Genomic DNA, 48,332 nt, shown 5'->3' with positions numbered 1-48,332 from the left:
ATTGATTTATATAAAAATAAAGGGCGGACAATTTAGCCACCCTTTATTCAATTCATGTTTTTTATATTACAAATATTTCTTAATATTCTCTAAATAAGGTTGTGCATTTGAAATGCTTTTATCATAGGCATATATATCTGCTCGATATTGAGGTGCATTTTCCTGTGCTACCCATGCGGTTTGATAATATAAATAAACTGGGATACGTTCAGGAATTGGGGCATATTGTGTTGAACCACGTTTTAACGCTGCATCAATTCTATCTTGTTTCCATCCTGCATCACCTAATAAAATTGAAGCTAGCTGAGACGCTTTATTAACACGAATACAGCCTGAACTAATTGCTCGCATATTTTTTGAAAACAGTGAATGATTTGGTGTGTCATGCAGATATATTGCATCTGAATTTGGCATATTAAATTTATAACGCCCTAATGAGTTTGTTGGTCCCGGAGCCTGCCAAATTCGGTAAGGGAAATTATTTGCACTCATATTTTGCCAATCAATATCATAAGGATTAATTGGGTAAGCATCATTTCCCCATCCAGAGTAAATTGTATATCCCTTACGGCTAAAGTAACTAGGATCGGCTTTGCCTCTAGGTACAATATCTTTACGTGTCATGCTTGTTGGCACATTCCAAGGTGGATTAACCACTACATTGTTCAGCGCACTACTCATAATCGGTGTTTTTCTATCTGGTCTGCCTACAATCACTTTTGAATCAAGAATAAGTTCATTATTAGCATAAAAATAGAGTGAAAAATCAGGGATATTTACCCAAATTCCAGTATCACCTATAGCAGGTGTTAAGCGAAGGCGTTGAATATTTAGCGCCATTATACTGGCACGTTGTGCGGGAGTTATATTCAACCATACTCGCGTTTGTCGCCCGATAATGCCATCAGGCTCTAATCCGTGAGCTGTTTGAAACACTTTAACTGCGGCAATTAAAGGGGCATCATAAACCGTTGTCGCAATTTCTTGTTCATTTTCTGCTAATTCAGGGATCAATTTTAAATGGCGTAAAATTTGTCTAAGTGCTAAGACTTCTTCAGAGGTTTGATTTGGTTTTAATGATCCTGTTCCTTTCATTTCAGGCCAAACAACTGCACTATGTAATTGTTTACGCACTTCTTCTTTCATTAAACTGTAATAAGGATGAGAAGGTGCATAAGAAATAACGAAACTACCTAGCGTGTTATTTTGAATATTTTTTTGCAGATCAACCACGAATTTATCTGACGGTGATGGCAGGGTTTGTGTTGCATCACGATACAGCAAAGATGCACCTGATTTATTCACTTGCTCAACAAAACTGATATAACCTAAAAAAGCGTCTGATAAAATAATATCACGCCCTTCTTTTGTTAGCTCTGGTATTTCTAATTGTGCTAACCATTGCCCAAATTGAGGCTGAATACCTGAAATAGCCACTTCTGCAATTTGTTCCTCTAATTGCTGTGCGATTTTTTCATCTTGCCAAATCAATGCGAGATTATTCGCTTGGTAGACTTTTACCAGCTGAGTTAAATATGACGGTTTATATCCTATTGGGAGCCACGACTGTAACTTTGCTTTTGTCTCTAACTCGGTCACTTGTGGGATATTTATTGCCACGTTGGTGGGTGTTAGCATCGCTTCATTGATGACAGGCACTAATGCTGCGGTTTCAGTTTCGGGTGTAGATAACACAGCTGATTCAGTTTCGGTCGCCACAGCATAATGCCCAGAAAGCAGTGTACCTATAACAACTGAATATGCGATTACTCTTTTAATTGGTTGGTGCGCCATAAATCCTCTACCCTCATCCCTTATTATTATTTTGGTATCCTAGAATATTAGATGAGCTTGGAAAAGAATTTTATAGGAATAAACTAATATTTTTAAAGTTTTATAAACCTTTGATGGGAATTTAATTTTATTTAATCATAAAAAGACTATTTTGCTGTTTTTATATTCATAATATTATTTCATATGGAAAAACAACCAAAGAACAAAAAATAAACAAATAAAAATAAGCGCTTTATAGAAATTGAGAATTATAATTTACTAAATAAATAAGATTCTTTAAATGGAAGGTATTTTTAGATGGAAAAAAGGCGTAGTTTCCTACGCCTTACAAATAAAGATAAACAAAGGGTAAAAATTAGTATTCTGAATTAATAACGACTTCTTCACCAAACTGACCTGCTTTAGGCAGTGGTTGGTAAGAAGAGTTAGCCGCACGCAGAATACGAATACCACGGATACCTAGCTCATCTGCCGCTGCGATATCTGCATCAGCATCACCGTAGTAAATTTTCAGTTTGTGATCACGCATCCAGCTTACTTTATTATTTGCGCCAGGTTGGTCACCCGCAAAAATAACAGGTTGCATTTTATCAGCTGGGATATTTAAACCTTCTTGAACATATTTGGTCACAGTCTCAGTTTTAGTTTGAGTACGACCAGTAATGAAATAAACAGTATCACCACGTTTTAAGTGCATTTGAACAAGATCGATACCGACTTGTTTAGGCATACTGAATTTATCCCACTCGTTATTCATTTTTTCCCAGAATTCTGGGTTTTTCAGATAACTGAAATCATTTGGAGAATATTCTAGTTTACCGCGGTAAAAACCTGGGCTTGAAAATAAAACAGTATCATCAATATCAAAACCAACCGCCATCGGTGCTTGACCTGCTAAGCTTTTCTCGATTTCTGCAACAGAAACCCAGTTAATTGGTTGTTGTTGTGCTAATTGAGCAACAGTAACACCCGGACTTACAATTTCTGGCATATGAACTTTTGCCATTGCCGCGCCATTTAAACTTAACGCTAAAGCAATTGCACTAAAAGCTAACGTGACTTTACGCATTTTCTTTCCTTTAATTTTTATATTAATCACATACGGCAACAATCATAGACATCACACTTACATTTAAATGAGATATAGCGCACGTTATATCATTTAAATTTTCATTTTTTTGTTAATTTACTTTCATTTTTTGATCTATCTAACACTTTAAAAAAAGAAGGCGCTATGAGTATATGCCCACAGCACCTTCTATTTACCTATTTGTAGCTGATAACGAAATAAAATTATTCTGTTATTTCAGCAACATTTGATGATGTAATTTTATCTTTTTCTGCGTGTTGACCAAAACCTTTTAAACCTACAACATGAACATGTTCTGTACCATTGAACACTTTACGGACGAGTTTATAAGTCGTACCTTTTTCTGGGCTGATATTCTCTGGTGCTGCAATGATTAACTGCATATCTAAACGATCACAAAGTTCAAATAGCGTTGCAATAGATTTGGCATCCAAACGTGCAGCTTCATCGAGGAAAAGCAAACGACAAGGGGAAATATCTTTTCCTCTTAAGCGTCGAGATTCTTCTTCCCAACTTTGTACAACCATCACCAAAATTGACATACCAGTACCAATTGCTTCACCGGTTGATAACGCACCACTTTCTGCCTTCAACCACCCTTCTGGCCCACGATTGACCTCAACATCCATTTCAAGATAATTACGATAATCTAACAGCTCCTCCCCCACAGTTTGTGGCATGCGTTGCCCAATATCTACTTGTGGGTTTAGACGTTGATAGAGCTTCGCCATTGCTTCAGAGAAGGTAAGGTTTTGGTTTTTAAATAAGTCTTGGTATTGATTATCTTCTTCTGATAACACATCAAGAAGCACCTGATGGCTTTCACGAATATTGACGTTAAGTCGAACACCCCGCACTTGGCCAAATGAAACCGCCTGTAAACCTTGGTTTAGCATACGAATACGGTTTTGCTCCCGTTGGATAGTTTTGCGAATAATATTCGCTACACTTCGTGAGCTAATTGCTAATTTCTGTTCGCGGTTCGTCAGTTCTTCCGTTAAGCGAGCAAGCTCAATTTCCATCTGTTCAATTGCATCAACTGGATCGTCAGTTTTAATAATATCTTGCCGAATACGCTCTCTTAGATGCTGATATACCGCAATAAAGAACTGAACTTTACGATCAGGATATTTAGCATCTTCAGAACGACGTAATGCATCACGTAAGTATTCATTATCAGCAACGGCTTGACGTAATGCACCTAGCGCCTTATCCGACATTGAACGCAATTCATCAGCAGAAAGATAAGCGAAATCTCGGCGATGTAAACGGCGCTCCATGCCATTTTCTTTCACCAATCGCATCACCGCACACCAACCCGCTTTTGCACTCACTACATGCTCACGGATTTGAGTATAATCACGCTCAAGTTTACGAATTTTCTTGGTCAAATTATCGCGTTCAGCTTCACTAAGTGCGATATCACGCTCAAGTTGGCTTATACGAGTACGGTTAGCACTAACAGCAGAATAACGTTGATCACGCAGTTCTTTTGCTCTTACTTCTGCCCCAACATCAATATGTATACCCGTATCACGCATCTCTTGCTCAAGCTCTCTAAGCAATTCAGATTTAGTATCAAAAGAACTCTTTAATGATGCAAGCACTTGATTAAATTGAGCACATTGCGCTTGTTGTTGGCGATAAAGCTCTCTTGCTGTAGCACGTTCTGTTTCTGCCATTTCTAAACGATGGCGTAGTTTTTCGTTAAGATCGCTATTTTCACTCACAATCTCAACAGCATCGCTATAGCTAAAATGCGCACGGCGCTGTACGACTTCCACCAACAAGAAAGCTTGTTGTTGATAACGCTGTTGTTCTTCCTTTGCTTGTTCGTAGTCTTGCGTTAATTGCTCATGTTCTTGTGGATCACTTTGCAAAATTGACGCAATAGGCTCTAGAGTTGCCAGTGCTTTTTCATGACGCTGTAAATGGCGCATAGACTCTTCAGCGGCATATAACTCTTCACGTAGCTCTTCAACACGGTCAATTAATGTTTCATCCATCAAGATATTCACTTGAGGGATCAATTTATTAAGTAGATTCAGTGATCCTTTGGCATGAGCATAATGTTGGCGTTGTTGCTGAGTACTCTCTTCGTACTGTGCTAATGCTCTTTCTAGCTCATTACGTCTCTGATTAAGCTGACGGATATCTTCTTCAGGATCAGCTTCAAAAGCGACTGAAATATGTTGTCCAACAAATTGGCTAAAAGCATGGTGTGCACGTTGAATTTTTTGTACATCAAAAGCTTGCGTTGCATAGAGTTCAGAAAGCTCATCGCGTTGACGAGATAATATTTCTAATTGATTTTCACGCGCAGCACGACCAAAAAGTGGGATCTCAGGATAGCGAGAATAACGCCATTGTCTATCCGAGCTCTTGATAAGAACCGCTTTATCCATCTCTTGTGCATTAAATACACTATCATCGAAAGATTGTGGATCCCCTTCGATAAAATAGAGATCTTCAGGGCAATCTTCTAACGTTTCTAATTGCGCCTGAACAAGAGAGAGATCTTGTACTACGATGGCATGACGTGCAGGGCCATATAACGCTGAGAAATAAGGTGCATCATCTAACGTAATATCATCATAAATTTCTGATAATAAAACCCCATTAAAACGCTCTGCTAACGTAATTAATCGTCCATCTTCAGCACCACTTGGCTGACTTAAACGTTCAATTTGCGCTTCAATTTGTTGTTTGCGTGTTGCTGTTTCATCACGTAATACGGTGGCTTCACGCTCTTTCTCAAGTAACTGTTGCATATATTCTGTTACTTGATGACCCGTTTCAAAAGATTGACGAGTTTGCTCACACAGTTGCGTTAATGCATCTTGTGCTGCTAGCCATGCGGGAGCTTGTTTTTTCAGCTTTTCAATTTGTTGCTTGAGTTGATCTAGCTCTTGGCGCATTTGCATGCGATGTTCGCCAGATTCGTTAACATAATCGCTAAGCTCTTCAATTTTTGCTTCTAGTTCATCTTGTAAAATTAAAAGATCATCTGGCTCCATCGATTTGCCATGATATTTGTTAAATTCTTCAAGTTGACGCTGAGCATTGTTTCGCTGATGTAAGCGTTGCTCTAATTCTGCTAATTGCATACGAATAGGATGAACCCTATCCGCTTGGTGTCGATGCGAAGACCATTCACGTAATGCCGTTTTGGCTGCACTCCATGCATCTTTACGATCAACTTCACCAACAATGGCGCTAACCAATTTATAAGCTTGGTCAAACTGTGTTTTCGCTGCTTCAGAAACATTAAGTTTCTGTTCCATAGAAAGTAGTGAATGGGTAATGGTTTGAATTTTTGCTTGAATACGTTCAACCCACTGATCAGCGTTACTTTCATCTAAATCAGCAATATCACATTGTGCTTTAGCACGCTCTAAAGCCTGCACAGCTTGGCGATATTGAATAGCGCGTGTTTGTTGTACATCTAATGCTTGCTGATAGTCTGCTAACTGATTTTTCAGTTCATCAACTTCTTCTTCTGCTGATTCTACACGTGCTTCAAGTTCTTCTTTTTTAGAAGCCGCTTCTTCAACCACTTCACTTTGTTCTTCTAAGCGGAAAGTTATTTCTTCAACATCTGCAACATAGCGATCAATTTTTTCTTGTTGGCGAACCGCATTTTGCACTAGGTTTAATCGGTCACTTGCAGCTTGATAATCCGCTTCAAGATCAGAAGAAAGTGCTTGTTGCTCTTCTAACTCTTTACCCATTTCAACAAAGCGATATGCCTCGTTATTGATGGATTTTCTCTGGCTCCATAATTCACGACGAACTTCTAAAGCTTCATCAAGATGAACTCGTCGTTCATTTGCATGACGCATATAGTCTGCCGCAACGTAAGATGTAGCTTCTGTTATCAAGTGTTTAAATAAATCACGATCCGATTGTGTGACACGAATAGCTTCAAGCGTCATGCGGTTTTCTCGCAATGCGCCTTCCATGTCTTGGAATGCTTTTCTGACTCCGCTATTTTCAGGTAATAAGTAATCACGTAAAGAACGGGTGATCGCACTTGAAATACCACCATATAACGAGGCTTCGATTAAACGATAAAATTTGGCGCGATCGCTGGCTGACCGCAAGCGTTTAGGGATCACCCCTAAATCAAACATCACGGCATGGAAGTCAGTAATTGAATTAAACTGTCTAAAAACAACCCCATCAATCGCTTCAACTTTTTCTTTTAATTCATTAAGTGGTAAAACTCGTGCTTGGCGATCTGCAACAGCTTGAGTCAGAATTTCTGTCGGGTTTTCTGCCATCGGCAACCCTTGGATCATAAAGGGTTTGATATCAACTTTTTTATCACGACCAGCTATCTGCTGTAAACGCACCCCCACTACAGCACGTAAATGACGTGAGTTGATCACATCTAATACGGCATAACAAACACCAGGGCGTAACTTTCCATATAATCCTTTATCACGAGAGCCACTGGTCGATCCAGCTTCAGTGGTATTACGAAAGTGCAATAAAGTAAGATCAGGGATCATTGCTGTGATAAATGCGGCCATAGTAGTTGATTTACCCGCACCATTCCCGCCTGATAATGTCGTCACCAATTCATCTAAGTCAAAAGTGCGAGCAAAGAACCCATTCCAGTTGATCAGTGTTAATGAGCGAAATTTTCCACGTTCAATCATTTATTTTCTTCCTCCGCATCATCTTCACCTGATTGTAATTGCTCATCTTCATTTTCTTCATCATTTGGTGTATATGATACCGTATCGAGCGCCATAGCTTCACCATCACGGATCATTCGCATTTGAGCTTCAAGTGGAGAATCACCACTGCGCACATCAGCCCCAAAGCGGAAAACAGATTCTGTTATTGAAAAACGTTGCAAGTCATTTAATAAGAATGAGATCATACCTAAACGACGTAAACGATTTAGAGAAGTTCTCATTTTTTCTTGTAGTTTTTGCAAATCAAGATCAGAACCGGTAGAACGCTGATTCACTAAACGTAGTAATTTATTTTCATCTGCTAACGTTCTTAGTTCATCAAATAGCTCTTGGACAGTAAATATACCCTGATTCGCTAATCGTTCTGGGCTAAGATAGAGATAGCAAAGAATTTTCCCCACCAGCATATCCATTTCAGACAGTACAGAGCGAGGAATAAGCGTAGTTGAGCGAGGTCGTAAATAGAAGAAACCTTCTGGAGCTCGGATTAATTCAACATTATAACGCGCATAAAAATCTGACAATTCGTCTTGAAAATCCATCAAGAAAGCATGATTATCCAGAGAATCTATACCAATATGTCGACCTGCACGTAACTGGCTATCCAGTTCAGGAAAAAGTGAGTTCGCTAATGCCTGCGCCAGTTTTGCTGGCATAAATTGTTCAGTATGTATCGATGACATGCGCTTGTACCTTAGCTCCATATTCGTTAATTTCTGACCATTTTGCAGGTAATCCTGCGAGCTCAGCTTTTGCCACCCCTAATCGTACTGCCTGATCAATAACAATACGGGCAACATCAAAATGTTTCTGTTGCGGGTAACGATCAAGGTATTCAACTAATACTGAACTGAGATCTAATGCTCGTTGCTCTAATTTGTAAGAAGCAAGCTCTTGCTCTACCCATTGCGCTATTTGTTCATTCACTTCGCTAAACATTTGATATTCGAGTTCTTCAGGTAATTCACCTGTAACTTCTTCATCTCGTAAAGTCAGTTCTTCATCACGCATATCATACAACCTATCAGCATTAGCGTAAGTTAATGCCCATGGGCTGTCGAAATAGTTTTGTACTGATTGACGTAAACGACGAGAGAATATACGGTTTTTATCCATATCAATCGCAGTACGAATAAATTTATGGACGTGCCTATCATAGCCAATCCATAAATCAATGGATTGCTGTCCCCAGCTAATAATACGGTCTAGTTTACTTTGCAGCTCAAATACTAACGTATCAATTTGATCAACATGACCCGTATTCATGTTTGCTTCTTGAATACGCAATAGATTAGCTTGAAGTTTATCACCGGCAGCTTCAAGCGTATCTTGTAGCTCTCTTAATGTGCCAGAGGTTTCCGATAACAGTTGTTCACAACTTGAAATAGCAGCTTGCCAGTCTTGATTTAATAACGCCGCGATATCTTCTTTTACTGTATTTTGCTGTTCATCCATAATTCGCTGTGATAAATCAATGCTATCGAAAATTTCTGCGACTGAATATTTCAGTGGCGCAAAAACATTACGATGCCAATGATATTCATCGCCACCATCTTCAGCAGAACTTGCAGCAGAGTCGAGTTCTCCTGCTACGATAGATAACTGCATAGATAAACGTAACGATGAAAACTCACGTTGGCGAATATAATAATCACTAATTCCAATGCCTAATGGTGTTAAACGATATATTGCATTACCTTCTACCAATTCACTGGTAAAACGGTTAAAAAGTCGCTGTTTAACCATATCATTAATGGCATTGTTGGCACGAACTTGTATTGATTCTGCGGGTTGTTCAAAGCCTTTACAGACCTCTCTAAAGGCGTCAATTAACTCCCCTTCACTAATTTCGCCATCAAGGCGTTCACTGTTTAGTACAGCGACTGCCATCAAAAAAGCTAATCTTTCAGGTGGCAGTGAGATTGAGAAATCATTTTTTCTCGCCCAAGACACTAACTCAGGAACGGTCTGGGTAAAATCACTCATAGTACATCCTTAATTTACACGCTTTTGTGCCATGACATGAATGTAACGCCCCAGACTGATATAGGGCTCTTGCCGACAATAACGTTGCTCTAATGCAAGCAACGATGGAAAATCTTTATTTTGCAACTGGCGACTTTGTAAATAATCATGAAAAACACGAACGCCGGTTTTTCCTAATATTGTCATTGAAAATTCTGTCAGCCATTGATAAACATCTTCAGGTTGCAATGGATTTTGAGGCGATAATGATTTTTTTCTTCTTCTCGGAATTTCAGGATTTGCCAGATGAAAATTCCCCAAAATCGCATTTCTCATAACAATGCCATTCGCATTGTAAAACATTAGCGATAAGATACCATTAGGTAACAACATATCGGTAAGAACATTTACGGCGTCTTTCTGATCCGTGATCCACTCCAATACGGCATGAAACAGAATTAAGTCAACCCTTTCATCTATATGCTCTTTAATCTCTTGAGCCGCACAACAAATAAACGTCATGTTATCAGCAACACCTTCATCAATCGCCGCTTCTTGTGCGCGATTAAGCATCTCTTGTGATAAATCACATAAGATAATTTGATGTCCTAATTTAGCCAACTGACGAGAAAAATACCCTTCTCCGCCTCCAGCATCTAAAATACGCAAAGTACGATTAGGCAGAAGGGATAATAATTGTTGTAAATCTTCCCAAATCACTGCTTGGCGAATTTTACCCTTTGTTGTGCCATAGATATTGCGAGAGAATTTATCTGCAATATCGTCAAAATTACGATCTGACATTAAAACGCCTCATGATAACAACTTACTACTCGCGCTCTTTGCATTCTGATAAATTCAAAAAATATGAGACACTGTACATAAAATTAAGACAGCAATTTTACCAGTGTTCTATGATACTGACTGTTTTCTCTAAAGAAATAAGCCATGAATCAGATTATTCGCAAAGCGCAGTATAAATATAACGCTTATTAATGAAAAAATTAATGTTCGAACGTTTATCGTTTTATAAATAATTTAACGGTTCTTTATTTCTATTGATTAAAACTTAGTGAAACGTTGTTGTACCGACTATTTTGACACAATGCCTCTGTGATCCCCTAGTTTTCACTAAGCTTTCTCTATCAATTGCATGTATTTCACTCAATTTAGGATGATTTATGCTGTTTTTGTTCAAAAAGTATGTTGCAGGGTTTCTAATGCCCTTACCTTTACTCTTATTAATCGCCTTTTTTGCCTTAGCTCTACTTTGGTTTACTCGTTGGCAAAAAACGGGAAAAAGCCTACTTACTGTTGTTCTTATTTTATTGACGATTTTAGGCATACAACCTGTTGCTGACACACTATTAATGCCAAGTGAAAAAGAGTATCAAGCTCGTTATGAATTACGAGAAAATTCACAACAAGATGTGAACTACATTGTTGTTTTGGGTGGTGGATTTACTTATAACCCAGATTGGGCACCCAGTTCTAATCTTCTTAACAATAGTTTGTTTCGTGTTGCTGAAGGTGTAAGGCTTTATTATCGCAATCCTAATGCGATACTAATTTTTACAGGTGGGGCTGGTGTTAATCAGATAAGTAGCGCAGAGGTAGCGGCTCAGGTAGCACAATCTTTAGGTGTACCTCCTGAAAGAACTATCGCATTATCAACACCGAAAGATACTGAAGAAGAAGCCTATGAAGTTGATAAATTAATTGGTAATAAACCATTTTTACTTGTAACATCAGCTAACCATTTAGCTCGCGCTGAACGTTTCTTTTTAGCAAGAGGTATGAAGCCTATTGTGGCACCCGCGAACCAATTAGCGATTACTTCGCCATTGCATCCTTGGGAGAAGTATTTCCCTTCAGCGACATATTTTCAACACAGTGAACGTGCATGGTATGAATTTTTAGGATCGATGTGGCAATCAATAAAACCCGCGGGGCAACCTACAGAAACCCCAGAAAATGATCATTCTCCATCAAATAAAATGAATTCAGATAATTGATATTGTCTCCATACTGAACCTCAACATAGAGGTTCAGTTTTCCCTCAATAACCAATTCATTGAATACTCAACAGACATCTATATTATTGATATACATTATACTCTATAACAAGGTTATAACTATGTTATAGAATAGGTATATAGATTTCTCATTAGAAATGATATTTTGCGTCATTAAATTTACTCTTCTATGTAATACTTGCTAAATAAAGCGGTATTTTTAGCTCTGTGAAATAACATTTCTATTTACCTATTAAATAATTTCAAATATCTTCGATAATTAAAAAGATTTGATTTTCATTACTAGATAATAATATGGATACTATGACTAAGGTGTATCTAATTTTAATATTTTAGCGGTTGATTCACGAATGTTGCGACAAGCATCCGCATCTATTTTGAGATCAATACCATAAGTTGGGATAATCATTTTAAGACGTTCTTCCCAACCATCACTTTCAAGCTGCTTTTTAAAACAAGACTTAATAATATTGATAGCAATAAATGCCGCCGTAGAAGCACCCGGTGACGCCCCTAATAATACCGAAAATGATTTATCTGCACTGCTAATTAACTCAGTACCAAACTCTAATACACCATGATGCTTAGCTTCAGGCTTAATAATCTGAACACGCTGCCCAGCTACAGCCTCTTGCCAATCTTCATGTTGTGCCTGAGGATAAAACTGTTTGAGCATTTCAAATTGATGTGCAGAAGTTTGTAATACTTGACCAATTAAATATTCAGTCAATGACCAGTTATCTTTTGCGACATCAAGCATCGGTTCTATATTACTTGGTCGGATTGACTCAAATAAATCTAAATAAGAACCCTGTTTTAAAAACTTACTCGAAAAACCAGCATAAGGGCCAAAGAGTAGAGAGCGTTTACCCATAATAATACGAGTATCAAGATGTGGCACAGACATCGGTGGTGAGCCTACATCGGCTTTCCCATAAACTTTAGCATGATGACGATGACAGATCTTATCTTCATCACAGCGCAACCAAATACCACTAACCGGGAAACCACCATAGCCTTTACCTTCTGGAATGCCTGATTTTTGCAATAAATCGATAGCACGTCCACCTGCACCGACGAATACATATTTAGCGGAAATAATATATTTATCATGAGTAGTAAGATCTCTGACTTCAATATTCCAACCACCAAAATTATTTCTTTTTATATCGATAACATCATGCTTATAGTGCAACTCAAAATTGTCTTGTTGGGAAAGCTGTTTAACTAATAGATGTGTTAATGCGCCATAATCTACATCAGTACCAGTGGCAACGCGAGTCACTGCAAGTCGTTGATTGGGATCACGCCCTTCCATTATTAATGGTGCCCAATCTTCAATTTGTTTTTTATCTTCACTGTATTCCATATTTTCATAACAGTGATTAGCAGACATTTGGCGATAACGCTGATGAAGAAATTTAACGTTGTCTGCCCCCCAAACAAAGCTCATATGTGGGCAAGCATGAATAAAATCTTTAGGATCAGTAATTTTGCCTTTTGTAACCAAATAAGACCATAATTGACGAGATAAATCGAATTCTGTATTGACTTCTAATGCTTTGCTAATATTAACAGTTCCATCAGAATTTAATGGCGTATAATTTAGTTCACAGTTAGCAGCATGCCCTGTTCCTGCATTGTTCCATGAATTAGAGCTCTCTTGACCACAGTCATTTAGTCTTTCGAACATAGCAATTTTTAAACTTGGTTCAAGCTCTTTAAGTAGTGTACCGAGCGTCGCACTCATGATACCAGCACCAATTAATGCGACATCAACCTGTTCACTGATAGGCTTATTCATAACAGACCTCAATTAGTTGGTTGCTTTGTTAGGTTTAAAACATAATCCTGCTTCTTCTTTATAGACAACATAAGCACGACGCCAAGGTTCATTATCTAAAAGACGCCATTTATGACCAGTGCCACTGTTATCTTGTGCTAATAACACATCACCCGGTTTAATAATGAAGGTTGAACCATCTTTTGTTTCAAATTCTAATGTGCCAGATAATGTAATAACATAACGAGGAACAGGATCCTGATGCCAATCATAAGAACCACCGGAGGTTGTTTCCCTAAACGATAATTCTGAAACATTAATAGGCAAACTTTCCCTATCGCCTTGTGAGCTATCTTTAAATTCGATGACACCCTCTTCAAATAACGAATTGCCATCTTCTCCAGTCCATAAACGAACACATCGGATCATACCTTCAAACTCCTTTAATAATTTGACACTTAATTTTGATAATTATCTAGTATAGATAATATTCTTACTATTTCCCAAAATTGGTATCATAGTTAAGTATTTTTATTATTAAAAAGTATAGCAGTAATTAAATACTATAATTAATTATTAGATTGAACATTTAATAGGTTGATCGGGATCAAATATAATATTTTTTTCAATAAATATTTCGATAATTTGTTATATTTCTCCATTGTTCTTAAGTACTTTAGTTTTTCTATTCAACCTTTTTAACCCGTTACAAAAATTAAGAGTTTGCTACTCTGATGAGTAATTAGCTTTACTGAGCGCTCAATATCTTGAAATTTCAATACTATTAAATGGTTAAATTAATTTAAAGAAAAAATATAAAAACGGCACTTAATAAAATAAGTGCCGATAGGTATTTAAGATTTTAATATAATAATTAAAACTCTTGGTTAAGAGCACGATATGCAGCTCTAGCTGCGACAAGATCATCTTGAGTATCAACACCCACGCCAGGAACTTCTAATGCTTTTGCAACATGGATTTTTTCGCCATACCACAACACCCGCAGTTGCTCTAACATTTCAATAGATTCCAATGGACTTGGTTCCCAAGTAATATATCGACGTATAAAACCTGCACGATAAGCGTAAATCCCAATATGGCGGAGATAATGCTCACCAATTTCATCGTGTGATAAGTTAAAACGGTCTCTTTCCCAAGGAATGGTGGCACGAGAAAAATAAAGTGCGAAACCTTTTGCATCCATTACCACTTTCACAGCATTAGGATTAAAAGCTTCTTTTGAATCAACAATAGGCACTGCTAATGTCGCCATTCCGGCACCACAATTTGCTAAATTTTCAGCAACCTGAGTAATAATTGTAGGCGGAATAAGAGGCTCATCACCTTGTACGTTAACGATTATCTCGTCGTCTGCAAATTGGTATTTTTCAATGACTTCAGCCAAACGTTCTGTACCCGAGTGGTGATCTTCTCGCGTCATACATGCTTCCCCACCCGCTTTTTCCACCGCGGCAACAACATCTAAGTTGTCAGTTGCCACAATGACACGGTTTGCACCAGAACGCATAGCTTGTTCCATAACACGAACAATCATAGGTTTACCGTGAATATCCGCGAGGGGTTTACCCGGCAAACGGGTCGATGCATATCGACCAGGGATTATGACCGTGAACATGAAGTTACTTTTCCTCTTCTAGTGATAATTCTCTTGCTTCATTCTCCAGAAGAACGGGGATATTGTCACGAACAGGATAAGCTAAATGATCAATTTTGCAGATAAGCTCTGAATTTTCTTTATCAAAGATAAGTTTACCGTGGCAAACTGGACAAGCAATAATTTCAAGTAAGCGGTGATCCATTTTTTCCCTCTCAAGGGTTAATCATTTTATATAGCAAAAGGATATCATAAGGAAGGATCAGCGTTAATACTCAAAGCCTCTGGTTTAGTGATAATTCGGAAATTATTTTAGTTATTAATAAATTTATTATTTTCTTTTTTACTATAAGCAACAAAAAAGCCACATTAATGTGGCTTTTTATCGTTGAGTCTGTAACATCATTAATAAAGAATTACATTCCACTTTTATTGATAATAATTTGACCTTTTTATTATCTTTATTGCATTCTAATTAACGTTACAACTCTTTTATATTACGTATTCGGTTTGGTAGTAAGCTATTTGACCTTACCTGCCCCAAAATAGGTATAAACGATAATTTAATCTCAGTGTTAAACTATCGTTTCAGCTACATCGTCAACAAGGTAAACCTTATTTAAAATCCGATAACATCAGCGGCTTCTAGGCCAGCGGCTGTTCTGATAACAGAAAATTCAACGTCTTGACCTTCTGTTAATGCTTTATTTTTTGTATTGGCAATCGCTTTTTTATTGACATAAACTTCTTGTTCAATATCTCTTGCAACAATAAGACCATAACCTTTGTTATTGTCGAACCATTTTACGCGACCCATTCTTAATTGTAATGTCATGATAGATAAACTCCTTTTGTTCTTCGTATAGTTTTTATTTTTCTATACTAATGCATCCTACTTTTTATTATGTCTTCTTATATCAAACCCCAATTAAATTCTGAACACATTAATTTAAGTAGTGCATTTTATTATTTAATATAAATGTTCAAAACCGTGATAGCTAAGCTTGATGAATATTCTAAGGCTCAATCAATATTTACAGTATCAACATGACAAAAAGATGACATGAGGAAGATATTTTATTGTGCACCTATAAATAAAATAACCTTATATAAGGATTAATAATCACCATTTAAAATAGTTTCTACAATCCATTAGGTGCAAAGCCTATTGCATTCACAGCATAAAAATATTACGTCTACATTAAAGATCCACAAAATCTCCACACAAGGCTTTTGAGTAGATAGGGTATTGGCGAGTTAAATTGAACTACGACAAAAGCGATATGCGACTGTGGGTAGGTAATCTTTTATGTAACGCTATCCTGATTTCCACTATAAATATCATTGTTTCAGATCAGATACAAGTTTTTTTCGAGCCGTAAATTAAATTGCAGACTTGCTTTAGCACGGATTGGCTATTTAACTCAGCACTGACTGGCAAATACCACCAATTTTCCTGAGCAAAATGCTGACATTTAACAGCATCTTTTTCTGTCATAATAAGGGCTTCGTTGAAAGGCGTTAAATCTTGTAATTCTTTGGCGCTATAATCACTATGATCACTAAATGCTTGAGTTGAAATTAATTCAATTCCTTTTTTACGCAAAGAATTAAAAAAACGAGGGGGATGGCCAATGCCTGCTATTGCTACCGCTTTAGTGATCTGCTGAACCGGCTTTTTCTCACCAGTTTTAAGATTCACCGCAATATCACCCGCTAAAACCATACCTATCTCATTATCTTGGCTTAAACCACCATTAACGATAATTGCATCAACTGAATGTAAGCGACTAGCTCGTTCTCGCATAGGACCTGCAGGAAGCCACCAGCCATTACCAAATCGACGTTGTCCATCGATAACAACAATTTCATAATCACGTTGTAGTGCATAATGCTGTAAGCCATCATCAGTGATAATCACATCAAGTTCATGCTGTGCTAATAAGGCTTTTACTGCATCTCGTCGATTAGGTGCAACCGCAACGGGAGCACCTGTTCGATGATAAATTAACACAGGTTCATCACCTGCCATTGCAGGTGTTGTCTCTGATGTTAGCAGTAATGGATAATGATCTGATTTTCCGCCATAACCACGGGAAACAATGCCTGGTTTAAACCCTTGCTGTATTAATTGCTCAACAAGCCATATAACAACTGGTGTTTTGCCATTGCCACCTGCCGTTAAGTTACCAACAACTACGACAGGAACAGAGGCTTTCCATGATGACAACCATCCTTTCTGATATGCAAAGCGCCTTAATAAAGTAATTGCACCGTACAACCATGAAAATGGAAGTAAGAGAAGATAAAACCAAGATTTACCAGACCAAATCCGTTCAATCATTTACCAAATTGCATCCTGTGAAGTTGAGCATAAACACCTTGTTGATCAATTAAATCAATGTGTGAGCCACGTTCAACAATTTCACCATCTTCAATAACCAAAATTTCATCCGCTTTTTCAATGGTTGATAATCGGTGAGCAATCACTAAAGAGGTTCTATTTTTTTGCAGTTCATCAAGAGCTGATTGAATAGCACGTTCTGATTCTGTATCAAGTGCCGAAGTGGCTTCATCAAGGATAAGAATTGGTGAATCACGTAGTAAAGCCCTTGCTATCGCGATACGTTGACGTTGTCCTCCCGAAAGCAGGACACCATTTTCGCCAATTTCGGTATCTAGGCCTTTATCCATTTTATTAATAAAGTCCATTGCATGCGCCATTTTGGCTGCTTTTTCGATATCTTCACGACTGTATTGGTCTTCACAAGCATAAACAATATTATTTGCTACTGTTTCATTAAATAAGTGAACATTTTGAGATACAAGAGCAACTTGATTACGTAAAGATTTCAACGTGTATTCACGAATATCATGACCATTAATCAATATTTGTCCTTCATTGATGTCATAGAAACGCGTGATCAGATTAGCTATTGTTGACTTACCTGAACCAGAACGCCCCACTAATGCAACAGTTTTTCCTGCTGGAATAGTAAATGACATATTTTTCAAGGCAGGTGTATCTTTTGTCACATATTGGAAAGTCACATTACGGAATTCAATATCGCCCGTTGGTTTTTTCAGTTCTAGCTTACCTGTATCTTTTTCTTGTTCCATATCGAGAATAGCAAATAAGGTCTGACAAGCCGCCATACCTCTTTGGAACTGAGCGTTTACATTCGTCAATGACTTCAATGGGCGCATTAATGCAACCATAGATGAGAAAACAACAGTGATTGTACCTGCGGTTAATGTATCCATAATGTCAGGGAAACTTGCAGCGTACAGAACAAATGCTAACGCGAAGGAAGCAATTAATTGAATAATAGGATCTGAAATTGACGATGCAACAACCATACGCATACCTTGACGACGAATATGGTTACTCACATGATTAAAGCGCTTATTCTCAACTTCTTGACCATTAAAAATGAGCACTTCTTTATGCCCTTTCAGCATCTGTTCAGCACTAGTTGTTACTTGTCCCATGCTATTTTGGATACGTTTACTGATCGTTCTAAAGCGAGTTGATACCAAACGAATAACAATGGCAACAATAGGGGCAATAACAATGAGGATCATAGATAATTGCCAACTATAGTAAAACATCAAGCCAAAGAGCCCGATAATATAAGCACCTTCACGGACAACAGTAATTAATGCACCTGATGATGAAGAAGCAACTTGCTCTGAATCATATGTAATACGAGAAAGCAAAGTTCCTGTTGATTGCTGGTCAAAAAAGCTCACCGGCATTCCCATAATATGAGAAAACAGTCGGCGACGCATATTCATTACAACTTTCCCAGATACCCAAGAAAGGCAGTAACTTGAAATAAAGTTAGATATACCACGCAGAACTATCAGTCCAATAACAGCAATCGGCATCCATTTTAATACGTCATTACTTGCTTTACCAAAACCTTCATCAAGAAGCGGTTTTAATAAAGAAATCATAAATGCATCCACACCCGCATTGATGATTAATGCAATTGCTGCAGCGATCAAACCTGCTTTAAAAATCCGAATCATCGGCCATAAGCGTCGGAATGTTTGCCACGTTGATAGGTCTATATCATTCATATATATTACCAAACTTTTAATAATTAGCCGGTCATTCTACTCGGGAAATGTCAAAACACCAAACCACTGATGATACCAGCGAGGTAAAATATCTCGTCTGTAGGTAAATACATCAATATTATCTTGATTAAACTCGATCGAAATCTGTCCACTAATAGAGGTTGTTAGCCAATTAATAGCTTCTTTTTTATAACGAAGATGTACTTTATCAGAAGGTAAACGCCAAAGGCTATAACGCGCGGCAGAAACGAGTGCAAATTGGGGCGATACTGTTTGAATAAACGCCAATGTGGACGATGTTTGGCTACCATGATGAGGAACCTGTAAAATATCAGCGCTCAATTGGTGTTTTTTTGATCTTAACAATTGAGTTTCCGCTTCTTTTTCAATGTCACCAGTCAGCAATATATTATGTTTACCATCACTTACATTGATCACACATGATTGATTATTTTTAGGTGAGAGAACTTTATTTGGTGGCCATAATGCATCAAACTTAACCCCTTTCCATTGCCATGATTCACCCTGTAAACAGGGTAAATGCGAAGAATTATCAAAACTACTCCGAAGTGTTAAATTAGGATAAGCCATCATTAAATCATTAATACCGCCTGTATGATCTAGATGATCATGACTGATTATCAATGCCACTGGCTTAAGTCGGTGATATTTCAAATAAGGAATAATGACACTTTTTGCAATTGAACCACCACTTTTCCAGCGTATTCCTGTGTCATAAATAATCGCTTCCCTGTCTTTTTCAAGAATAATAGCCAAACCATGGCCAACATCTAGCATAGACATACGCCATTGATAGCGTGAGAAAGTAGTGAATTCGCAATATAAAAGAACACTAATAACAATAAGCAAAATAAAATGGTGACGCCACCATGACATTTTTATAATTACAATAATACCAATACCTAAAAATCCTAATAAAAAAGGAATAGCACCACTATATTGCCAATAAGGTAAAAATAAGGGAGCACACCAAAAAGCAAGATTAATCGAAAGATCAACCCAATGCCAAATTATTGGTTGTAAAAATGAGAGAAAAAATGTCAATAATCCAAACATTATTAATGGCACAGTAATAAACGAAATAATAGGAACTGCCCATAAATTAACAATAAAACTAAAAAAATTAGCACCACCAAACAAATAGAATTGAAAAGGTAATAAAATAATTAACAATCCAAATTGTAAGTGGAATAGCCTTAAAATAAACCACCGTTTTTGATGATTATATTTAGCTTTTAATGGATACATCCAATACCAAAAAATAATGGCAAATACAGCTGAAAACGAAAGCCAAAAACTAGCTGAAAGTATCGATAGCGGTTCAACAATCAAAATAAAGGCAGCACTCCAAAGGGCCCATTGCCATGGCAGAAATAATCGACTTTGCCAATGCAAGATCACCCAAACACTTAATCCGATAACAGCTCTTATTGCTGGTATTCCCCAACCTGATAACGCAGCATAGAAAACACCACATAGCCAAGCGATAACTAATGGAAATCTTGGATTAATCCATCTGATAGGGAAAAAAAACTGTATACCTCTTGCTATAACCCACCCTACAAGTGCAGCTAAACCGATATGTAATCCCGATATAACAATAAGATGTGCAACTCCCGTTTTCATATATAGATCTTTTCTTTCATGCTCTATATCGCGTTTATCACCGAGAACTAACGCAATAATCTCACCTTTATTTTTTGCTGTTTGCCAATAGGTTAAAAGAGAATGAATAAATTGAGTGCGTAGTGGAATATCAGCATGAACGAATGTGGCTAACATCACTTTTCCCGCTAAAGTTTCTTTCTTAGAAACTGCATACTTTTGGCTATCAAATCCACCTTCATTTAAATAGCTGTGTACAGCTTTAAATTGAATTTTAAATTTCCAAAATTGGCCTACTTCGATATTTTTAGGTGGATTTCTCCAATATACGGTAGCGTAAATAGAAGATGAAAAAAATGTCTCTTTTGGAATAGGTATTTTGATAATAAGATGACCATCTGATAATTGACGATATTCAACAATATTTGTTTCAAATGTCACAATATTATCAACAAGTTGAACTGTTCTTGCCATCAATGAGTATGCGATAAGATTAGAATAAACCCAGAAGAATAAAAGCAATGCTAAGAAACGAATTAATGAAAAAGGAATAAATAATAAAACTATTGTAATAATTATTATTATATAATAAGTCGTTAAACTAAAAAGTGTATGCTGAAATAATAAAGGTAAACAACCTAATAATATTGCCAAAGCAATACTATTTAAACTCAGTGTTGTAAAATAAAATCGCTGAAAATATTTTGAATAAAAAAAGTATTGTTTTATTGATAATATTTTTAACCCCAAAATACTTATTATCCCTCTGAATAAAATCATTTTTTACATCCCTTTATAAGCATCTTTAAATATCATGAGGTTATATTTTTATTAAAGGTAGCTCTTTAGGGCATTTTTTCGCACTTATTTATAAAAAGAAAAATTTTTATTGTCGTATACACTATTTTTTGAGAGGAAACTCGAAAAAAATAAAACAGATCAACAGTTGTGATAATTAAATCAAGAAATAAAAATCAAAGTGCAATAAAGTAATACAAAGAAAAATAAGAGAGAGAATAAAGAAAAATAATATAGAAGGATAATAAGTAGATATGGTAAATAAAATAAAGGACTAACAATTAAAAACTAATGTATGGAAGTCATCAAAAATAGTCAACACAAGTAAGAGACAATAAAAAACGGCACCGAAGCACCGTTTTTGAGAAAGTTAACTAACATCGTGCCATTTCGACAGGAGTTATTATTCCGTATAAATATTTACACGGTCACGTAACTCTTTGCCTGGCTTAAAGTGTGGAACGTATTTACCTTCCAGATCTACTTTATCACCAGTTTTCGGGTTACGACCCGTACGCGGCGCACGGTAGTGTAGAGAAAAACTGCCGAATCCGCGGACTTCGATACGCTCACCATCAGCTAAAGTATCAGCCATATGATCAAGCATTTCTTTTACAGCTTCTTCAACCGTCTTAGCCGAAAGATGAGATTGTAGGCCTGCAAGTCTCTCGATTAACTCAGACTTGGTCATATTACCTCCCTAAACTACCGATAAATAGGCAACGATTGACGTTGCCTCCGTTAATAACTTAAATTATTCGCCTTTAGCTGCTTTGAAAGCTTCAGCCATAGCGTTGTTTGAAAAACCAACTTCTTCTTTGTTGTTTACAGAAGCGATAGCGTCTTTCTCATCTGCTTCGTCTTTAGCACGAACAGATAAGTTGATGACGCGGTTTTTACGGTCAACACCAGTGTACTTAGCTTCAACAGCTTCGCCAACATTCAGAACCAGAGTTGCATCTTCAACGCGGTCACGTGAAGCTTCAGAAGCACGCAGGTAACCTTCAACACCGTCAGCTAATTCTACAGTTGCGCCTTTAGCGTCAACAGCAGTTACTTTACCAGAAACAATAGCACCTTTTTTGTGAGCAGACAGGTAATTATTGAATGGATCTTCTGATAATTGTTTAACGCCCAGTGAGATACGTTCACGTTCAGCATCAACTTGCAGAACTACAGCAGCGATTTCGTCGCCTTTTTTGTATTCACGAACTGCTTCTTCACCTGCAACATTCCAAGAAATGTCAGATAAATGAACCAGACCGTCGATACCGCCGTCTAAACCGATGAAGATACCGAAGTCAGTGATAGACTTGATTTTACCTTCAACACGGTCGTTCTTGTTGTGAGTTTCTGCGAACTGCTGCCATGGGTTAGATTTGCACTGTTTCAGACCCAGTGAAATACGGCGACGCTCTTCATCGATGTCAAGAACCATAACTTCAACAACATCACCAACGTTAACAACTTTAGATGGGTGAATGTTTTTGTTAGTCCAATCCATTTCAGAAACGTGTACCAGACCTTCAACGCCTTCTTCGATTTCTACGAAGCAACCGTAATCAGTCAGATTAGTTACACGACCAGTCAGTCTAGTACCTTCTGGATAACGTTTAGCGATAGCTACCCATGGATCTTCGCCCAGTTGTTTCAGACCTAATGATACGCGAGTACGTTCACGGTCGAATTTCAGGACTTTAACAGTGATTTCGTCGCCAACATTGACAATTTCGCTTGGGTGTTTAACACGTTTCCAAGCCATGTCAGTGATGTGCAGTAAGCCGTCAACACCGCCCAGATCAACGAATGCACCGTAGTCAGTCAGGTTCTTAACGATACCTTTAACTTCCATGCCTTCTTGCAGGTTTTCTAATAACTGATCGCGTTCTGCGCTGTTTTCAGATTCGATAACCGCACGACGAGACACAACAACGTTGTTACGTTTTTGGTCTAATTTGATGACTTTGAACTCAAGCTCTTTGTTTTCCAGATGAGTTGTATCGCGAACTGGGCGAACGTCTACCAGTGAACCTGGTAAGAACGCACGAATGCCGTTCAGTTCAACAGTGAAACCACCTTTAACTTTACCGTTGATGATACCAACAACAGTTTCGTTTTCTTCGTAAGCTTTTTCCAGCATCAGCCACGCTTCGTGACGTTTAGCTTTCTCACGAGACAGAACGGTTTCACCGAAGCCATCTTCAACCGCGTCCAGAGCAACATCAATTTCGTCGCCCACTTGGATTTCTAATTCGCCTTGAGCGTTTTTGAATTGTTCTACAGGGATAGCAGATTCTGATTTCAGACCTGCATCAACCAGAACAACGTCTTTATCGATAGCAACTACAACGCCGCGAACGATAGCGCCAGGACGAGTTTCGATTGTTTTTAGGGATTCTTCAAAGAGTTGAGCAAAAGATTCTGTCATGTTAATGATCTTCAAGTAAATTTAATTAACGTCCATTTAGCATCCGGCCGAATGGGGTTGTTTCACATACCTCGTTACATCCTTTGTGACAAGGTCATCGGGCATTATTGTGTTTTCATTAACACGTCAACCCGATTTTGATAATTACCTAGTATAAACGAAATAAAAATTAATTACGCTGATAATTGCAGATTTTTTTTAGCATAAGTTAACGATTTTTCAATAACTTCGTCGATAGACAAACTTGTTGAATCGAGAATTAATGCATCTTTCGCCGCAACAAGTGGCGCAACAGCACGATTCCGGTCACGATGATCGCGTTCTTTTATCTCGGATAAAAGGCGTTCAAAGTTAACATTAAAGCCCTTTTCCTGCAACTGTAACATGCGACGACGTGCTCGCTCTTCTGCACTGGCTTCAAGAAAAATTTTCACTTGGGCATCAGGGAAAACTATCGTTCCCATATCTCGTCCATCGGCAATAAGACCAGGTTCTGTACGAAATGCTCGCTGACGACGCAATAATGCTTCTCTTACACGGGGAAAAGTTGCCGCTTGTGAGGCCGTGTTCCCAACTGTTTCAGTACGAATTTCATTCGACACGTCTTCACCTTCGAGAATAACACTTAAGCCATTCTCATTAGGAATAAAGCGTACATCTAAATTTGCTGCTAGAGGTACTAATGCATCTTCAGAAGTAATATCAACATGGTGGTGTAAAGCAGCTAATGCCAATACACGGTAAATAGCACCAGAGTCAAGTAAGTGCCAGCCAAACGCTTTCGCTAATGCTTGGCATAAAGTTCCTTTACCTGCTCCGCTAGGCCCATCAACAGTTATAACAGGGACGATAACCGCCATGAGTTTCTCCTTTTCATGGGCACTGCGTTTCTGTGTTTGATGCTTTTATTACATTGATATAATAGACATTGAATTCAAACAGAGAAAAACAGTATTAATGTATGTGCGTCATTATACGCATACAATGTATAGGAAGAAACAAGCAGATAAAGACCAAAGAGAATTATTCAATATTATTTTTATGGATAGGTTATTTTTTAGAAAACTTTGTCTGTTCATAATAAAAAATCGGCAATATTGTGCTTTTAAAAGTCCAACACTGCCGATTTAACTGATTTAATTTTGATTTATTTTTATTAAATACAATGAGTATTAGCCATGACGCTGAGAAAGCGTTTCTAACTTATCAAAATAATCAGGGAATGTTTTGGCTGTACAACCCGGATCAAGAATAGTAATGGGTGTATCGGACAATGCCACCAGCGAGAAACACATGGCAATACGATGATCGTTATAAGTTTTGATATTTGCGGTCGTTAACTGCTGTGGTGGCGTTACTTTTAAGTAATCATGTCCTTCTTCTACAATCGCACCCACTTTTTGCAACTCTGCAGCCATGGCAGCCAAACGGTCTGTCTCTTTTACTCGCCAGTTATAGATATTCCGAATAACAGTATCACCTTCTGCAAACAAAGCTGTAGTAGCAATGGTCATTGCTGCATCAGGAATAGTATTCATATCCATATCGATGCCCTTTAACGAGCCACGTTCACATTCAATATAATCATCACCCCAACGTATTTTTGCTCCCATTTTTTCAAGTACAGAAGCAAAATGAATATCGCCTTGCAAACTATTTTTGCCAATACCTGTCACTCGGACTATTCCACCTTTAATTGCAGCGGCTGCTAAGAAATAAGATGCTGATGACGCATCTCCTTCTACAAGGTATTTTTCAGGTGATTGATATTGTTGGCCACCTTTCACAACAAATTGTTGATAATTTTGATTTTCAATCTTGCCACCAAAGGTATTAATCAACGCTAAGGTAATATCGATATACGGTTTTGATACTAACTCACCTTTAATGGTAATAGTTGTATCTTGCTCAGCTAATGGAGCCGTCATTAATAAGGCGGTCAAAAATTGACTTGAAACACTGCCATCAACTTCTACATTTCCCCCCTTAAAACCCCCGCGTAGGCGAATAGGTGGATAATCTGTTTGTTCGAGATAATCGATACTCGCACCACCTTGGCGTAAAGCATCAACTAAATGCCCAATTGGGCGCTCTTTCATGCGGGGCTCACCAGTCAATACAATATCATGCGAGCCTAAACTTAATGCGGCTGCTAATGGACGCATCGCTGTTCCAGCATTACCTAAAAAGAGTTCTAACGATGAATGCGTTTTAAATTCACCACCTAACCCTTCTATATCACAAACTGTATTGTTATTTGATAATTGATACTGCACACCTAATGCTTTTAATGCATTCAGCATATGACGAATATCATCACTATCTAATAGGTTAGTTAAACGCGTTTTACCTTTAGCTAAAGCGGCTAATAATAACGCACGATTAGAGACACTTTTTGAACCCGGTAAATTAATAGTGCCTTCGATATGAGCAATAGGCTGTAACGTCAACGATTCCATAAACAGGTAAGAACTCCGATAAACAAATAAAATAAGATGGGATGCTGTTTAATCAAAAAATAAGAAAACGACTTAGGTACTTAATTTGTTTTTTATTTTTTAGTACCGGGATAATTTAGTTGTGATTATCAACATCTTTGTATAAAAGGAAACCCACTTTCACATAGGCTTCCTCTAAACATATAATATATGAATTATGCGTGGCGACGCTCAAAATCAGCCATAAAATCAACTAATGCTTGAACACCCGCTAATGGCATTGCGTTATAAATTGATGCACGCATACCACCTGATACACGATGACCTTTTAATGCCACTAATCCTTGAGCTTCTGCCTCTTTTAAGAAGACTGAATCTAATTCAGGAGAAGACATTTGGAAAGGAACATTCATTAGTGAGCGATTTTCTGTGGCAATGCGATTGATATAAAAATCACTGTTATCAATAGCACTATAAAGAAGCGTTGCTTTTTCATAGTTACGTTTTGCCATTTCTTGCAAACCACCCTGCTCTTTTAGCCATTTAAAGACCATACCTGATAAATACCAAGCAAAAGTAGGTGGCGTATTAAACATGGAGTCATTTTCAGCGAGCACTGTATAATCAAACACTGATGGTGTTTCTTTACGCGCTTTACCTAATAGATCTTCACGAATAATAACGATGGTTAAACCCGCTGGACCAATATTCTTTTGTGCGCCTGCATAAATGACACCAAAGCGACTAACATCTAATGGCTGAGATAAAATAGAAGATGAGTAGTCTGCAATAACAATTTTGTTGTCATCGAAATTGGGTTCTTCATGAATAGCGATACCATCAATGGTTTCATTTGGGCAATAATGTACATAAGCAGCATCATCACTTAATTGCCATTCTTTCATTGGCTTAATACCAATTTTACCGTCAATTTCTGTTTTAATTTTAATGACATTTGGAGAACAATATTTTTCAGCTTCCTCAGCAGCACTTTTTGCCCAATAACCGCCATCAATATAGTCAGCCGTTGTCTTCCCACCTAATAAATTGAGAGGTAAAGCCGCAAAGTGACCTCGCGCCCCACCATGGCAAAAAAGAATTTTGTAGTTTTCGGGCACATTGAGAAGATCACGAAGATCTTGCTCTGCCTGATGAGCAACTTCAAGAAACTCTTTACTGCGGTGGCTGATTTCCATGACCGAGCGCCCGAGTTCATGCCAGTTGCATAATTCTAATTCTGCACGACGAAGGACTTCTGCCGGTAACATAGCCGGACCTGCACTAAAGTTATATACCTGACTCATTCAAATTCACCCTATCTGAATATGTTTTTACAAAATGACCTTTATCGGTTGTATCATTCTCGTTAAATTGGCGCAATGATTATTGTGAGCTAACGCATAATACGCAGTGCGTGAAAATAACGGTTAGGAGTGTTTTATGTCGGGGAGTGTGAATAAAAAAGAAGAAGCAAGCTGGGGAATGCTTCTTCATGGAAAAAATAGTCTAAAATCGCTCGCTTTAGCAGGAGGCGTCGCATTACATGCAATTAATGTTTATATCACGATAACAACACTACCTTCTGTTGTCCGAGATATTGGTGGGCTCAATTTATATGCATGGAATACGACGGTTTTTATTTTGGCCTCTATTCTCTTTTCCGCACTGACGTCACGTTTATTGAGCAAATTTGCACCTCGTAATAGTTACATGATTGCTACGCTTTGTTTTTTAGCCGGTTCCGTTATCTGTGCAACAGCACCTTCTATGCAGATATTGCTGTTAGGCCGATTTATTCAAGGAGCAGGTGGTGGCATGTTGCTTGCGCTGGCTTATTCGTTAGTCAGAGTGATGTTTCCACAGCAACTTTGGTCTAGAGCTATGGCATTAATGTCAAGTATGTGGGGAATATCAACACTGTTAGGTCCTGCATTAGGAGGAATATTTGCAGAATATAATATTTGGCGCGGTGCATTTTGGTCTATTTTATTCGTAGGTATTCCTTATGCTATTTTATTATTTACTATTCTACCTACAAAAAATGTAACCGAGAATATCGTCGCAAAATCACCTTTACCCTATCAGCAACTTTCTTTATTAATGTTTGCTGTATTATCTATTTCAATCGGCGGTCTTTATAACGTCACGTTGTATCATGTATTATCATTTTTATTTGCGATTATCTTTATCTTGCTTTTAATACACATAGATAAAAAATCAAATGATGGCTTATTTCCTAAAGGAACATTCTCTTTTTCTGCACCTTTAGCTCCTATTTATCTCACCATGGCATTATTAGGTATCAGTGTACAAACCGAAGTTTTTGTGCCCTATTTTTTACAAACTATCCATAATATTACCCCATTACTTTCCGGTTATTTGGCGGCATTAGTGGGCGCGGGTTGGTCTTTTTCTGCGATTGTTTCTTCATCTAGTCAACAATATACTGCTCAACGCTTAATGCGCTTTGGCCCTATAATTAATTTTTCTGCCATAGTGATCCTTGGTTTATTTATATCCAATCGTGTCACATTACCTTATGGGCAAATTATCATTATTTGTGTAGCTCTCTTTTTTACTGGTGCAGGAATTGGTATGGCCTGGCCTCATTATTTAACCCGTGTATTACATGTTTCTCAGGGGAAAGAGGCTCAAAAAGCAGCGACATCAATTACAACGATCCAATTATTTTCAGCCGCAGTTGGTGCTTCAATATCAGGTACTGTCGTTAATATGGCAGGATTAACCGATCCTGGTGGCATTATAGGCGCCCAAAATGCCGCCCATTGGTTATTTATTGTTTTCGCAGTAACTCCGCTAATTGCTTTCTTTACAGCACATATAGTCGTATCTAGAACCAAAAAAAATTAGTCTAATTTCATTGCTAAAATAACAAGGCCTCTTTGATGAGGCCTTGTTATTGTTCAAGCTAATTTTAAATTAATACTTTTCGAAATTTTCCTGGATCTTCGCAGGATCTTGAGTTTGTGTGAGTGATAATTGTAATAATACTCTCGCTTTTTGTGGGTTCAGGCGTTCTGATGCTACAAAACCGTATTTTGCATCATCGACTTCGCCATTTTGTGTCGTAAAACCAACGGGAACACGACTTGAACGAACAACCACGACACCTTTTTTAGCCCCATCAGCTAAAGTATCAAAAATATCAGTATATAAGTTGCCGTTACCAACACCAGCGCTGACGATACCTTTGTAGCCATTATCAATAAAGGCTTTTGCTGGTAAATTAGAGGCATTTGAGTAGTTATAAACAATACCCACTTTTGGTAATTCAGTCAGTTTACTGACATCAAATGCAGGTTTATCAGCACGAGGTAATGCTGCAGTATAATAATGAACCTTACCGTTATGCACATACCCTTGAGCACCTGCATTAACCGGCTGGAATGCTTGTACTTCAGTCGTATTCATTTTCACGACATCTTTACCGCCGATAACGGCATTATTCATAGTGACTAACACACCACGATTTTCAGAAGCTTTATCACTGGCAATCACAACCGCGTTAAAAAGATTTAAAGGCCCTTCAGCGCCTAATGCCGTTGCTGGGCGCATTGCACCAACCATAACAACGGGTTTTTTACAGGCAGTTGTTAAATCCAGAAAGTAAGCCGTTTCTTCCATGGTGTCAGTACCATGAGTGATAACAAATCCGTCCGTTTTATCACAATCTGCATTAATTTTATTAGCCAGCTTAAGCCATACTTGGTCATTCATATCTTGAGAACCAATGTTAACGACTTGCTCGCCTTTTAAATTAGCGACTTTTTTAGCCTCAGGTACGGCATTAATTAGCGTATCAATACCTAATTTACCCGCTGTATAGCTTGATGTTGTTGCTGAATCACCACCACCTGCAATGGTACCACCAGTAGCTAAAATGGTGACATTAGGTAAGGCGAAAACAGAACCACTGACTATAGCTAATAGACTGGCAAACAATGTTTTTTTCATCATCGAACTGATCCCTTATGAGTTTATAAACAAATCCAATTATGATGATTTTAAATTATTAATTCCGTGATAAATCGAACGTATTTATTAAAAAAACTCATATGTTAAATGATTTATTAGTGATGAATATGGTTAGTCTGTTCTAAATGGGAGAAATTATTAGTGCTTAACAGGGGATTTCAGTATCATGTGCCCCTAACTATCATCCGTAAAATATTAATGAAACCTGCCATGTCACAAACATTCATTCCTGGCAAAGATGCCGCACTGGAAGATTCTATCGCTAGCTTTCAGAAAAAATTAACCGACTTAGGCTTTAACATTGAAGAAGCTTCATGGTTAAACCCTGTTCCTAATGTCTGGTCTGTTCATATTCGCGATAAAGATTGCCCTTTATGTTTTACTAACGGTAAAGGTGCTAGCAGAAAAGCCGCATTAGCTTCCGCATTAGGCGAATACTTCGAACGTCTTTCAACTAATTATTTCTTCTCTGATTTCTGGCTAGGTACTGATATTGCAGAAGGTGAATTTGTTCACTATCCAAGTGAAAAATGGTTCCCTCTTACAGAGGATGATTCTGTTCCTACTGGCTTATTAGATGCGCGTTTACGCGAATTTTATGATCCTGAAGGTGAGTTATGTGGTAGTGAATTAGTTGATTTGCAATCAAGTAATCATGATCGTGGAATTTGCGCGCTACCATTTATACGTCAATCAGATGAAAAACCTGTTTATATCCCTGTAAATATTATCGCTAACTTGTATGCCTCTAACGGGATGTCTGCAGGTAATACAAAAAATGAAGCTCGTGTCCAAGGACTTTCAGAGGTTTTTGAACGCTATGTGAAAAACCGCATTATCACCGAAAGAATTAGTTTACCTGAAATTCCTAAAGAGATTTTAGCTCGCTACCCTGCTGTTATTGAAGCGATTAATACCTTAGAGCAAGAAGATTTCCCAATCTTTAGCTTTGATGCCTCTTTAGGGGGGCAATTCCCGGTTATTTGTGTCGTATTATTTAACCCACGAAATGGAACTTGCTTCGCTTCTTTTGGAGCTCATCCTGATTTTGGTGTGGCTTTAGAGCGTACCGTCACTGAGTTATTACAAGGCCGTAGTCTTAAAGATCTTGATGTTTTCAACCCACCAAGCTTTGATGATGAAGAAGTGGGTGATCACACCAACCTTGAAACACACTTTATTGATTCAAGTGGTTTAATTAGTTGGGATCTATTTAAGAAAGATGCCGATTATACCTTTGCAGATTGGAATTTCAGTGGCACCACTGAAGAAGAGTTCCATACCTTAATGGCGCTGTGCCAACAGTGTGATGCTGAAGTCTATATCATGGATTACTCACACTTAGGCGTTTATGCATGCCGCATTTTAGTACCTGGTTTATCAGATATTTACCCCGCAGAAGATCTACAATTAGCCAATAACATTATGGGTGTACATTGGCGTGATACTATTCTTTCGTTACCGACAAGCGAAGGCACAAAAGAAGAATATTTATCACTTATTGGTCAATTTGATGAAGATGGTTTAGACGACTTTACTCGCATCAGAGAAATGATTGGTATTGCACCAGGTAAAGATAATGGGTGGAGCCATTTACGAGTGGGTGAATTAAAATCCATGCTTGCACTTGCTGGTGGTGATCTTGACCAAGCGCTTGTTTGGGTTGAATGGACTCAAGATTTCAATGCTTCTTTATTTACGTCAGAGCGCCAAAATTATTATCGTTGCTTGCACAATCTCTTATTATTACAACAAGAGACTGAACGTGAACCCGCGCAATACATGTATGCATTCTCTCGTATGTATGGCGAAGAAACATTACAAGCAGCCTTAAGTGCAATACAAGGTAAACAAGCATTTTATGGTTTACAGCCTATTGATGCTGACTTAACAAATTTACCTGTTCATCAGTCGCTACTTGCTACTTATGAAAAATTGCAAAAAGCAAAACGTCAATCGAGCAAATAAACCTATTTTATTTAGGATAATTTATTAAATAATCACTAAATTTCACTGAATAATAAGTGCGTATTTAAATTGAAACACTCTATTGAAAAATAGAGTGTTTTATTTTGCTAAAAATAAATTTTTGACAATTTTGTCAACTTGACAAATATGCCAACTGACAAAATTGTCAAAATATGGCAAAAGTGACGATTTTAGATATTTAATACGACACTATAAATAAATATTGAAGTTTTGCACTAAGAATATAGCTTAAATATAGTTTAAATTGCTATTTGTTTAACCAGATCTCAAAAATTTAAAAACCTTATTTTTATAATGGTTATATGTCTGGGGTAATCAATCATGATTAACCACAAATAAAGTAATGTTTATATTTATGGCAAAAGTAAATAAGGCGTTAAATTTGATTTTTAATTCTTAACATACGGGATCTAAATAATACTTTATCTTTACTTTTTACTTTATTTATCCAGCTAGTCTAAAATTTTTTGATAATTTTTAAAAAATTTTTTCATTTTATTAATCAAATAGTTATAGCAAAAGTAACGGGTTTTTACGCACTAAAAGCGGGTTTCTAATAAGCGACCATGATCCATATCAATTTTAGAAGTAAGTCCCTTTGCTACTATTATTGCGTGCTATAATTATTCCAACATATAAGAGAGTGTTAGTATGAAAGCTGACAGCCCTTTTAATTTATTATCACCTGCTGATATGGCAAAAGTTGCCGATGATGCATGTTGTTATAAAGCAAATAAACATATTCCAACGACTTACTTATCTGCATTTACCGCGGGAATGTTTATATCAATTGCTTTTGTTTTTTATATTACTGCTACTACAGGCACCGCATCTGTTCCATTTGGGCTGGCTAAATTAGTTGGCGGGATCTGCTTCTCTCTGGGGTTAATGCTCGTTGTCGTTTGTGGCGCGGACTTATTCACCTCAACTGTTCTAACCATTATTCCTAAAGCAACTGGACGTATATCTTGGGGCAAAATGTTTGCTAACTGGATAAATGTTTATCTTGGTAACTTCATTGGCGCACTCTTTTTTGTTGCCTTAATGTGGTTTGCTGGCCAACATATGGTTGCAAATGGGCTTTGGGGGCTAAACGTTTTACAAACTGCACAACATAAAGTTGAACATACCTTTATTGAAGCAGTTTGTTTAGGCATTTTAGCTAACTTAATGGTTTGTCTTGCAGTATGGATGAGCTATGCAGGTCGTACACTCATTGATAAGCTTTTTGCACTGATTCTACCTATCGGTATGTTCGTTGCTAGCGGTTTTGAGCACAGTATCGCTAACATGTTTCTTATTCCTTTAGGTATTGTTATTAAGAATTTTGCACCCGCAGAATTCTGGACTAAAGTAGGTGCATCACCCGAACAATTTTCAAATTTAACGGTATCAAATTTTCTCTCTGATAATTTATTACCCGTCACTATCGGTAACATTATTGGCGGGGCAGTCCTAGTCGGTCTGGTATACTGGTTAATGCATCTGCGCGGTGACAAACATTAATCCGTGCAGGTATGACTGATTTCTTAAGTTCCATTGTAAAAAGGTAGAAGTATCATGTCTGATTTAAATGAAAAATTTGCTGAAGCATGGAAAGGTTTTTCTGAAGGTGAATGGCAGAACGGTGTTAACGTTCGTGATTTTATCCAAAAAAACTATACTCCATATGAAGGCGACGAATCTTTCCTAGCAGGTTCCACTAAAGCAACTGATACACTTTGGGAACAAGTTATGGAAGGCATCAAAATCGAAAACCGCACGCATGCGCCGGTTGATTTTGATACTTCTGTTGCTTCAACTATCACATCTCACGATGCGGGTTACATCACTAAAGATTTAGAACAAATCGTAGGTTTACAGACTGATGCACCACTGAAACGTGCGATCATCCCATTCGGTGGTATCCGCATGGTTGAAAGTTCTTGCCACGCTTACAACCGTGAGCTGGATCCAGAACTGAAAAAAATCTTTACTGATTATCGTAAAACTCACAACCAAGGCGTTTTCGATGTTTATACTCCAGACATCATGAAATGCCGTAAATCTGGTATCTTAACAGGTTTACCAGATGCTTATGGTCGTGGCCGTATCATCGGTGACTACCGTCGTGTTGCACTGTACGGTATCGACTTCCTGCGTAAAGACAAATTCGCTCAATTCACTTCTTTACAAGAAAGAATGGAAAAAGGCGAAGATCTGGAAATGACTATCCAACTGCGTGAAGAAATCGCAGAGCAGCATGCTGCTTTAGGTCAAATCCAAGAAATGGCTGCGAAATACGGTTACGATATTTCTCGCCCAGCTCAAAACGCAAAAGAAGCAGTACAATGGACTTACTTCGGTTACTTAGCCGCTGTTAAATCTCAAAACGGTGCTGCAATGTCATTTGGTCGTGTATCTACTTTCTTAGATATTTACATCCAACGTGATATTGAAGCTGGTTTGCTGACAGAAGAACAAGCTCAGGAATTAATTGACCACTTAGTCATGAAATTACGTATGGTTCGTTTCTTACGTACTCCTGAATATGATGAACTGTTCTCTGGTGACCCAATCTGGGCAACAGAATCTTTAGCTGGTATGGGTTTAGATGGCCGTACTCTGGTAACTAAGAATACTTTCCGTTTCTTAAATACCCTGTACACAATGGGTCCATCTCCAGAACCAAACATGACCATTCTGTGGTCAGAACAACTGCCTATCAACTTCAAAAAATACGCAGCTAAAGTCTCAATCGATACTTCTTCAATCCAGTACGAAAATGATGACTTAATGCGTCCTGACTTCGACAGCGATGACTATGCAATCGCATGTTGTGTTAGCCCAATGGTTGTTGGTAAACAAATGCAGTTCTTCGGTGCTCGTGCAAACTTAGCGAAAACCTTACTGTATACCATCAATGGTGGTGTTGACGAAAAACTGAAAATCCAAGTAGGTCCAAAACATGCGCCAATCATGGATGAAGTCTTAGACTTCGATACTGTGATGAACCAAATGGACCACTTTATGGATTGGTTAGCAACTCAGTACGTAACTGCACTGAATGTTATCCATTACATGCACGATAAATACAGCTATGAAGCAGCTCTGATGGCACTTCATGACCGTGATGTATATCGTACAATGGCATGTGGTATCGCGGGTCTGTCTGTTGCAGCTGACTCACTGTCTGCAATCAAATACGCAAAAGTTTCTCCTATCCGTGACGAAAACGGCTTAGCGATTGACTTCAAAATTGATGGCGAATACCCACAATTTGGTAACAACGATTCTCGTGTAGATGACATCGCTTGTGATTTAGTTGAACGTTTCATGAAGAAAATTCAGAAACTGCGTACTTACCGTAATGCGGTACCTACTCAGTCTATCCTGACTATTACTTCAAACGTTGTTTACGGTAAGAAAACAGGTAATACCCCAGATGGTCGTCGCGCTGGTGCGCCATTCGGACCAGGTGCTAACCCAATGCACGGTCGTGACCAAAAAGGTGCTGTTGCTTCACTGACTTCAGTTGCTAAACTACCATTTGCTTATGCAAAAGACGGTATTTCTTACACCTTCTCAATCGTACCTAATGCATTAGGTAAAGATGATGATGTTCGTAAAGCGAACCTTGCAGGTCTGATGGATGGTTACTTCCACCACGAAGCCGGCATTGAAGGTGGTCAGCATCTGAATGTTAACGTGATGAATCGTGAAATGCTGTTAGAAGCAATGGAAGATCCTGAGAAATATCCTCAGTTAACTATCCGTGTTTCTGGTTATGCAGTTCGCTTTAACTCACTGACTAAAGAGCAACAGCAAGACGTTATCACCCGTACATTTACAAAAACAATGTAATAAAGATAACTATATGCATTTATTTACTGAGAAAGTAGATAAAATCGCTTAGAATAAAGGCCCCTACTTTGGGGCCTTTTTATCTAGACAGTTTTGGAGTAACCCTGTTATGTCCGTACTTGGTCGTATCCACTCATTTGAATCCTGCGGTACTGTTGACGGTCCCGGAATACGTTTCATTGTTTTCTTTCAAGGATGCTTAATGAGATGCCTCTATTGTCACAACCGTGACACATGGGATACTCATGGTGGGCAAATCGTCACTGTTGATGAATTAATGAAAGAGGCGGTTACCTATCGTCATTTTATGAATGCTTCTGGTGGCGGTGTTACTGCTTCTGGTGGCGAAGCGATTTTGCAAGCAGAGTTTGTGCGCGATTGGTTCCGCGCATGTCAAAAAGAAAATATCCATACTTGCTTAGATACTAACGGCTTTGTTCGTCGTTATGATCCCGTTATTGATGAATTAATGGATGCCACAGACTTGGTGATGCTCGATCTAAAACAAGTTAATGATGAAATTCACCAAAAATTAGTGGGCGTATCAAACCAACGTACACTTGAATTTGCGCGTTATTTGGCCAAACGAGGCCAAAAAACATGGGTACGTTATGTGGTTGTCCCAGGTTGGTCTGACGATGATGATTCTGCCCATCGTTTAGGCGAATTTATTAAAGATATGAAAAACATTGAAAAAGTAGAGCTACTACCTTACCACGAACTTGGCAAACATAAATGGGTAGCTTTAGGCGAAGAATACAAACTAGATGGTATTCATCCACCGTCAAAAGAGACGATGGAAAATGTAAAATCCATTCTTGAGTCTTACGGCCATAAAGTAATGTATTAAGTTTTTCTACTTAGCGTTAATTTAAGAAGCAGCGTTTTTAATCGCTGCTTTTTTGTTTATAAAAAGCAAAATAACACTGATATTAAAAGAATGACTTAGTGATCTTTTCTTCACTTTTTTTATTTTGAGAATAATAACCTTAGGCTTAATATGCTTTTTAATTTGATTTATCGCCTTTACCTCACATCGTTTATTTAAATTTTTATAATTAAATAAACGATTAAATTACTAGCAAACAAAAATAAGCTTTATAAGATTATCCTTACCTATATTAGGTTTAATACAGTTGATTAATAACAAAACAAAAAGATATCATAGAAGGCTTATATTTATAAACAAAGACATTGGGATTAAGGTACGGGAAATGGAACAAGACAACAATTCATCGCAAACAGAGCCACAAGAGATCTTTACGCCTATTCCTCAAGCACGAGGCGCTTCAGGCGGAGTGCGTTGGTTGGGACTCGGGTGGGATTTAATAAAAGAACGTTTTTGGATGTGGATAGGCGTTATTATTATCTACTTTATTGTAAGCCTTATTATATCAACCATTGCTGGATTTATTCCGCTTATTGGCCCAATCATCTCACCTTTTATTACTACTGTATTAGCCGCAGGTGTCGTGGCAATTGCTCATCAACAGTATGAGACTCAACGTATTGATGTTGATACCCTATTTTTTGGTTTTTATAATAAGCGTTACCTTAGCTTGATGGGGGCATATGGTATCAGTTTCCTAATTTTACTTGTGGGCCTTATTCTTGCATTTGTCGTCAGCAGTGCTGCCATGATAGATATTTTTTATGCTATCAATAGCGATTATCCCGAAGAGATCATTGCTGAAATGTTGGTAGATAATTCATCCGGGTTTACCTTATTTTTTGTTATTATCGCTATTTTTGGTGCGTTAAGTACTGCTGCCTATTGGTTTGTTCCTGCGCTTGTATTAGTCAATGGTTATAAAGCATTCCCTGCAGTTAAAGCGAGCCTTGCAGCAGTAAAAACAAATTTATCTGGTGGCTTCTTCTTCTTTATTTTACTGTTCTTTATTATCGCTATTAGTGTTATTCCATTTGGTTTAGGTTTACTGATTACCATCCCTCTTTCCTATACCGCAATGTATGGGTCTTATCGTGATGTGTTTTATCACCATAATATAGGAAATCAAGGAAATAACGGTGGTATTAATGGAAATGGTACAATTTCTCTAAATAAAACCGCTGAATCCAATATTGGAAAATTAGTAAGCTAATCTTAGCGTTAACTTGCCTAAATAAAATAGCAGTAGACTGAAGTAATCTCATCTACTGCTTTTTATTATCTAAAATAAATATTATTAACCTGCAAACGGATTTTTATTATCATAAGATTTATTATAAAGTGCATCAGACATTAAATAGTCATAAATTTCATCAACAATTTCAATACCTTCACTTTCACTTCGCTGTTCTTCGATTTGGCTATTTTCACCAGGATAAAGGACTTTTTCAACATTAGGAGCCGGCTTAATAGCATTTAACTCCCCCATAACTTGTGAGATATGCTCTCTAAATAATGTCGCATCAGTAAAGAATGCAGGATTAATTACAATATGTAATTGACCTAACTCTCGTCCTTGCGTTAAATCGTGATACATCGAGCTGACATGTTTACCAAAAGGAAGCCCAAGCAAAATACCCGACAACACATCGACCATCATCATCAAGCCATAACCTTTAGGACCAGCAATAGGCAATAAGCCTTTTACCGCAAAAGGATCTGTCGTAGGTTTTCCGCTTTCATCTACCGCCCAAGTATCAGGAATATCAACATGACGTGAACGTGCATCAAGCACCTTGCCCCATGCTTGTACGGTTGTCGCCATATCGAATGTAATATGTTTATCACCTACGCCTGGGGCGGAAAATGCGATAGGGTTTGTGCCGTAATACACTTCTGAGCCACCAAAAGGAACAACCATAGGATCAGATTGACAAAGTGAGATACCTATCATTCCTGCTTGTGATGCTTGCTCCACAAAATAAGAAAGTGCTCCACTATGGCCTATGCGCCGAACGCCCACAACCGCAACGCCCTTATCTTGTGCCATTTTAATGGCGCGTTCCATTGCATCTTTAGCTGCAACATGCCCAGCACCATTATCGCCATCAAATATAGCGCTACAAGGTCCAGTTTCAGTATAAGTAAAGTTAGGTGTAGTATTTGTGCCACCTTTGCTAATGCGCTCTGCATAATACTCTACACGCACAGCACCATGAGAGTGAATGCCTTTACCATCAGCATGGACTAAGACATCAGCCACCGTACCTGCATGCGCTTCATTTAGCCCTGCTTGATGTAATTTATTTTTAATTAATTGATGTAACTGCGGTTTAGAAACTATCATAGAATATGCTCTTTTGTAGGGTTCTATCTAAATAGAAACGTCATAAAATAATTGAGGTAAATTCGAGCGATAGGTCTAATTTAACAGCATAAATAGGATCTGCCGTGATCGGTCTAACCAATGGGAGATTGCGTTATATTTTTGTTAAATAGTCATTTCTTTATTAAAAACCTTTTTATAATAGCCCTTGTTATAAACAAAAAAGTGGAACAATCTCTTGTTCCACAGACCATTTGATCACAAATTTTTGCTACAGATAATATTATGGTACAGGAACAGCTTCACCCTTAAACGTTTCTAGAATAAATTGTTTTGTCTCTGGTGCTCGCAATTGCGTCATTAATTTAGCAATACGTGGATCGCTTTTATCTTCTTCTCTAATCACAACCACGTTAGCAAACTTACTGTTTGCGGCAGGCTCGGTATAAATCACTTCTCTGGTTAAATCTAGCCCCGCATTAATAGCAAAGTGCCCATCAATAGAAGCAACATCTGCTTCACCATTTTTATAAATTTGTGGTAATAATGGACCATCATAAGTAAATAGGAATTTAATATTACGAGGATTTTCTACAATATCATCAATTGTAGAATCATCAGGATCGATACCATCACGTAATTTAATTATTCCTTCATCCTGGAACAGTTTTAATATATGTCCATGCTGTGCCAGATTATTACTACTTATCATTTTTGCACCATTAGGTAAATCCTGTAAACTTTTATATTTTTGCGAGAAAAAACGATAAGGGTGCATATGTACAGCGCCAGCAGAAACTAATTTCCAATCTGGGTGATCTGCTAAGGTTTTATTTAAATAAGGTACATGCTGGAAGAAATTCGCATCTAATTCTTTTTCTGCTAATGCTTGATTGGGAATAATATAATCATTAAAGATTCGAATATCTAACTCTAGTCCTTCTTTTGCCAATTGAGGTTTTATAAATTCAAGGATTTCGGCATGAGGTGTACTTGATGCACCTATAATTAATTTATTTTCTGACTTTTCATCGGTTGGCTTACAAGCAGATAAAGCTAAACTGACAAGTAGCAGTGAACCCAGTTTTTTAAATACTGTTAATTTCATTGTTATAACCTTATTTTAAAATTTTATTTCTAATTAAATTGATTTTTTGATTAGCGTTTATCTATATTTCTTACAACACTATCTCCCAATAGCTGAATACATAACACAATCAATAAAATAACTAATGTAGCAACCCAAACCACATCAAGATGACTACGCTGAAACCCTTCTAAATAAGCTAAGTTTCCTAATCCACCCGCACCAATCGCCCCGGCAACAGCCGTTCCTCCAACTAAAGAAATTAATGTTACCGTTAAGCCAGAAACTAATGCAGGGGATGATTCAGGCAGTAACACTTTAAATATTAATGTAGGTAAATTAGCTCCCATTGAGAGGCTTGCTTCTATTACACCTTTATCAACTTCACGTAGTGCTAATTCAACTAACCTTGCATAAAATGCAGCCGCTGAAATGACTAATGCTGGTAGTGCTGCATTAACTCCTAATATGGTTCCCACAATCCATTTGGTAAAAGGAAATAATAAAATAATTAAAATAATAAAGGGAACAGCTCTAAAAACATTTACAATAAATGAAAGTGCTCTATAAATAGAAATCTGTTCTTTATAACCTTCTTTCGCCGTTAAAAATAATGCGACACCAATTAACATCCCTAATAAGCAAGATAATAGACCAGAAACCAGCGTCATATATAGAGTATTTAATGTTTCTTCTCCTAAGACATTGAGTTTTAAATGAGGAAAATAACTATTAACTAAAACCTGTATTTCATTCATATCACACAACCGCTATATTAAAATTATTATTCTTAAGGTATTGGATAATTTCATTAGATTTATTATTTAATTGTAAATAAATAAATCCATTTTCTTGTGAGAAATTTCCTTTTATCAAATTAATTGGTTCATTAAATTTAGAAATTAAATCATAAAGAAAATAATCATATTTTTTACCTTCTTGTAATAGTAATCTTATTACTGTGCTTTGCTGTTTTATATTACCAATGTCATCATTATTATCTATTACCTGTGCTGATTGAGATAAAAATTGCTGTGTTACTTTGTGTTTGGGGTGATTAAATATGTTCAGCACTTTACCTTGTTCTATTATTCTTCCTTGCTCAATAACTGCAACTTTGTTGCATATCGCTTTTACAACCTGCATTTCATGTGTGATCAACACAATCGTAATATTCATTTTTTTATTAATTTCAGCGAGCAATGCTAAAATTGTTTGTGTTGTTTTTGGATCTAATGCAGATGTTGCTTCATCGCATAATAAAACATCCGGATTGTTTGCTAGCGCTCTAGCAATACCCACACGTTGCTTTTGTCCACCACTTAATGTTGATGGATATTCATCTGCTTTATCAGCAAGCCCAACCAACACCATCAGTTCATTCGCTCGCTGAGAGCGTTGTTTTTTATCTACACCCGAAATTTCGAGTGGAAATTCAATATTTTCTCTAACTGTGCGTGACCATAATAAATTAAAGTGTTGAAAAATCATGCCAATCGAGTGACGAATTTTACGGATCTCACGTTCACTGCTGGTAGTAATATTATATTTTCCTACAATCACCTCGCCTTCGGTAACTGGCTCTAAGCGATTTAATAGTCGGATCAAACTACTTTTCCCCGCACCGCTATAACCAATAATGCCAAAGATATCCCCTTGTTCAATATTGAGATTAATGTCATCAACAGCAACAGTTTGTTTTTTCCCTCGCTGATAAATTTTGCTGACATTTTTTAATGTTATCATTTTAAGTAACCCATCCATTAAATAGAAATCTAGACGTCTAAACATCTAGAAATCCAAATTAAGGTTAATTAGAAGAATTGTCAAGCAAGGAATGAAAATACAGTAAACTAAAACGATATACCTTAGAATTAAACTGTTTTTGATGTCTTTTTTATAAAATATTTACTCGATTATATCCTCACTTACTAGCTTTAATATCCAGAATAAATTAAATTAATAGCGATAAATATTTATTAAGGCCAATAAAAAACCCCCTGCCTAAGCAGAGGGTTAAATTATTAATACTCAATTAATTAGATAATAATTAACCGATATATTCTAAACCGTTCATGTAAGGACGTAACACTTCTGGAATTTCAATACGACCATCAGCCATTTGATAGTTTTCCATGATTGCAACTAAAGTACGACCTACTGCTAAACCAGAGCCATTTAATGTATGAACCAGTTGAGTTTTCTTGTCACCTTTGGAGCGGAAACGTGCTTGCATACGACGAGCTTGGAAATCCCACATATTTGAGCATGAAGAAATTTCACGATAAGTATTTTGAGCTGGAACCCAAACTTCTAAGTCATAAGTTTTACGTGAACCAAAACCGATATCACCAGTGCAAAGCACAACTTTACGATATGGCAGATTCAGTAATTGCAGCACTTTTTCAGCATGGCCTGTTAGCTCTTCTAATGCTTCCATTGATTTTTCAGGGTGAGCAATTTGAACCAGCTCAACTTTATCAAATTGGTGCATACGAATAAGACCACGAGTATCACGACCATAAGAGCCTGCTTCTGAACGGAAACATGGCGTATGAGCCGTCATTTTCAATGGTAAATCGTCTTCTTCGAGAATAACGTCTCTTACCATGTTGGTAACAGGCACTTCTGCTGTTGGAATAAGCGCGTATTGGCTTTCTGCTTCTTCTTCTAACGGTTTTGTGTGGAATAGGTCTTCACTGAATTTAGGTAACTGACCTGTACCGTACAGTGTTGCATGGTTAACCAAGTAAGGAACATACATTTCTTGGTAACCGTGCTCTTCTGTGTGCAAATTCAGCATAAATTGGGTGATAGCACGATGTAAACGCGCAATTTGACCCTTCATCACAACAAAACGTGAACCGGTGATTTTCACCGCAGAAGCGAAATCTAAACCATCAGTCAGCTCACCTAAAGTCACATGATCTTTTAATTCGAAATCATAAGTCTTTGGTGTGCCCCAACGAAAAACTTCTACGTTTTCACTATCATCTTTACCATTTGGCACAGCATCATCTGGCATATTAGGGATAGTTAAAGCGTAATCACGAATTTCCGCTTGAAGAACTTCAAGTTCTGCTTTTGCAGCTTCAAGTTTTTCACCTAACAGGTTAACTTCCTGACGAAGTGGCTCAATATCTTCACCACGCGCTTTTGCCGCACCGATGGACTTCGATCGAGAATTACGTTCTGCTTGCAGGGATTCGGTTTCAACCTGTAACACCTTACGGCGTTCTTCTTGTTGACGGATTTTTTCCACATCGAGGGTGAACCCCCTGCGAGCCAGTTTTTCGGCGACCGCGTCTAGCTCATTACGCAGTAGATTTGGATCGAGCATGCTTATCCTGTGCTTATTGGTAGATTAATAAAAACCTTCTCTCCTATCTTATAAAAAAGATATCTGAGACAAGGCATAGTTAAGAAATTAATGATAATTTAATAACCTTACCGCATCTTTACATTTTGCGATAGCGTTTTGTAACACTATTTTGATCTTGTTGAGAAAGCCAGTCTAATTTCTCTGCAACCTTGATCTCTAACCCTCTTTTTACTGGGTAATAGTACTGCGTATTGGCCATTTCTTTAGGAAAATAAACCTCTCCTGCCGCATACGCATTAGGCTCATCATGGGCATAACGATACTCAGCACCAAGCCCCATTTCTTTCATGAGTTTTGTCGGCGCATTACGCAAATGTTCAGGCACGTCATAATCAGGTTTACTTTTGGCATCTGCAATAGCAGCTTTAAATGCTGTATAAACTGCATTACTTTTTGGTGCACAAGACAAATACACAATGGCTTGCGCAATCGCGCGTTCACCTTCAGCAGGCCCTACACGCGTAAAGCAATCCCATGCGGCAATAGCGACTTGCATTGCGCGAGGATCGGCATTACCTACATCTTCTGATGCGATTGCCAATAAACGGCGAGCAACATAAAGCGGATCGCCACCGGCTGTTATGATCCTTGCGTACCAATAAAGTGCTGCATCAGGTGCAGATCCTCTTACTGATTTATGCAATGCAGAGATAAGATCGTAAAAACGATCACCTTTATTATCGAAACGCGCACTACGCTCACCACTAATTTCAGTGAGTAACGCGGGGGTCAACGTACGTTTTCCTTGGCTATCTACTTCCGCAATATCTGCCATCATTTCAAGCAAATTTAATGAACGACGTGCATCACCATTAACCAATTGTGCAATCATTTTACGAGTATCATTAGGTAAAATGATATTGCGTCCACCTAAACCACGTTCAGTATCATCTAATGCTTGTTGAAGTACTAACTCAATATCAGCTTCAGTCAATGAGCGTAATAGATAAACTCTCGCCCTAGAGAGCAAAGCTGAATTGAGTTCAAAAGAAGGGTTTTCGGTCGTTGCGCCAATAAAAGTGATAGTTCCATCTTCAATATGAGGTAAAAAAGCATCTTGCTGGCTTTTATTAAAACGATGTACTTCATCAACAAATAGTATTGTTCTGCGCCCAGCATTACGATTTTGGCGCGCAATTTCAATAGACTCTCTGATTTCTTTAATACCCGATGTTACCGCAGATAAACGTTCTATATCAGCTTGCGCATAGCGACCAATAATCTCAGCAAGAGTTGTTTTCCCTGTGCCTGGTGGCCCCCATAAAATCATGGAGTGCAATTGCCCCGCCTTAATAGCACGAGGTAATGGCTTACCTTCGGCAAGTAAATGCGTTTGCCCGATATATTGCTCCAATGTTTCAGGTCGCATTCTTGCAGCCAGAGGTTGGAACTCATTGCGTGAAAAATCGAGTGATAAATTACTCAAAATATCCTCACTGACGTTGGTCATCCACAGTCACACCCACAGGAGGTGTAAAGCGAAACGCGGATGCATCGATTGGTGCAGCCGTTTGATCAGTTAATTGATAATTACTCACCTGACCATCTTGTTCTGTGGCCGCAAATTGCTGAATTTGCCCATTAGGTAACACGGTGATCGTAAAATGTTTTAAGTTATTTTCTACTTTTGGCGTTAGCTCAAAACGGTCACCCGTTTGTTTAACTTCATAATTTTGCCATTCTTTACTGTCGTTACGCGCGATCAACATAAACGGAGTATTGGTTGTAGCACTTTCAAGCCAACTCGCAGTAACTTGCTCCACAAAGGGATTATAAAACCATAATGTTTTGCCATCAGAAATTAGAGTGCTCTCATCAGGCGCTGTCATTTGCCAATTAAACAAATCAGGGCGTTGTACTTTTAAATTACCTTCCCCTTTTTGAATAAGAGCACCTTCATTGCTAGTGACAGTTTGGCTAAAGTTAGCTTGAAAACTATTTACTTTATTTAATCGTTGTTGCAGATCTTGACGCGCATCAGCCCAAACAGCTTGGCTACTTATTAATGCCATCGCACACACTGCAAATAATACTTTTTTCATTCTACAAGCCTCGGCATGAGATTACGCCGACATAATGTCGGCGTATAAATTTTAATGATATTGTGTAGATTATCATGCTATCTCATTAGCTGATAACTGAGTTTTCAAGATATTACATATCAGAAGGCGGTGGCGAAAGTACATCACGCGTATTGTTGTGATTTGGCGTGCTGACAATACCTTGCATCTCCATTTGCTCTACAATTCTTGCTGCACGGTTGTAGCCAATTCTAAATTGACGTTGTACACCAGAAATAGAAACACGTTGTTTCTCAACCACAAATTCTACCGCTTGGTCAAATAATGGATCAAGCTCTTCACCATCATCGTAGCCCCCTCCATTACCACTTTCGCCTTCTTCACCACATTTAGTAATAGCTTCAATATATTGCGGACGACCTCGTGCTTTCCAATCAGTTGCCACGGCATGTACTTCATCATCGCTGACAAAAGCACCATGAACACGCTCAGGCACAAAACCATTAGGTGCATAAAGCATATCACCCATGCCTAATAATGATTCAGCACCACCTTGATCTAAAATGGTTCGGGAGTCGATTTTGCTCGAAACTGTAAAGGCAATACGGCTAGGAATATTGGCTTTAATTAATCCGGTAATGATATCAACTGAAGGTCTTTGTGTTGCAAGTACAAGGTGAATACCGGCAGCTCGTGCTTTTTGCGCTAAGCGAGCAATTAGCTCTTCCACTTTTTTACCCGCAGTCATCATTAAATCAGCGAATTCATCGACGACAACCACGATGTAAGGTTCTTTTTCCAACGTTGGCATTTCTGTCGCCATACTGTCTGTTGGTTTCCAGAATGGATCTGGAATTGGGCGTCCCATCGCTTCAGCTTCTTTAATTTTTTCGTTGTAACCTGCAAGGTTACGTACACCAAGTGCAGACATTAGTTTATAACGACGCTCCATTTCAGCTACACTCCATCGCAGCGCACTTGCAGCATCTTTCATATCTGTCACAACTTCAGTCAGAAGATGTGGAATTCCTTCATATACAGACAGCTCAAGCATTTTAGGGTCAATCATAATAAAGCGAACATCTTCTGGTTTCGCTTTATAGAGAATGCTGATGATCATTGCATTCACACCGACAGATTTACCTGAACCTGTTGTACCTGCCACCAGTAAGTGGGGCATCTTAGCAAGATTAGCAACAACGGGTTGTCCACCAATATCTTTACCTAAAACAACAGTCAGTGGAGAGCGACTGTCACGAAATGCATCACTGTCTAACAACTCACGCATATATACGGTTTGACGCTTTTTATTAGGTAATTCCAGTCCTACATACGGTTTTCCTGGAATAACTTCAACAATACGTACCGCAATGGCAGACAATGAACGTGCTAAGTCACGTGATAAATTTGAAATACGCGCAGCTTTTACACCCGGCGCAAGTTCAAGTTCAAATCGCGTGATAACAGGCCCCGGTGAAATACCAACCACCTTGGCTTTAACACGATAATCATTAAGACGCGCTTCAATAAGTTTACCGATACGCTCAAGCTCAAACATATCAACAGGTTCTTCTTCTACTGGCGGTGTTGTTAACAGATCCAGTGAAGGCATTGGCGTAGTCGGTTTTTGCAACGGCCTGTCATTACGCATCAAGAATGGATGAATTAATGATTCTTGTTGCTGTTGCTGTTGCTGTTGCTGTTGCTGTTGCTGTTGCTGTTGCTGTTGCTGTTGCTGTTGCTGTGCAAAATGCTGAACCATATTTGGCTGTGGTTCAATACGTGGTTGCGATGCAGTTTGAGATTTAGCATGTGGTGTAACAGGTTCAGAAACAATCGGCGTAAATACTGGCTCTATCGGATCTTCATCCAATAAATCATCAATAGGCGAAAAAGCTTCTAATGCTGTGAGTTCTCTTTCTAACTCAATTTTCGGGCTATACTCTTCCTCTTCATCATCACGAGGTGAGATTTGTAAAAACGCATTACTGGTTGGATACTCTACTTGTTTCTCCATTGTTTGCGTCGGTTGTGTTGATTGTGAAGCAAACGAATGTTGAATATGAGGTTGATAACCCGTTGTTGCTTGCAATGTAGGTGCTTGCGAAGAGAGTTGAGGTAATAGCTCTTCTTCTTCATCCAATGAAACATCATCACCATAACGTGCTTGCAGTTGTTGTTTAAATTGCGCAGCTAGTTGTTGCTGTTCGTAAAGCTCATTCTCATCAATATCATTGCTATTATCTTCCGCTGAAGAGAATGTATTTGCAGTAACGGTAGGTTCGTCTTGATAATTATCTTGTTGATGATTAAAGGAAGAAAGTGGTTTTTCAATATTTGGCTCATAATGAGAGCCGGATTGCTCAACAACCTCATCAGCTTCGTCGCCATAGCGTTCACGTTGCTGTTCAAGAAATTGTTGGCGTAATTGCTG

Annotated in this window: 35 protein-coding genes (1 of these 35 only partly in view); 7 read left to right on the top strand and 28 right to left on the bottom strand. The window is 38.0% G+C overall.

Translation table 11 applies throughout. The features are described from left to right. Positions 1-66: 66 nt before the first annotated feature. The 6 genes from ldtD to cmoM form a co-directional block, all read right to left on the bottom strand. Positions 67-1,794, bottom strand: a complete 1,728-nt coding sequence (gene ldtD, locus JEP40_RS12690) for a L,D-transpeptidase (protein ID WP_198623850.1) — start codon at positions 1,792-1,794, stop codon at positions 67-69. Between the two features lie 355 nt (positions 1,795-2,149). After that, positions 2,150-2,863: an acid phosphatase AphA gene (gene aphA / locus JEP40_RS12685; RefSeq protein WP_198623849.1), complete on the bottom strand. Its 714-nt coding sequence runs from the start codon at positions 2,861-2,863 to the stop codon at positions 2,150-2,152. Positions 2,864-3,087: 224 nt separating this feature from the next. Next, positions 3,088-7,548: a chromosome partition protein MukB gene (gene mukB, locus JEP40_RS12680; protein WP_198623848.1), complete on the bottom strand. Its 4,461-nt coding sequence runs from the start codon at positions 7,546-7,548 to the stop codon at positions 3,088-3,090. Then, positions 7,545-8,273 (bottom strand): chromosome partition protein MukE, encoded by a 729-nt coding sequence (mukE, locus tag JEP40_RS12675; protein WP_198623847.1) that lies wholly within the window; start codon positions 8,271-8,273, stop codon positions 7,545-7,547. The genes mukB and mukE overlap by 4 nt, the downstream gene beginning before the upstream one ends. Further along, positions 8,254-9,576 (bottom strand): chromosome partition protein MukF, encoded by a 1,323-nt coding sequence (mukF, locus tag JEP40_RS12670; RefSeq protein ID WP_072069667.1) that lies wholly within the window; start codon positions 9,574-9,576, stop codon positions 8,254-8,256. The genes mukE and mukF overlap by 20 nt, the downstream gene beginning before the upstream one ends. A gap of 9 nt (positions 9,577-9,585) precedes the next feature. Next, positions 9,586-10,359: a tRNA uridine 5-oxyacetic acid(34) methyltransferase CmoM gene (cmoM, locus tag JEP40_RS12665; RefSeq protein ID WP_198623846.1), complete on the bottom strand. Its 774-nt coding sequence runs from the start codon at positions 10,357-10,359 to the stop codon at positions 9,586-9,588. 377 nt (positions 10,360-10,736) lie between these two features. Between cmoM and elyC the strand changes: the two genes are divergently transcribed. Next, on the top strand, positions 10,737-11,570 hold the full coding sequence (gene elyC / locus JEP40_RS12660; protein WP_198623845.1) for an envelope biogenesis factor ElyC: 834 nt from the start codon (positions 10,737-10,739) through the stop codon (positions 11,568-11,570). A 328-nt stretch (positions 11,571-11,898) separates the two neighbouring features. On the opposite strand, the gene mqo is transcribed toward elyC, so the two are convergent. From mqo to serC, 13 genes are all read right to left on the bottom strand, one after another. Next, complete coding sequence (mqo, locus tag JEP40_RS12655) at positions 11,899-13,395, bottom strand: malate dehydrogenase (quinone) (protein WP_198623844.1); 1,497 nt, start codon at positions 13,393-13,395, stop codon at positions 11,899-11,901. 12 nt (positions 13,396-13,407) lie between these two features. Further along, positions 13,408-13,803 (bottom strand): hypothetical protein, encoded by a 396-nt coding sequence (locus JEP40_RS12650; protein WP_198623843.1) that lies wholly within the window; start codon positions 13,801-13,803, stop codon positions 13,408-13,410. Between the two features lie 445 nt (positions 13,804-14,248). After that, positions 14,249-15,010, bottom strand: a complete 762-nt coding sequence (gene kdsB, locus JEP40_RS12645; RefSeq protein WP_198623842.1) for a 3-deoxy-manno-octulosonate cytidylyltransferase — start codon at positions 15,008-15,010, stop codon at positions 14,249-14,251. Between the two features lie 4 nt (positions 15,011-15,014). After that, a complete protein-coding gene (locus JEP40_RS12640; protein ID WP_004244593.1) occupies positions 15,015-15,194 on the bottom strand; it encodes a Trm112 family protein in 180 nt (59 codons plus the stop codon). A gap of 414 nt (positions 15,195-15,608) precedes the next feature. Continuing rightward, complete coding sequence (locus JEP40_RS12635; RefSeq protein ID WP_023581324.1) at positions 15,609-15,824, bottom strand: cold-shock protein; 216 nt, start codon at positions 15,822-15,824, stop codon at positions 15,609-15,611. Between the two features lie 519 nt (positions 15,825-16,343). Then, positions 16,344-17,333, bottom strand: coding sequence for a tetraacyldisaccharide 4'-kinase (gene lpxK, locus JEP40_RS12630; protein WP_198623841.1), 990 nt, complete (start codon positions 17,331-17,333; stop codon positions 16,344-16,346). Then, positions 17,330-19,075 (bottom strand): lipid A ABC transporter ATP-binding protein/permease MsbA, encoded by a 1,746-nt coding sequence (msbA, locus tag JEP40_RS12625; protein ID WP_198623840.1) that lies wholly within the window; start codon positions 19,073-19,075, stop codon positions 17,330-17,332. The genes lpxK and msbA overlap by 4 nt, the downstream gene beginning before the upstream one ends. A gap of 36 nt (positions 19,076-19,111) precedes the next feature. After that, positions 19,112-21,481: a DNA internalization-related competence protein ComEC/Rec2 gene (locus JEP40_RS12620; RefSeq protein WP_198623839.1), complete on the bottom strand. Its 2,370-nt coding sequence runs from the start codon at positions 21,479-21,481 to the stop codon at positions 19,112-19,114. 421 nt (positions 21,482-21,902) lie between these two features. Beyond that, positions 21,903-22,190: an integration host factor subunit beta gene (ihfB, locus tag JEP40_RS12615; RefSeq protein ID WP_006537420.1), complete on the bottom strand. Its 288-nt coding sequence runs from the start codon at positions 22,188-22,190 to the stop codon at positions 21,903-21,905. A gap of 63 nt (positions 22,191-22,253) precedes the next feature. After that, positions 22,254-23,927 (bottom strand): 30S ribosomal protein S1, encoded by a 1,674-nt coding sequence (gene rpsA, locus JEP40_RS12610; RefSeq protein WP_036938108.1) that lies wholly within the window; start codon positions 23,925-23,927, stop codon positions 22,254-22,256. Positions 23,928-24,100: 173 nt separating this feature from the next. Next, entirely contained in the window at positions 24,101-24,787 is a 687-nt protein-coding gene (gene cmk, locus JEP40_RS12605; protein ID WP_198623838.1) for a (d)CMP kinase, read from the bottom strand. A 312-nt stretch (positions 24,788-25,099) separates the two neighbouring features. After that, positions 25,100-26,386 carry a 3-phosphoshikimate 1-carboxyvinyltransferase gene (gene aroA / locus JEP40_RS12600; RefSeq protein WP_198623837.1) on the bottom strand — a complete coding sequence of 429 codons (1,287 nt, stop codon included), beginning with the start codon at positions 26,384-26,386 and terminating at the stop codon, positions 25,100-25,102. Positions 26,387-26,580: 194 nt separating this feature from the next. After that, positions 26,581-27,669 (bottom strand): 3-phosphoserine/phosphohydroxythreonine transaminase, encoded by a 1,089-nt coding sequence (gene serC / locus JEP40_RS12595; protein WP_198623836.1) that lies wholly within the window; start codon positions 27,667-27,669, stop codon positions 26,581-26,583. A 136-nt stretch (positions 27,670-27,805) separates the two neighbouring features. Here serC and JEP40_RS12590 point away from each other — a divergent pair, with 136 nt between their 5' ends. Further along, the gene (locus JEP40_RS12590) at positions 27,806-29,236 is read left to right on the top strand and encodes an MFS transporter (RefSeq protein WP_198623835.1); all 1,431 of its coding nucleotides are present in this window, start codon (positions 27,806-27,808) and stop codon (positions 29,234-29,236) included. Between the two features lie 69 nt (positions 29,237-29,305). On the opposite strand, the gene ansB is transcribed toward JEP40_RS12590, so the two are convergent. After that, positions 29,306-30,343 (bottom strand): L-asparaginase 2, encoded by a 1,038-nt coding sequence (gene ansB, locus JEP40_RS12585; RefSeq protein WP_198623834.1) that lies wholly within the window; start codon positions 30,341-30,343, stop codon positions 29,306-29,308. 228 nt (positions 30,344-30,571) lie between these two features. Between ansB and ycaO the strand changes: the two genes are divergently transcribed. The 5 genes from ycaO (at position 30,572) to JEP40_RS12560 (ending at position 38,295) form a co-directional block, all read left to right on the top strand. Continuing rightward, complete coding sequence (gene ycaO, locus JEP40_RS12580; protein ID WP_198623833.1) at positions 30,572-32,329, top strand: 30S ribosomal protein S12 methylthiotransferase accessory factor YcaO; 1,758 nt, start codon at positions 30,572-30,574, stop codon at positions 32,327-32,329. Positions 32,330-33,001: 672 nt separating this feature from the next. After that, positions 33,002-33,856: a formate transporter FocA gene (gene focA, locus JEP40_RS12575; RefSeq protein WP_198623832.1), complete on the top strand. Its 855-nt coding sequence runs from the start codon at positions 33,002-33,004 to the stop codon at positions 33,854-33,856. A gap of 54 nt (positions 33,857-33,910) precedes the next feature. Next, positions 33,911-36,193, top strand: a complete 2,283-nt coding sequence (pflB, locus tag JEP40_RS12570) for a formate C-acetyltransferase (protein ID WP_198623831.1) — start codon at positions 33,911-33,913, stop codon at positions 36,191-36,193. A 109-nt stretch (positions 36,194-36,302) separates the two neighbouring features. Next, positions 36,303-37,043 (top strand): pyruvate formate lyase 1-activating protein, encoded by a 741-nt coding sequence (pflA, locus tag JEP40_RS12565; RefSeq protein ID WP_036938126.1) that lies wholly within the window; start codon positions 36,303-36,305, stop codon positions 37,041-37,043. A 364-nt stretch (positions 37,044-37,407) separates the two neighbouring features. Beyond that, positions 37,408-38,295 carry a BPSS1780 family membrane protein gene (locus JEP40_RS12560; RefSeq protein ID WP_198623830.1) on the top strand — a complete coding sequence of 296 codons (888 nt, stop codon included), beginning with the start codon at positions 37,408-37,410 and terminating at the stop codon, positions 38,293-38,295. An 84-nt stretch (positions 38,296-38,379) separates the two neighbouring features. On the opposite strand, the gene allD is transcribed toward JEP40_RS12560, so the two are convergent. The 8 genes from allD to JEP40_RS12520 form a co-directional block, all read right to left on the bottom strand. Then, the gene (gene allD, locus JEP40_RS12555; protein ID WP_198623829.1) at positions 38,380-39,429 is read right to left on the bottom strand and encodes an ureidoglycolate dehydrogenase; all 1,050 of its coding nucleotides are present in this window, start codon (positions 39,427-39,429) and stop codon (positions 38,380-38,382) included. 262 nt (positions 39,430-39,691) lie between these two features. Continuing rightward, on the bottom strand, positions 39,692-40,516 hold the full coding sequence (locus JEP40_RS12550; RefSeq protein WP_198623828.1) for a MetQ/NlpA family ABC transporter substrate-binding protein: 825 nt from the start codon (positions 40,514-40,516) through the stop codon (positions 39,692-39,694). A gap of 50 nt (positions 40,517-40,566) precedes the next feature. Beyond that, on the bottom strand, positions 40,567-41,253 hold the full coding sequence (locus JEP40_RS12545; protein WP_198623827.1) for a methionine ABC transporter permease: 687 nt from the start codon (positions 41,251-41,253) through the stop codon (positions 40,567-40,569). A gap of 1 nt (position 41,254) precedes the next feature. Beyond that, a complete protein-coding gene (locus JEP40_RS12540) occupies positions 41,255-42,286 on the bottom strand; it encodes a methionine ABC transporter ATP-binding protein (RefSeq protein WP_232799275.1) in 1,032 nt (343 codons plus the stop codon). A 259-nt stretch (positions 42,287-42,545) separates the two neighbouring features. Further along, complete coding sequence (serS, locus tag JEP40_RS12535; RefSeq protein ID WP_198623826.1) at positions 42,546-43,835, bottom strand: serine--tRNA ligase; 1,290 nt, start codon at positions 43,833-43,835, stop codon at positions 42,546-42,548. A gap of 118 nt (positions 43,836-43,953) precedes the next feature. Continuing rightward, the gene (locus JEP40_RS12530; RefSeq protein WP_198623853.1) at positions 43,954-45,303 is read right to left on the bottom strand and encodes a replication-associated recombination protein A; all 1,350 of its coding nucleotides are present in this window, start codon (positions 45,301-45,303) and stop codon (positions 43,954-43,956) included. Between the two features lie 7 nt (positions 45,304-45,310). Beyond that, positions 45,311-45,919: an outer membrane lipoprotein chaperone LolA gene (gene lolA, locus JEP40_RS12525; RefSeq protein WP_198623825.1), complete on the bottom strand. Its 609-nt coding sequence runs from the start codon at positions 45,917-45,919 to the stop codon at positions 45,311-45,313. 112 nt (positions 45,920-46,031) lie between these two features. Further along, on the bottom strand, positions 46,032-48,332 hold the 3' portion of the coding sequence (locus JEP40_RS12520) for a DNA translocase FtsK 4TM domain-containing protein (RefSeq protein ID WP_198623824.1). 1,425 nt of this gene lie beyond the right edge of the window; 2,301 of the gene's 3,726 nt are visible here — the last part of the coding sequence; the start codon falls outside the window, past its right edge; it ends in the stop codon at positions 46,032-46,034.

The organism is Proteus vulgaris, from assembly GCF_016239305.1.
GTDB classification, from domain to species: domain Bacteria; phylum Pseudomonadota; class Gammaproteobacteria; order Enterobacterales; family Enterobacteriaceae; genus Proteus; species Proteus vulgaris_C.
This window is presented reverse-complemented; position numbering and strand designations above follow the sequence as displayed.

Coding starts and splice junctions, on each gene's coding strand:
- allD (WP_198623829.1), bottom strand. CDS start 39,429: ATGATAGTTTCTAAACCGCAGTTACATCAATTAATTAAAAATAAATTA.
- lpxK (WP_198623841.1), bottom strand. CDS start 17,333: ATGATTGAACGGATTTGGTCTGGTAAATCTTGGTTTTATCTTCTCTTA.
- msbA (WP_198623840.1), bottom strand. CDS start 19,075: ATGAATGATATAGACCTATCAACGTGGCAAACATTCCGACGCTTATGG.
- ansB (WP_198623834.1), bottom strand. CDS start 30,343: ATGATGAAAAAAACATTGTTTGCCAGTCTATTAGCTATAGTCAGTGGT.
- JEP40_RS12620 (WP_198623839.1), bottom strand. CDS start 21,481: ATGATTTTATTCAGAGGGATAATAAGTATTTTGGGGTTAAAAATATTA.
- ldtD (WP_198623850.1), bottom strand. CDS start 1,794: ATGGCGCACCAACCAATTAAAAGAGTAATCGCATATTCAGTTGTTATA.
- pflB (WP_198623831.1), top strand. CDS start 33,911: ATGTCTGATTTAAATGAAAAATTTGCTGAAGCATGGAAAGGTTTTTCT.
- JEP40_RS12640 (WP_004244593.1), bottom strand. CDS start 15,194: ATGGATCACCGCTTACTTGAAATTATTGCTTGTCCAGTTTGCCACGGT.
- ihfB (WP_006537420.1), bottom strand. CDS start 22,190: ATGACCAAGTCTGAGTTAATCGAGAGACTTGCAGGCCTACAATCTCAT.
- JEP40_RS12550 (WP_198623828.1), bottom strand. CDS start 40,516: ATGAAATTAACAGTATTTAAAAAACTGGGTTCACTGCTACTTGTCAGT.
- JEP40_RS12650 (WP_198623843.1), bottom strand. CDS start 13,803: ATGATCCGATGTGTTCGTTTATGGACTGGAGAAGATGGCAATTCGTTA.
- JEP40_RS12560 (WP_198623830.1), top strand. CDS start 37,408: ATGGAACAAGACAACAATTCATCGCAAACAGAGCCACAAGAGATCTTT.
- aroA (WP_198623837.1), bottom strand. CDS start 26,386: ATGGAATCGTTGACGTTACAGCCTATTGCTCATATCGAAGGCACTATT.
- pflA (WP_036938126.1), top strand. CDS start 36,303: ATGTCCGTACTTGGTCGTATCCACTCATTTGAATCCTGCGGTACTGTT.
- mqo (WP_198623844.1), bottom strand. CDS start 13,395: ATGAATAAGCCTATCAGTGAACAGGTTGATGTCGCATTAATTGGTGCT.
- JEP40_RS12590 (WP_198623835.1), top strand. CDS start 27,806: ATGTCGGGGAGTGTGAATAAAAAAGAAGAAGCAAGCTGGGGAATGCTT.
- cmk (WP_198623838.1), bottom strand. CDS start 24,787: ATGGCGGTTATCGTCCCTGTTATAACTGTTGATGGGCCTAGCGGAGCA.
- cmoM (WP_198623846.1), bottom strand. CDS start 10,359: ATGTCAGATCGTAATTTTGACGATATTGCAGATAAATTCTCTCGCAAT.
- mukB (WP_198623848.1), bottom strand. CDS start 7,548: ATGATTGAACGTGGAAAATTTCGCTCATTAACACTGATCAACTGGAAT.
- ycaO (WP_198623833.1), top strand. CDS start 30,572: ATGTCACAAACATTCATTCCTGGCAAAGATGCCGCACTGGAAGATTCT.
- kdsB (WP_198623842.1), bottom strand. CDS start 15,010: ATGTTCACGGTCATAATCCCTGGTCGATATGCATCGACCCGTTTGCCG.
- JEP40_RS12540 (WP_232799275.1), bottom strand. CDS start 42,286: ATGTTTAGACGTCTAGATTTCTATTTAATGGATGGGTTACTTAAAATG.
- rpsA (WP_036938108.1), bottom strand. CDS start 23,927: ATGACAGAATCTTTTGCTCAACTCTTTGAAGAATCCCTAAAAACAATC.
- serS (WP_198623826.1), bottom strand. CDS start 43,835: ATGCTCGATCCAAATCTACTGCGTAATGAGCTAGACGCGGTCGCCGAA.
- lolA (WP_198623825.1), bottom strand. CDS start 45,919: ATGAAAAAAGTATTATTTGCAGTGTGTGCGATGGCATTAATAAGTAGC.
- focA (WP_198623832.1), top strand. CDS start 33,002: ATGAAAGCTGACAGCCCTTTTAATTTATTATCACCTGCTGATATGGCA.
- aphA (WP_198623849.1), bottom strand. CDS start 2,863: ATGCGTAAAGTCACGTTAGCTTTTAGTGCAATTGCTTTAGCGTTAAGT.
- mukE (WP_198623847.1), bottom strand. CDS start 8,273: ATGTCATCGATACATACTGAACAATTTATGCCAGCAAAACTGGCGCAG.
- serC (WP_198623836.1), bottom strand. CDS start 27,669: ATGAGTCAGGTATATAACTTTAGTGCAGGTCCGGCTATGTTACCGGCA.
- mukF (WP_072069667.1), bottom strand. CDS start 9,576: ATGAGTGATTTTACCCAGACCGTTCCTGAGTTAGTGTCTTGGGCGAGA.
- elyC (WP_198623845.1), top strand. CDS start 10,737: ATGCTGTTTTTGTTCAAAAAGTATGTTGCAGGGTTTCTAATGCCCTTA.
- JEP40_RS12635 (WP_023581324.1), bottom strand. CDS start 15,824: ATGACATTACAATTAAGAATGGGTCGCGTAAAATGGTTCGACAATAAC.
- JEP40_RS12545 (WP_198623827.1), bottom strand. CDS start 41,253: ATGAATGAAATACAGGTTTTAGTTAATAGTTATTTTCCTCATTTAAAA.